General features: G+C 70.2%; 54 protein-coding genes (1 of these 54 running past the window's edge). 29 read left to right on the top strand and 25 right to left on the bottom strand.

Annotated features, from left to right (window positions below; genetic code table 11):
* From greA to AB0J09_RS01875, 11 genes are all read left to right on the top strand, one after another.
* Window positions 1–271, top strand: the 3' portion of a protein-coding gene (gene greA, locus AB0J09_RS01925; protein WP_043628806.1) for a transcription elongation factor GreA. 230 nt of this gene lie to the left of the window's left edge; only the last 271 of its 501 coding nucleotides appear in the window; the start codon falls outside the window, past its left edge; its stop codon occupies window positions 269–271.
* 122 nt (window positions 272–393) lie between these two features.
* Window positions 394–1,557 carry a C40 family peptidase gene (locus AB0J09_RS01920; protein ID WP_360683511.1) on the top strand — a complete coding sequence of 388 codons (1,164 nt, stop codon included), beginning with the start codon at window positions 394–396 and terminating at the stop codon, window positions 1,555–1,557.
* 528 nt (window positions 1,558–2,085) lie between these two features.
* The gene (locus AB0J09_RS01915) at window positions 2,086–2,607 is read left to right on the top strand and encodes a hypothetical protein (RefSeq protein ID WP_360683508.1); all 522 of its coding nucleotides are present in this window, start codon (window positions 2,086–2,088) and stop codon (window positions 2,605–2,607) included.
* A gap of 249 nt (window positions 2,608–2,856) precedes the next feature.
* Window positions 2,857–4,650: a phosphoenolpyruvate carboxykinase (GTP) gene (locus AB0J09_RS01910; RefSeq protein WP_360683505.1), complete on the top strand. Its 1,794-nt coding sequence runs from the start codon at window positions 2,857–2,859 to the stop codon at window positions 4,648–4,650.
* Between the two features lie 68 nt (window positions 4,651–4,718).
* Window positions 4,719–5,486 carry a TIGR04222 domain-containing membrane protein gene (locus tag AB0J09_RS01905; RefSeq protein ID WP_360683503.1) on the top strand — a complete coding sequence of 256 codons (768 nt, stop codon included), beginning with the start codon at window positions 4,719–4,721 and terminating at the stop codon, window positions 5,484–5,486.
* Between the two features lie 81 nt (window positions 5,487–5,567).
* Entirely contained in the window at window positions 5,568–6,509 is a 942-nt protein-coding gene (locus AB0J09_RS01900; RefSeq protein ID WP_360683501.1) for a TIGR04222 domain-containing membrane protein, read from the top strand.
* A gap of 1 nt (window position 6,510) precedes the next feature.
* A complete protein-coding gene (locus AB0J09_RS01895; RefSeq protein ID WP_360683498.1) occupies window positions 6,511–7,374 on the top strand; it encodes a DUF692 domain-containing protein in 864 nt (287 codons plus the stop codon).
* Window positions 7,371–7,781, top strand: coding sequence for a hypothetical protein (locus AB0J09_RS01890; protein ID WP_360683496.1), 411 nt, complete (start codon window positions 7,371–7,373; stop codon window positions 7,779–7,781). Before AB0J09_RS01895 ends, AB0J09_RS01890 begins: the two co-directional genes overlap by 4 nt.
* Window positions 7,782–7,917: 136 nt before the next feature.
* Window positions 7,918–8,466, top strand: a complete 549-nt coding sequence (locus tag AB0J09_RS01885) for a hypothetical protein (protein ID WP_360683493.1) — start codon at window positions 7,918–7,920, stop codon at window positions 8,464–8,466.
* 51 nt (window positions 8,467–8,517) lie between these two features.
* A complete protein-coding gene (locus AB0J09_RS01880; protein ID WP_360683490.1) occupies window positions 8,518–9,279 on the top strand; it encodes an isoprenyl transferase in 762 nt (253 codons plus the stop codon).
* Between the two features lie 258 nt (window positions 9,280–9,537).
* On the top strand, window positions 9,538–10,806 hold the full coding sequence (locus AB0J09_RS01875; protein ID WP_360683649.1) for a PhoH family protein: 1,269 nt from the start codon (window positions 9,538–9,540) through the stop codon (window positions 10,804–10,806).
* Window positions 10,807–10,830: 24 nt separating this feature from the next.
* Here AB0J09_RS01875 and AB0J09_RS01870 read toward each other — a convergent pair whose 3' ends face one another.
* Genes AB0J09_RS01870 through AB0J09_RS01860 form a run of 3 tightly spaced genes read right to left on the bottom strand, consistent with a single transcriptional unit; the run spans window position 10,831 to window position 13,414 of the window.
* Window positions 10,831–11,334, bottom strand: a complete 504-nt coding sequence (locus AB0J09_RS01870; protein WP_360683488.1) for a hypothetical protein — start codon at window positions 11,332–11,334, stop codon at window positions 10,831–10,833.
* Window positions 11,331–12,743: a HAMP domain-containing sensor histidine kinase gene (locus AB0J09_RS01865; protein WP_360683485.1), complete on the bottom strand. Its 1,413-nt coding sequence runs from the start codon at window positions 12,741–12,743 to the stop codon at window positions 11,331–11,333. Before AB0J09_RS01865 ends, AB0J09_RS01870 begins: the two co-directional genes overlap by 4 nt.
* Window positions 12,740–13,414 carry a response regulator transcription factor gene (locus AB0J09_RS01860; protein ID WP_360683482.1) on the bottom strand — a complete coding sequence of 225 codons (675 nt, stop codon included), beginning with the start codon at window positions 13,412–13,414 and terminating at the stop codon, window positions 12,740–12,742. The genes AB0J09_RS01865 and AB0J09_RS01860 overlap by 4 nt, the downstream gene beginning before the upstream one ends.
* A 285-nt stretch (window positions 13,415–13,699) precedes the next feature.
* Here AB0J09_RS01860 and AB0J09_RS01855 point away from each other — a divergent pair, with 285 nt between their 5' ends.
* Complete coding sequence (locus AB0J09_RS01855) at window positions 13,700–14,392, top strand: lytic transglycosylase domain-containing protein (RefSeq protein WP_360683479.1); 693 nt, start codon at window positions 13,700–13,702, stop codon at window positions 14,390–14,392.
* Window positions 14,393–14,462: 70 nt separating this feature from the next.
* Window positions 14,463–16,460 (top strand): glycosyltransferase family 2 protein, encoded by a 1,998-nt coding sequence (locus AB0J09_RS01850; protein WP_360683477.1) that lies wholly within the window; start codon window positions 14,463–14,465, stop codon window positions 16,458–16,460.
* Here AB0J09_RS01850 and AB0J09_RS01845 read toward each other — a convergent pair.
* From AB0J09_RS01845 to AB0J09_RS01825, 5 genes are read right to left on the bottom strand one after another with little or no spacing between them, the layout of a single operon-like run.
* On the bottom strand, window positions 16,450–17,595 hold the full coding sequence (locus tag AB0J09_RS01845; RefSeq protein WP_360683475.1) for a tannase/feruloyl esterase family alpha/beta hydrolase: 1,146 nt from the start codon (window positions 17,593–17,595) through the stop codon (window positions 16,450–16,452). The two genes, AB0J09_RS01850 and AB0J09_RS01845, sit on opposite strands and share 11 nt — an antisense overlap.
* Window positions 17,595–18,596 carry an alpha/beta hydrolase gene (locus AB0J09_RS01840; protein WP_360683473.1) on the bottom strand — a complete coding sequence of 334 codons (1,002 nt, stop codon included), beginning with the start codon at window positions 18,594–18,596 and terminating at the stop codon, window positions 17,595–17,597. The genes AB0J09_RS01845 and AB0J09_RS01840 overlap by 1 nt, the downstream gene beginning before the upstream one ends.
* Window positions 18,593–19,867, bottom strand: a complete 1,275-nt coding sequence (locus AB0J09_RS01835; RefSeq protein ID WP_360683470.1) for an MFS transporter — start codon at window positions 19,865–19,867, stop codon at window positions 18,593–18,595. Before AB0J09_RS01835 ends, AB0J09_RS01840 begins: the two co-directional genes overlap by 4 nt.
* Before the next feature lie 55 nt (window positions 19,868–19,922).
* Window positions 19,923–21,767: a GAF domain-containing protein gene (locus AB0J09_RS01830; RefSeq protein ID WP_360683467.1), complete on the bottom strand. Its 1,845-nt coding sequence runs from the start codon at window positions 21,765–21,767 to the stop codon at window positions 19,923–19,925.
* The gene (locus tag AB0J09_RS01825) at window positions 21,767–22,519 is read right to left on the bottom strand and encodes a 3-hydroxybutyrate dehydrogenase (RefSeq protein WP_360683464.1); all 753 of its coding nucleotides are present in this window, start codon (window positions 22,517–22,519) and stop codon (window positions 21,767–21,769) included. Before AB0J09_RS01825 ends, AB0J09_RS01830 begins: the two co-directional genes overlap by 1 nt.
* 239 nt (window positions 22,520–22,758) lie before the next feature.
* Between AB0J09_RS01825 and trpD the strand changes: the two genes are divergently transcribed.
* The gene (trpD, locus tag AB0J09_RS01820) at window positions 22,759–23,811 is read left to right on the top strand and encodes an anthranilate phosphoribosyltransferase (RefSeq protein WP_360683461.1); all 1,053 of its coding nucleotides are present in this window, start codon (window positions 22,759–22,761) and stop codon (window positions 23,809–23,811) included.
* Here trpD and AB0J09_RS01815 read toward each other — a convergent pair.
* The 4 genes from AB0J09_RS01815 to AB0J09_RS01800 form a co-directional block, all read right to left on the bottom strand.
* Complete coding sequence (locus AB0J09_RS01815; RefSeq protein WP_360683458.1) at window positions 23,808–25,193, bottom strand: class II fumarate hydratase; 1,386 nt, start codon at window positions 25,191–25,193, stop codon at window positions 23,808–23,810. The genes trpD and AB0J09_RS01815 overlap by 4 nt on opposite strands.
* Window positions 25,194–25,240: 47 nt before the next feature.
* Entirely contained in the window at window positions 25,241–27,001 is a 1,761-nt protein-coding gene (locus AB0J09_RS01810; protein WP_360683455.1) for a protein kinase, read from the bottom strand.
* A gap of 35 nt (window positions 27,002–27,036) precedes the next feature.
* Complete coding sequence (locus AB0J09_RS01805; RefSeq protein WP_360683452.1) at window positions 27,037–28,149, bottom strand: serine/threonine-protein kinase; 1,113 nt, start codon at window positions 28,147–28,149, stop codon at window positions 27,037–27,039.
* A 70-nt stretch (window positions 28,150–28,219) separates the two neighbouring features.
* Window positions 28,220–28,828 carry a superoxide dismutase gene (locus AB0J09_RS01800; protein ID WP_360683449.1) on the bottom strand — a complete coding sequence of 203 codons (609 nt, stop codon included), beginning with the start codon at window positions 28,826–28,828 and terminating at the stop codon, window positions 28,220–28,222.
* A gap of 584 nt (window positions 28,829–29,412) precedes the next feature.
* On the opposite strand from AB0J09_RS01800, the gene AB0J09_RS01795 reads away from it, so the two are divergent.
* A complete protein-coding gene (locus AB0J09_RS01795; protein ID WP_360683446.1) occupies window positions 29,413–29,601 on the top strand; it encodes a DUF5999 family protein in 189 nt (62 codons plus the stop codon).
* A 97-nt stretch (window positions 29,602–29,698) separates the two neighbouring features.
* Here the strand turns inward: AB0J09_RS01795 and AB0J09_RS01790 are convergent, their stop codons facing one another.
* Together AB0J09_RS01790 and AB0J09_RS01785 are read right to left on the bottom strand one after the other, a co-directional pair.
* On the bottom strand, window positions 29,699–31,354 hold the full coding sequence (locus AB0J09_RS01790; protein ID WP_360683443.1) for a fumarate hydratase: 1,656 nt from the start codon (window positions 31,352–31,354) through the stop codon (window positions 29,699–29,701).
* Window positions 31,355–31,380: 26 nt separating this feature from the next.
* Window positions 31,381–32,262, bottom strand: a complete 882-nt coding sequence (locus AB0J09_RS01785) for a DMT family transporter (protein WP_360683440.1) — start codon at window positions 32,260–32,262, stop codon at window positions 31,381–31,383.
* Between the two features lie 68 nt (window positions 32,263–32,330).
* Here AB0J09_RS01785 and AB0J09_RS01780 point away from each other — a divergent pair, with 68 nt between their 5' ends.
* Together AB0J09_RS01780 and AB0J09_RS01775 are read left to right on the top strand one after the other, a co-directional pair.
* Window positions 32,331–33,731: a PLP-dependent aminotransferase family protein gene (locus AB0J09_RS01780; protein WP_360683437.1), complete on the top strand. Its 1,401-nt coding sequence runs from the start codon at window positions 32,331–32,333 to the stop codon at window positions 33,729–33,731.
* 49 nt (window positions 33,732–33,780) lie between these two features.
* Entirely contained in the window at window positions 33,781–34,719 is a 939-nt protein-coding gene (locus AB0J09_RS01775) for a Gfo/Idh/MocA family oxidoreductase (RefSeq protein WP_360683434.1), read from the top strand.
* An 84-nt stretch (window positions 34,720–34,803) separates the two neighbouring features.
* Here AB0J09_RS01775 and AB0J09_RS01770 read toward each other — a convergent pair whose 3' ends face one another.
* The 4 genes from AB0J09_RS01770 to AB0J09_RS01755 are packed head-to-tail and all read right to left on the bottom strand — an operon-like array spanning window position 34,804 to window position 38,265.
* Window positions 34,804–35,976, bottom strand: a complete 1,173-nt coding sequence (locus AB0J09_RS01770) for an MFS transporter (RefSeq protein ID WP_360683431.1) — start codon at window positions 35,974–35,976, stop codon at window positions 34,804–34,806.
* A gap of 41 nt (window positions 35,977–36,017) precedes the next feature.
* The gene (locus AB0J09_RS01765; RefSeq protein ID WP_360683428.1) at window positions 36,018–36,710 is read right to left on the bottom strand and encodes a DUF998 domain-containing protein; all 693 of its coding nucleotides are present in this window, start codon (window positions 36,708–36,710) and stop codon (window positions 36,018–36,020) included.
* Window positions 36,711–36,763: 53 nt separating this feature from the next.
* Window positions 36,764–37,561 carry an SDR family NAD(P)-dependent oxidoreductase gene (locus tag AB0J09_RS01760; RefSeq protein ID WP_360683426.1) on the bottom strand — a complete coding sequence of 266 codons (798 nt, stop codon included), beginning with the start codon at window positions 37,559–37,561 and terminating at the stop codon, window positions 36,764–36,766.
* The gene (locus tag AB0J09_RS01755; RefSeq protein ID WP_360683423.1) at window positions 37,558–38,265 is read right to left on the bottom strand and encodes an SDR family oxidoreductase; all 708 of its coding nucleotides are present in this window, start codon (window positions 38,263–38,265) and stop codon (window positions 37,558–37,560) included. The genes AB0J09_RS01760 and AB0J09_RS01755 overlap by 4 nt, the downstream gene beginning before the upstream one ends.
* Window positions 38,266–38,339: 74 nt before the next feature.
* On the opposite strand from AB0J09_RS01755, the gene AB0J09_RS01750 reads away from it, so the two are divergent.
* Both AB0J09_RS01750 and AB0J09_RS01745 read left to right on the top strand, forming a co-directional pair.
* Window positions 38,340–38,891 (top strand): TetR/AcrR family transcriptional regulator, encoded by a 552-nt coding sequence (locus AB0J09_RS01750; protein ID WP_360683420.1) that lies wholly within the window; start codon window positions 38,340–38,342, stop codon window positions 38,889–38,891.
* 53 nt (window positions 38,892–38,944) lie between these two features.
* On the top strand, window positions 38,945–39,595 hold the full coding sequence (locus tag AB0J09_RS01745) for a DUF1707 domain-containing protein (RefSeq protein WP_360683417.1): 651 nt from the start codon (window positions 38,945–38,947) through the stop codon (window positions 39,593–39,595).
* A gap of 109 nt (window positions 39,596–39,704) precedes the next feature.
* Here the strand turns inward: AB0J09_RS01745 and glpX are convergent, their stop codons facing one another.
* Window positions 39,705–40,739 (bottom strand): class II fructose-bisphosphatase, encoded by a 1,035-nt coding sequence (gene glpX / locus AB0J09_RS01740; RefSeq protein WP_360683414.1) that lies wholly within the window; start codon window positions 40,737–40,739, stop codon window positions 39,705–39,707.
* A gap of 233 nt (window positions 40,740–40,972) precedes the next feature.
* Here glpX and AB0J09_RS01735 point away from each other — a divergent pair, with 233 nt between their 5' ends.
* Genes AB0J09_RS01735 through AB0J09_RS01725 form a run of 3 tightly spaced genes read left to right on the top strand, consistent with a single transcriptional unit; the run spans window position 40,973 to window position 42,427 of the window.
* On the top strand, window positions 40,973–41,581 hold the full coding sequence (locus AB0J09_RS01735; protein ID WP_360683411.1) for a TetR/AcrR family transcriptional regulator: 609 nt from the start codon (window positions 40,973–40,975) through the stop codon (window positions 41,579–41,581).
* 11 nt (window positions 41,582–41,592) lie between these two features.
* Window positions 41,593–42,123: a DUF4245 domain-containing protein gene (locus AB0J09_RS01730; RefSeq protein ID WP_360683408.1), complete on the top strand. Its 531-nt coding sequence runs from the start codon at window positions 41,593–41,595 to the stop codon at window positions 42,121–42,123.
* Window positions 42,124–42,157: 34 nt separating this feature from the next.
* Window positions 42,158–42,427, top strand: coding sequence for an exodeoxyribonuclease VII small subunit (locus tag AB0J09_RS01725; RefSeq protein WP_360683405.1), 270 nt, complete (start codon window positions 42,158–42,160; stop codon window positions 42,425–42,427).
* 144 nt (window positions 42,428–42,571) lie between these two features.
* On the opposite strand, the gene AB0J09_RS01720 is transcribed toward AB0J09_RS01725, so the two are convergent.
* Window positions 42,572–42,985 carry a nitroreductase family deazaflavin-dependent oxidoreductase gene (locus AB0J09_RS01720; RefSeq protein WP_360683402.1) on the bottom strand — a complete coding sequence of 138 codons (414 nt, stop codon included), beginning with the start codon at window positions 42,983–42,985 and terminating at the stop codon, window positions 42,572–42,574.
* Window positions 42,986–43,068: 83 nt separating this feature from the next.
* Here AB0J09_RS01720 and AB0J09_RS01715 point away from each other — a divergent pair, with 83 nt between their 5' ends.
* Window positions 43,069–43,692 carry a TetR/AcrR family transcriptional regulator gene (locus tag AB0J09_RS01715; RefSeq protein ID WP_360683399.1) on the top strand — a complete coding sequence of 208 codons (624 nt, stop codon included), beginning with the start codon at window positions 43,069–43,071 and terminating at the stop codon, window positions 43,690–43,692.
* Here AB0J09_RS01715 and AB0J09_RS01710 read toward each other — a convergent pair.
* Genes AB0J09_RS01710 through AB0J09_RS01700 form a run of 3 tightly spaced genes read right to left on the bottom strand, consistent with a single transcriptional unit; the run spans window position 43,682 to window position 46,120 of the window.
* Window positions 43,682–43,882, bottom strand: coding sequence for a hypothetical protein (locus AB0J09_RS01710; RefSeq protein WP_360683396.1), 201 nt, complete (start codon window positions 43,880–43,882; stop codon window positions 43,682–43,684). The genes AB0J09_RS01715 and AB0J09_RS01710 overlap by 11 nt on opposite strands.
* 25 nt (window positions 43,883–43,907) lie before the next feature.
* Window positions 43,908–45,131 (bottom strand): exodeoxyribonuclease VII large subunit, encoded by a 1,224-nt coding sequence (gene xseA / locus AB0J09_RS01705; protein ID WP_360683394.1) that lies wholly within the window; start codon window positions 45,129–45,131, stop codon window positions 43,908–43,910.
* Window positions 45,132–45,157: 26 nt separating this feature from the next.
* A complete protein-coding gene (locus AB0J09_RS01700) occupies window positions 45,158–46,120 on the bottom strand; it encodes a hypothetical protein (RefSeq protein WP_360683391.1) in 963 nt (320 codons plus the stop codon).
* 100 nt (window positions 46,121–46,220) lie between these two features.
* On the opposite strand from AB0J09_RS01700, the gene AB0J09_RS01695 reads away from it, so the two are divergent.
* A complete protein-coding gene (locus tag AB0J09_RS01695) occupies window positions 46,221–47,186 on the top strand; it encodes a 4-hydroxy-3-methylbut-2-enyl diphosphate reductase (protein ID WP_360683388.1) in 966 nt (321 codons plus the stop codon).
* Here AB0J09_RS01695 and AB0J09_RS01690 read toward each other — a convergent pair.
* Both AB0J09_RS01690 and AB0J09_RS01685 read right to left on the bottom strand, forming a co-directional pair.
* Entirely contained in the window at window positions 47,183–47,689 is a 507-nt protein-coding gene (locus AB0J09_RS01690; protein WP_360683385.1) for a DUF6542 domain-containing protein, read from the bottom strand. The genes AB0J09_RS01695 and AB0J09_RS01690 overlap by 4 nt on opposite strands.
* 16 nt (window positions 47,690–47,705) lie before the next feature.
* Window positions 47,706–48,971: a DNA recombination protein RmuC gene (locus tag AB0J09_RS01685; protein ID WP_360683646.1), complete on the bottom strand. Its 1,266-nt coding sequence runs from the start codon at window positions 48,969–48,971 to the stop codon at window positions 47,706–47,708.
* Between the two features lie 70 nt (window positions 48,972–49,041).
* On the opposite strand from AB0J09_RS01685, the gene ychF reads away from it, so the two are divergent.
* The 5 genes from ychF to AB0J09_RS01660 all read left to right on the top strand — a co-directional run.
* Window positions 49,042–50,118: a redox-regulated ATPase YchF gene (ychF, locus tag AB0J09_RS01680; protein WP_360683382.1), complete on the top strand. Its 1,077-nt coding sequence runs from the start codon at window positions 49,042–49,044 to the stop codon at window positions 50,116–50,118.
* 231 nt (window positions 50,119–50,349) lie between these two features.
* Window positions 50,350–50,649, top strand: a complete 300-nt coding sequence (locus AB0J09_RS01675; protein ID WP_360683379.1) for a hypothetical protein — start codon at window positions 50,350–50,352, stop codon at window positions 50,647–50,649.
* Between the two features lie 623 nt (window positions 50,650–51,272).
* Window positions 51,273–51,992 carry a conjugal transfer protein gene (locus AB0J09_RS01670; RefSeq protein ID WP_360683376.1) on the top strand — a complete coding sequence of 240 codons (720 nt, stop codon included), beginning with the start codon at window positions 51,273–51,275 and terminating at the stop codon, window positions 51,990–51,992.
* 81 nt (window positions 51,993–52,073) lie between these two features.
* Complete coding sequence (locus AB0J09_RS01665) at window positions 52,074–52,319, top strand: hypothetical protein (RefSeq protein ID WP_360683643.1); 246 nt, start codon at window positions 52,074–52,076, stop codon at window positions 52,317–52,319.
* Window positions 52,320–52,374: 55 nt separating this feature from the next.
* Window positions 52,375–55,655: TcpE family conjugal transfer membrane protein (locus tag AB0J09_RS01660; protein ID WP_360683373.1), on the top strand; the 3,281-nt coding region annotated here is incomplete at its 3' end.

Below are 55,655 nucleotides of genomic sequence, written 5' to 3'. Positions count from 1 at the left end.
CGCCCAGGTGGGAGAGGCCCCGAAGGCCGAAGGCGTGGTCGGCCCCGGCATGACTGTGACCATCCGGTTCGTCGGCGACGACGACGAGGTCACCTTCCTGCTCGCCTCCCGCGAGGAGAGCGGAGCACCGATCGACGTCTACTCGCCGAAGTCCCCCCTGGGTGCGGCGATCAACGGCAAGAAGATCGGGGAGAAGGCGACCTACTCCCTCCCCAACGGGCGCCAGAACACCGTCGAGATCCTCGAGGCAGTGCCGTACATCGGCAACTGACTCCCCCGCAAGACGACCGCCGGGCCCACGTTGGCCCGGCGGAGTTTTCGCATGCCTCAGGGATCCGGCAGGATCTCAGCTTTCTGGTCAAGTCTCGTAAGCGGCGCAACACGTACAAGCTGGTGCCGTTCATCGTGGTGGCGCTGGTCGCGGTGCTGACCGCCGATGTGCTGCTGCTCGCGCGATCCGGGGTTGAGGTACGGCAGCCCGTACGCGCCCAGGCCACGCCCAAGCAGACGCTGATGGCGCAGCAGCAGCGCCGGCAGCAACAGCAGCCGCCGGCGCAGCAGCAGCCCACCACGACGAACCAACCCGTGGCGCCGTTGAAGAAGCTGCACAAGCCCAACTTGTTCGTGCTCACCCGCAAGCCGTTCACCAACGAGCTGTTACAGAAGGTCGCCAAGCTGCGCGGGGTGCGGGCGCTCGAGCTGGCCGACGCGGCGTCGATCACGCTCGACGGCAAGCGGGTGCAGACGCTGGCGGTCAATCCATCCACGTTTCGCTCGTACACACCCAAGGTGACCGCTTCCTCTGACCCGCTGTGGCAGAACGTCGCCGCCGGTGATGTGGCCGTGTCGTTCGTGCTGGGCAACGACGGCGGGCTCGTGCTGCACAGGCGGGTGGCGAGCCCGGCCGGGACGCTGCGGATCGGCGCGTACGCCACCACCGGGTTCGGCGCGGTGGACGCCGTCGTGTCCAAGGACGTGGGGCGTTCGCTGGGGTTGCCGCACGACAACGCGCTCATCGTGAGCGCCCCGGACACCAACTCCGACACGCTGCGCAAGGCCATACTCAAGGCGCTGCCCAAGGGCACGCAGGTGGCCATGGTCAACCCGGTGCTTCCCCAGCCGCAGACCAGGACGCGGAGCTGGCCCGCGGGGTCGTTCATGAGTGCCGAACAGATCACCGTGGCGCTGAAGGCCGCCGCCTCCAAGCTGGGCAGGCCGTACGTGTGGGGCGCCGAGGGGCCCGACACGTTCGACTGCTCCGGCCTGGTCCAGTGGGCCTTCGCCCAGGCCGGGGTGCGGATGCCCCGGGTGACGCACCAGCAGTGGGTGACCGGGCCCCAGGTTCCGTTGTCGCAGGCCCAGCCGGGGGATCTGCTCTTTTGGCGCTCCGATCCGACTAATCCCGACTACATCTCCCATGTGGCGATTTATTGGGGTAACGGGAAGATGATCCAGGCGCCGCGCACCGGAGACGTCGTCAAGATCTCCCCGGTGCATACCCGCAACCTGGCGGGCGTCGTCCGCGTCAGCCCCGTCGCGGCGTCCAAGGTCCGCTAACCCGCCCCCGGCGTGCGGGGTTTCTGCGTAAGTGTCGCGGCATGCACGACACCACGCGCCACGCCGGGGCACGCGCGGGCTCAATCGCGCGCCCGCAGCGCGCCCTGGAGCGGCGTGAAGGTCCAAGCGCGCCGATGGGGCGGCGCGCAGCACACCGTCGCCTGCACCACTCGCGCTGGGCTGTGCCGTCGGGTCGCCGCGCGTGCCGTGCTGGTGCGGTGCCGTGCTGGGGTCAAGGGGGACGTCGTGCGACCGCGCTGCGGTGTCGCCGTGCCACCGTCACCGTGCCACCGCGCCGCCACGTCACGGGACACGATCCACGCCGCGCCCGCGACGCAACAAGGCGTCGGGGCGCCCCCTCCGCCCGCCGTGCCGTGCTGGGGCCGTGGCGCGGCGTGGTGGGACGACATTCGGTGTGCGCCAAGATGGCCGGGGCGAAGGGTGCCGAGCCGGTGGTGTGGTGGCGGGTGACCGGAGGCGCGAAATTCGGTGCGTGCATTTCGCATGCAACTGTGTAATGGTGATTACATGGCAACGGACAACGAGACAGCACAGATCCACGGCTGGTTCACCGGGCGGTTGCCCGAAGAGTGGTTCACCGGCGTGCCGGAGATCGTCAGGGACCGCGAGGAGATCGCGGTGCTGGGCGCGCTGCCCGATCCGCCCGGCGACGTGCCCGAGGCCGAGCGGGCCGCTCTGATCGAGGGGCTGGCCAGGAGGTTCAGGGAAGAGACGCGCGAGCGACGGATCGAGATCGCCAGAGAGGCCGAGCGCAAGTTCCGGCAGAAGGTGTCCTGGGGCGTGGTCTGCGGCGGCGAGACTGTGATGTTCACCACGCTCTCGGTGCCCGTGATGACCAGGCTGCGCCAGACCGAGCGACAGGTTCTCGACACACTGGTGGCCGCGGGAGTGGCCAGGAGCCGTAGTGACGCACTGGCCTGGTGTGTCCGATTGGTCGGGAAGCACACCGACACGTGGCTGGCGGATCTGCGGGACGCTCTCCAGCACGTCGACAGGGTTCGCTCGGCGGGGCCGGATGTCAATTCCTGAGACCATCCAGGGGGAACGGCCGCAGAAATGGACTAAACCACTTGGGAAATTGGTTTAGACCAGCCCGATTGGACTGGACCACTGCGTGTTAATTCTCTTTTAAATCCGCTTCGCGTGGGTAGGCTCCACCAATCGTCAGGGTCGCTGCCTGCGATGACGGCCAAAGCCAACAGGTCTATGCCAATTGGCCTTTATGCCGCTTCGTCGTTAATGATGACTGGGCCCTGAGAGAGTGGAGGAGTCGCAGTCGTGTCTGTTTCCGTGGAAGTGCCCGCACCGACCAGCAATCGCGAATTGGCCGCGTGGGTGAACGAGATCGCCGCCCTGACCCAGCCAGACCGGATCGAGTGGTGCGATGGGTCCGAGGAGGAGTGGACGCGCCTGACCAACCTCCTCGTGGAGCAGGGCACGCTCACTCGGCTGGCCGCCCGGCCCAACAGCTTCTACGCCAAGTCCGACCCCAGCGACGTGGCCAGAGTCGAGGACCGTACCTTCATCTGCTCCGAGCATGAGGAGGACGCGGGGCCCACCAACAACTGGATCGCTCCGGACGAGATGCGCCGGACGTTCGGACGGCTGTTCAAGGGCTGTATGCGCGGCCGCACGATGTACGTCGTGCCGTTCTGCATGGGCCCGCTCGGCGGCGAGATCTCGCAGCTCGGCGTCGAGATCACCGACTCCCCGTACGTCGCCGTCTCCATGCGGATCATGACGAGGATGGGGGACAGGGCTCTTCGCCTCATCGAGCAGCGGGGCGAGTTCGTCAAGTGCGTGCACTCCGTGGGAGCGCCCTTGGAGTCGCACCAGGAGGACGTGCCCTGGCCGTGCAGCTCGACCAAGTACATCAGCCATTTCCCCGAGACCCGCGAGATCTGGTCGTACGGCTCCGGCTACGGCGGCAACGCCCTGCTCGGCAAGAAGTGCTACGCCCTGCGCATCGCCAGCGCCATGGCCCGCGACGAGGGCTGGATGGCCGAGCACATGCTGATTCTCAAGCTCACGCCGCCCTCCGGGGAGACCCGCTACATCGCCGCGGCCTTCCCGAGCGCCTGCGGCAAGACCAACCTCGCCATGCTCCAGCCCACGATCCCCGGCTGGAAGGTCGAGACGATCGGCGACGACATCGCCTGGATGCGCTTCGGCGATGACGGCCGCCTCTACGCGATCAATCCGGAGGCCGGCTTCTTCGGCGTCGCGCCCGGCACCGGCCAGGTGACCAACGCCAACGCGATCAGGACGCTCTGGGGCAACAGCATCTTCACCAACGTCGCCCTCACCGACGACGGCGACGTGTGGTGGGAGGGGCTGACCGAGGAGCCGCCGGCGCACCTGACCGACTGGAAGGGCCGTTCCTGGACGCCCGACAGTGGCGAGCCGGCCGCCCACCCGAACGCCCGCTTCACCACCCCGGCCTCGCAGTGCCCGACCATCGCACCCGAATGGCAGGACCCCAAGGGCGTGCCCATCTCAGCGATCTTGTTCGGCGGTCGCCGCGCCACCGCCGTACCTCTGGTGACGGAGTCGCTGAGCTGGGAGCACGGCGTCTTCCTCGGAGCCAACGTCGCCTCCGAGAAGACCGCCGCAGCCGAGGGCAAGGTCGGCGAGCTGCGCTACGACCCGTTCGCCATGCTGCCGTTCTGCGGCTACAACATGGGCGACTACTTCGACCACTGGCTGGACATAGGCCGCCGCAAGGGCGCCAAGCTGCCCCGGATCTACTACGTCAACTGGTTCCGCAAGGACGCCGACGGCAAGTTCATCTGGCCGGGCTTCGGCGAGAACAGCCGGGTGCTCAAGTGGATCGTCGACCGGCTCAACGGCGAGGCCAAGGCCGTGCCGACGGCGATCGGCCTGCTGCCCGCCGACCTCGACACCGAGGGCCTGGACCTGTCCGAGGAGGACCTGCACACGCTGCTGTCGGTCGACAAGGACGTGTGGCGCGAGGAGGCGTCGCTTGTCCCGGCCCACTTCGACAAGTTCGGCTCGCGTCTGCCGAAGGAGCTGTGGGACGAGTACAACGCTCTGCTCGACCGGCTCGGCTGACCCCCCTTGTGCGGTACGGCGGCGCCGTCTAACTTGACGGACTGCCGTACCGCTAGGAGGGGGCTGTCGTGGACTACGTCCTGCTCTTCGCCGCGTTTGGCGTGGTTTTCCTGGTCAACGCGGCCGAACAGGGCGTCGAGCGCGAGCGCAGACGCGTCAGCGAGGCGGCGCCGAGCGGTGACGGGCACCATCTCTCCCCGTACGAGCTGGCCTACCTTTCCGGCGGGCCGCGGCGGGTCATCAACACGGCGCTGGTCGTCCTCGCGACGGCCGGCGCCATTCGTGTGTCGCGCGGCTCGCAGGTCACCCCCGTCCACGGCGCCCAGCCGTCGCCGGTGCAGATCGAGCAGGCCGTGCTCGACACGCTGGCCGCCAGGCCGGGCGGCTGCCGGGCGGGCGAGCTGCGGCGGGAGCTGGAGGGACATCCGGCGCTCGCCGGGCTGGTCAGCGGGCTCCAGGCGCGCGGCCTGATCGTGCCGGAGGACGCGTACGGGACGGCGTGGCGGTCCTGCTGTCGGCTCGCGGCTACCACCCGAGGGGCGTGCGCGACCAGAGCTCGCTGGCCATGGCGGTCGGGGTCCCCGTCGCGCTGTACGGGCTGCAGGACGCCGGCGACCAGAGCCTCTGCGACGAGCTGTCGGCGGGCGACCCGGGTGGCGACTGCACCGGCTCCTGCGGGAGTTTCAGCGGTGGCGGCGACGGCACCACCTTCGGCGGCCATGACTTCGGCGGGGGCTCGTCCAGCTGCGGGTCGTCGAGCTGCGGCGGGAGCTCGTCGAGCTGCGGTGGCGGGTCCAGCTGCGGCAGCAGCAGTTGAAAAAGTGCCGGGAATCTAAATGAGCAGAACGAAACTCTTATCGTTGCTTTACGCGTCTCTTCGGTAACCAGCCTGATCGGCTGGACGGAGGGAGGCCGTAATGGACCTTGTCCTGCTGATTCTCTCGGTGGCCCTGGCGGCGATCGCCGTCACCATCGCCTCCGCGATCAAACGCGAGTACGCCCCCAACCGGGCGGCCGGGGCCGGACCCCGCGCTCGCGACCTCGATCACTACGATCTCGCCTATCTGGCGGGCGGACCCGAGCAGGTGGTCAACACGGCCATCACGCTCCTGGCCGAAACCGGAGAGCTGCGCGTGTCACGGGGGCCGCGCTTCCACACCGTCTCCGTAAGGTTCGCCACGGACAACCCCATCGAGCGGGAGACTCTGACCGCCGTCGCGGACAACGCCGGCCCGTCGAGGTGGCTGGTCAGCCAGGCGGTGGGCCGTGGCCCGGCCATGAAGGAGCTCGAGCACCGTCTCGCCGAGCTGGGCCTGATCCTGTCCGCTGCCCGTCTCGCACGGCTCAAGTGGCTGGCCGTCGGACTGAGGGTGGTGTCGGTCCTGGCGGTCGCCGGGGTCGTAGCGGGGGTGGTCGTGCTCGCCGGAGGTCCGGTGCTGCTGCCGCTGCTCGCCCTGCTCGTCCTGGTGGCAATGGGGATCGGTGCGGCGGTCGTGCTCGCCGGCGACAGGAAGTCCAGGCGGGTCGCGCTCACCGCCGACGGGATCGAGGAGCGGGACCAGGCCAGGAAGGCGTACCCCGCGGGCTCGGGCAACAGCCCGGTACACGTCGCGCTGCACGGCCATTGGGCGCTGCGCGACACGGACCTGAGCAGGGCGCTGGACACCTACGTCCCGCAGGCCGCGCCCCGACGCAGGCGGCGGTCGGCGTCTGGCAGCAGTGGCGGTGGCGGTGGCGGCTACTACTACGGTGGTTGCGGCGGAGCGGCCGACAGCGGGTCGGGCTGTGGCAGTGGCTCCTCCGGCTGCGGTGGCGGAAGCGGCTGCGGCGGCGGTGGTTGCGGTGGCGGAGGGAGCTGACATGTCCGAGCCGGAGGCCGGACGGCGGGCCGCCCTCGGGGACGAGCCGGGGATGGAGCTCGGAGTGGGCATCGGCTGGCGGGCCGAGCTCGACCTGTCGATCGAGCGGATGCCGGGCGTCGACTTCCTCGAGGTGGTCGCCGAGAACATCAAGCCCGCCCACCTGCCCGAGTCGTTACGCCTCCTGCGCGCCAGGGGCCTGCCGGTGATCCCGCACGGGGTCTCGCTGGGGATCGGCGGCGCCGAGCCGCCCTCCCCGGCCAGGCTGGCCCACCTGGCCGCCTGTGCGGAGGCACTGGACTCGCCGCTGGTCAGCGAGCACCTGGCGTTCGTACGGGGCGGCGGGCTGGAGGCCGGCCACCTGCTGCCCGTGCCGCGCACGCGCGAGTCGTTGCGGGCCATCACCGAGAACGTGCGCCAGGCGCAGGACGCGCTGCCGGTGCCGCTGGCCCTGGAGAACGTTGCCGCGATCTTCGGCTGGCCCGACGACGAGCTGACCGAGGCCCAGTTCCTCGCCGAGCTGGTCGAGCGCACCGGGGTCGGGTTGTTGATCGACGTGGCCAACCTCTACACCAACCAGTTCAACCTGGGCCTGTCGGCGGTGGACGCGCTCGACGCGCTGCCGCTCGAGCACCTCGCGTACGTCCATGTGGCCGGCGGGTACGAGCATCACGGCATCTGGCACGACACGCACACCACCTCCGCGCCCCAGGCCGTCCTCGACCTCCTCAGCGAGCTGTGCGCCCGGGCCACGCCGCCGGGCGTGCTGCTGGAGTGGGACGACGACTACCCGAGCGACGCGGCTCTGGAGAGCGAGCTGTCCAGGATCAGGGCCGCGATGTCCCTGGCTCGGGAGGCCGGATGACGGACGAGCCGCAGTGCCTCGCGGAGGCTCAGGGCCGCTCGGCGGATCCGGATGGGCAGGGGCTGGTGGAGACTCAGCGTCGCCTCGCGGAGGCGCAGGGACGGGTGGTGGCGGCCCTCGTCGCGGGGGCCGCCGTGCCGGAGGGGTTCGATCCCGAGCGGATGCGGGTGCAGGCGCTGAGCCTGGTCGCCAAGCGGCGCAGCGTCGTGGCCAGGCTCCGTCCCGACGCGGCCACCGCGGCGGGCCCCGACCTGGTGGCGGAGTTCGCCGCCTACGCCCGGTCCCGCAGCGTGCCGCCGCCCAACTACCGCACCGACGCCGACGACTTCGCCGCCTGGCTGCGCGAACGCGGCCGCCTGCCCGACCCACCTCGCAAGCCCCGCTGGTGGTCCCGCTTCCTGCCCTGAGCCCCGTTTCCGCACGGCACCGCGACTGACCTGCGCTTCTCCACCACCCGCCGCACTTCGGTGGGGTCCTGTGGGAAGGCGGGGGCGGATCCGGCATAGGCGGTTTAGCCGACATTCGGCCGGAAACCGTGAGGGAATGGGGGGACTGCGTTGCGTCGACGGCTCATATCTGATCGTCACGCCGGTGGCATGCAAGGACAGCGTCGGCACGCCGTACGAGGTCACCCTCGAGCTCCAACGCGACGGCACGCCGTACGGGAGTGTCGGAGAGCGGTGCGGCTGGCTGCTCGCGCGCCTGGCGCGCGGCGTGGACGACGCCCGCGAGGGCCGGGGACCTGCCAGGCGGTGGGCCGATCCGGACGACAGGTTTCCCGACGAGGAGCCGGACAGCGAACTGTTCTCCTTCCGCTACCGCACGAGAGCGGGCCTGGTGGGCGGCGGCGAGCTGCGCTGCCAGCTCAGGACCATCCCCGTGTGGCAGGCGGCCAAGGGGCAGTGGCGGCTGACCAGGAGGGCGTACGTGGAGGCGTGGGGCTCGACGGGCGTGGGCATGCGTGCGGTGCTGACGTCGGCCGAGTTGGCGACGTTCGTACGAGGCCTAGTGAATGAGGCGGAGGGGTGTCTAGAAGGTAGAGATCTGGCGAGGAATCCGATAGACGGGGCGGGCATGGGCGAATCGCGGTGATAATTGCCTGTTGGGTCAAGCGACCAAAGGCAACCGCTGGGGAGGAACTCCGTGGGCCTGCGCGATCTGGTCTACCGGCTGTATGAGCACCGGCTGGAGTCCAAGCTGTCGAAGGACAGCATCCCCCGGCACGTCGGGGTCATCATTGACGGCAATCGCCGCTGGGCGCGCGCGATGGGCATGCGTGACGTCGCCAGCGGCCACCGCAAGGGTGCCGACAAGATCTCCGAGCTGCTCGGCTGGTGCCGCGAGACCGGCGTCGAGGTCGTCACGGTGTGGATGTTGTCCAACGACAACCTCAACAGGCCGAAGGAGGAGTTGGAGCCGCTGCTGCGCATCATCGAGGACGTGACGCAGGAGCTCGTGGAGGAGGGCTGGCGGATCAGCCCGGTCGGTGCGCTCGATCTGCTGCCTGACCGAACGGCGAATGTCCTAAAAAATGCAAAGGAAGCGTCATCACACCGTCCAGGCCTGATTGTGAACGTTGCAGTTGGGTATGGAGGAAGACGTGAGATTGCCGATGCGGTGCGCTCACTGCTCCAAGAGCATGCGAGCAAGGGGGCGAGCATCGAGGACCTCGTCGAGGTGCTCGATGTGGAGCACATCGCGGAGCATCTCTACACTCGCGGCCAGCCCGACCCGGACCTCCTCATCCGGACCTCGGGGGAGCAGCGTCTGTCCGGCTTCATGCTCTGGCAGAGCGCTCATTCTGAGTTCTACTTCCACGAGGCCTACTGGCCTGACTTCCGCAGGGTCGACTTCCTGCGGGCGCTGCGCGACTACGCTGCGAGACACCGACGTTACGGTTCATAGTGCGACAAGAGGGCATTCAGAACGTAACGTAGAAAATGTCCGACCGCAGGCCGGACATTTCGGAGAGGGCCCGCCTTTGCACCAAGATCTGCCGAGGGGGGCCGGGACCCGGCGCCGACGGCAGCTTGCGGTCGGGGAAGTGGGCCCGGTCCGAATCCCGCCTCGTCTGCAGGGCGCCCGCCCCAATGGGCGCCCGGGGGAGAACGTGTGGCAGTGTCCTCGAGCAACCCTACTCACCAGTCGGCCAAGCGGACGTACGTGCTGGACACCTCAGTCCTGCTAGCCGACCCGGCGGCAATGACGCGCTTCGCCGAGCACGACGTTGTCCTTCCGATCGTGGTCATCACCGAGCTGGAGGGGAAGCGGCACCATCCCGAGCTCGGCTACTTCGCGCGGAAGGCTCTGCGCTACCTCGACGACCTGCGGATCCAGTACGGCAGGCTCGACGAGCCGATGCCTACGGAGGACGGCACGATCAGGGTTGAGCTCAATCACAGCGATCCCTCCATCCTGCCTGTGGGGTTCCGCCTGGGAGACAACGACACGCGCATCCTGACCGTGGCCCGCTCGCTGGCCGCCGAGGGCTGCGACGTCGTGCTGGTGTCCAAAGACCTGCCACTGCGGGTCAAGGCGGCCTCGATCGGCCTGGCAGCCGAGGAATACCGCGCCGAGCTCGTTCACGAGTCGGGCTGGACGGGGATGGCCGAGGTCCAGGTGACCACCGAGGGCGTCGAGGCGCTCTTCGAGCAGGGCACCGCCGACCTCGAGGAGGCCAGGGACCTGCCGGCGCACACCGGGCTGCGGCTGCTGTCGGCCAGGGGCTCGGCGCTCGGCCGGGTGCAGCCGGACAAGTCGGTACGGCTCGTCCGCGGCGACCGCGAGGTGTTCGGCCTGCACGGCCGCTCCGCCGAGCAGCGCATCGCGCTCGACCTGCTGATGGACCCGGAGATCGGCATCGTCTCGCTGGGAGGCCGGGCCGGCACCGGCAAGTCGGCGCTGGCGCTCTGCGCGGGCCTGGAGGCGGTCCTGGAGCGCCGCCAGCACCGCAAGGTGGTCGTCTTCCGCCCGCTCTACGCCGTGGGCGGCCAGGAGCTCGGCTACCTGCCGGGCACCGAGGGCGAGAAGATGGGCCCGTGGGCGCAGGCGGTCTACGACACGCTCGGCGCGATCACCTCGCCCGAGGTGATCGAGGAGGTGCTCGACAGGGGCATGCTTGAGGTGCTCCCGCTGACGCACATCCGCGGCCGGTCGCTGCACGACGCGTTCGTGATCGTGGACGAGGCCCAGTCGCTGGAGCGCGGGGTGCTGCTGACCGTGCTGAGCAGGATCGGCGCCAACTCGAGGGTCGTGCTCACCCACGACATCGCCCAGCGCGACAACCTCAGGGTCGGGCGGCACGACGGCGTGGTGGCGGTGGTGGAGAAGCTCAAGGGCCACCCGCTCTTCGCCCACGTCACGCTGACCCGCTCCGAGCGCTCCCCGATCGCCGCGCTGGTGACGGAGATGCTGGAGGACATCACCCTCTAGAAGCCTCCAGAGGCCTCTAGAGGCTCATTTCAGTTCGCCGCAGGTGTACCGCCCCTCCGACTGGGAGGGGCGGTCCGCGTTCTCGCGGACGATCTTGACCAGCTCGAACGCCGCGTCCTGCTGGGCCGTGCAGACGATCTGCGCCTTGCCGAGCCTGGTCAGCGTGCCCTCGCCCCTGATGTAGACGGTCAGCGTCGAGGTGCGCGGGAGCTGGATCTCGTCCCGCTGCACGGGGTTCAGCGAGTCCTTGATCCCCAGGTACGTGAAGCCGCGCAGCGCGGTGTCCCGCTCGCCGAGAGGCTGCGTGGAGGCCGCGAAGAGCGCGCCGAGCAGGCTGCCGACGGTGTCGTTCTCGACGTCGGCCGGCTCCAGGGCGAGCTTGCCGTCCCTGATCAGGTAGATCGTCTTGGACGGTGGCGGGACCTTGATGGTGGGCACGTTGCCGCGGTCCTGCACGTCCGTGGGCGAGATGCCGCAGGCCGCCAGGGCGAGCAGGGCGAGCAGTATCAGAGCACGGAGGGCTTTCATGCGTGCGGGAGCCAGACGGTGAACAGGGTGCCGGGGTTCTGGAGGCGTACGGAGACGGTGCCGCCGTGGAGGTGGACGTTCGCTCTGGCGATCGCGAGGCCGAGGCCGCTGCCCTGGCTGCGGGCCCGGCCCGCGCCCGCCTTGAAGAAGCGGTCGAAGACGTGCGGCAGCGCCTCGTGAGGGATGCCCTTGCCGTGGTCGCGCACCTTCACCTCCAGGCCGTTCTCGGTGCCCCTGGCGCTCACCACGACCGGGGGCTGACCGTGCTTGAGCGCGTTGCCGACCAGGTTGGCCACGATGACGTCGAACCTCCTCGGATCGAGGTTCACGGTCAAGCCCTGGGAGGCCTTCACCTGCACCTGGTCGCTCCAGCCGCGTACCTCCAGGCAGTCCATGATGGCATCGGCCACGTTCACCGGCTCGAGGTTGAGCGTGGCCGTGCCCGCGTCGAAGCGGCTGATCTCGATGAGGTGCTCGACCAGCTCGCGCAGGCGCTCGATCTCCCTGAGCACCAGCCGCACTGCCTCCGCGGGCGCATCGGGCAGCCGGTTGGCCTCCTCGGAGAGCATGTCGGCCACGGCCGTCATCGCGGTCAGGGGCGTGCGCAGCTCGTGCGAGACGTCCGCCACGAACCGGCGCGACATGGCCTCCAGAGCGCGCAGCTCCGACACGCTCAGCTCCAGCGCCGCGGCCGCGTCGTTGAACCTGGCGGTCAGCTCGGCCAGCTCGTCCTGCCCGTGGACGGGCAGGCGGGTGTCGAGCCTGCCCTGGCCGAGCGCCTGCGCGGCCGCGCTGAGCCGCCTGACCGGCAACAGCACCTGCCTGGCCGACAACAGCGCCACGACCAGCGCGATCAGCACGATGGCCGCGCCACCCTGGACGAGCGTGGTCCTGAGCGTGCCGAGCTGGCTCTCGTCGTCGTGCATCGGGAAGAAGACGAACGCGCGCAGCCCCGTGGCCTCGGGCACGCCGCCGGTGTCGCGGTAGACCTCGGCGCCGACGATGAGCCAGAGCTGGTCATCGATGATCTTGCGCTGGGTGACGACGCTCTGCTTGGCCCGGCCGTAGAGCTCGTTGGGCACGTCGCTCATGGTCATGGGGCCCTCGGCGGAGACCATGTTGCCGTATTCGACCAGCACACTTCTGCCCGGCCCGCTCAGCGCGGCGGTCACGTGGTCCAAATCGTCGGTCGTCGGCGCGGCCTCGCCCGGCCTGAGTTTGCCGACGGGGAAGGTGATGCCGCTCAGCTCCCTGGTGACCAGGTCGAGCGAGGTGTTCTCGGCCCGGGTAACGAGCGCGGTCTTGGCGAGTTCGAAGCCGATGGTGGCGACCAGCGTCGATGCGGTGACGGCGACGAGCGTGAACGTGATGACGAGGCGGGCGCGCAGCCCGGTGGGCAGCGGGATCACGGGGGGCTGAAACGGTAGCCGAACCCGCGCACCGTGTGGATGAACACGGGCTCGGCCGGCTTCGGCTCGATCTTCGCGCGGATCCGCTGCACGCAGGCGTCCACCAGTCGCGAGTCGGCGATGTGCGTGTGGTCCCACACGGCGCGCAGCAGGTAGCGGCGGTTGAGCACCTGGCCGGGGTGCCGTACGAGCTCCAGCAGCAGCCGCAGCTCGGTCGGCGTCAGGTGGATCTCCTTGCCGGCCAGCGTGACCTTGAGCGCGCCCCGGTCGATCACGAGGTCGCCGAAGGTGATGCGATCGGAGGCGGCGGACTCGGCCCTGCGCAGGATGGCGCGGATGCGCGCGTCCAGGACCCTGGGCTCGACCGGCTTGACCACGTAGTCGTCGGCGCCGGCCTCGAGCCCGACCACCACGTCCAGGTCGTCGCCGCGGGCCGTGAGCAGGATGACGGGCAGCTGGTCGAGCTTGCGCACACGGCGGCACACCTCGACCCCGTCGATACCCGGGAGCATCACGTCGAGGATCGCGATCTCCGGGCGGCGGGCCCTGATGTGTTCAAGCGCCTCCTCGCCCGTCGCATAGGACGTGACGGAGTGCCCCTGCCGGGTCAGCGCGAGCTCGAGAGCGGTACGCACGGAGGGGTCGTCTTCAACAAGGAGAATGCCGGCCACGCGCACATTATTATTCCATGTCCCGAATGCCCGAACTAAGTCACCAAACTGTGACGTGGCGCTGATGGGATCCCGAAGTGGCCGCGGCACCCTGGAAGCGGCTTCCCCTTCGGCTACGGGCGCCCGAAGGGGAGCCCATGGTCTATGTGACCAAAATCACACCGTTCCGAAACGCCGTGCTTACCGGCGGGTTAACCAACATAGAGCCAAGCGATTACCGCGTTTCGGTTGCGAACCACCCCCCAGGACAGGGCAAGCTCATGGTTCGTGAGCCCCGGTCCGCAGTTGAGTGAGCGCCCCCCGAAGGAAGACCTGCCCTCGGCGCGCCGGCCTGCGCGTTTCACCCCGAAGCGCATCGTCGTCATCGCCGTCTCCCTCGTGGTCGTCGTCGGTGGAGGCGGCTTCGTCGCCTATCGTGCGATCCAGAACGCCAACAGGCCGCCCGCCGACCCCTTCACGCCGGAGCAGCTCGGCGCGATCGCCAGCGGCAAGCTCTACGTGCCCGATCCCCAGAGCGACGCGCTCAAGAACGCGGCCCAGCAGGCATTCAAGGCGGACCAGCTGAAGAAGGACCGTTCCGGTGCGGGCAAGGGCGACCTCGACTGGGTCGTGCCGAAGAAGGCGCCGGGCGGTGACGGGTTCCCGTCCATGAACTTCCCGCCGGGCAGCGATCCCTCGCCGGGCAGCAACAAGGCCACCGCCAAGACCCTGCTCGCCTCCATGGGCTGGGGCGACCAGTGGGGCTGCCTGGAGCGGCTCTGGACGAAGGAGAGCGGCTGGAACGAGCGGGCGATGAACCGCTACTCCGGCGCGTACGGCATCCCGCAGGCCCTGCCCGGCAGCAAGATGGCCAGCGCGGGCGGCGACTGGCAGACCAATGCCGAGACCCAGATCAAGTGGGGCCTCGGCTATATCAAGGGCCGCTACGGCACGCCTTGCGCTGCTTGGGGGCATTCACAGTCGGTGGGTTGGTATTAGAAGGTCAACTTTCCTTCTCTAATCGGCAAGCCGCCGAGCCGGAAGGGGTATACCGGCGCACGCTGGCCGCATGGGTGTGAAGGTCAGTGTGATCGTCAATGTCCACAATCCGGGTGGCACCGCCAACGCGTGCATCCGTTCGGCCGTGGAGCAGACCATGCCCGTGGCCGAATATCAAGTGATCTTCGTGGACGACGGCTCCACCGACGGGACCGGGGAGCGGCTCGACACCATCGCCGCGGCCCGCGAGAACGTCCGCGTGCTGCACCTGCCGCACACCGGCTCCCCCATGCGCGGCCGCAACGTGGGCCTCGCGGCCGCCGTCGGCGACTACGTGTTCTTCCTCGACCAGGGTGACCGGCTGGAGAAGGACGCGATCGCCCGCATGTACGAGCGTGCCGTGGAGACCGACGCCGACGTGCTGATAGGCCGTCTGATCCGCGACTTCGGGCCGCCGATGACAGCCTTCGAGCGCAGCACGCCCCGCGCCGACATCGTGCGCGACAGGCTGCTCGGCCTGCTCGTGCCGCAGCAGCTCTACCGTCGTGCCTTCCTGGAGGAGCACGAGCTGGGCTTCGCCGTGCCCGGCGGCCGGATGGCCGAGCAGGCATTCGTGATGCGGGCCTACCTGCGCGCCAAGGTCATCGCCGTGCTGGCCGAGCACATCTGCTGCCACCTCGGTGAGCGGCGTGGATACGAGGAGGAGCCGCGGGCGATGGTCAAGGAGCTGATCGGGCTCCTCGACGACATCGACACCTACGTCGGCGAGGGCCGCCAGCGCGACCGCATGTACGCTCACTGGTTCCGCTACGCCGTCCTGCGCCCGCTGGTGACCGCCAGGTTCGCCGACTCCTCCGTCGATCGCGGCCTGCACTTCCGGGTGGTGCAGGAGCTCGCGACGGAGCGGTTCCCCACACGGCTCGACCGCTACATCCCGGTCCAGCTCCGCGTGGTCGCCGCGTACGCCCGCATGGGACGCCTGGACCAGATCGTGCTCCTGTCGAACTCCTCCAAGAGCGCCGGCCTCCGCGCCGACCTGACCGAGATGCGCTGGGACGCCCATGTGCTGGTGCTCGGACTGACCGTGGAGGTCCTGGCGGGCGATGGCACGCCCGACAGGTACCGTACGCAGGGCGAGCGCGTGCACTGGATACCGCCGCGCGCGATGGAGACCGATTCGCTGGACGACAGCGTCACCGACATCACCGACGCGGTCGAGCGGGCCCGCGTCGAGCTCTACGTGCGCCACTCCGAGACCGGCGCGATCCACTTCCTGCCGATAACGCAGCACGTGGAGCGCGTCGCCGACGGCCGCAACAAGATCAGGGTGCAGATCAGAGGCGAGGGCAGGCTCGACGTGACGAAGGCGGCGCACGGTGAGCCGCTCAAACCCGGCCAGTGGGAGGTGCACGTACGCATGTTCGGGGGCGCCAACCAGGCCAGGAGCCGGGTCGGCCGCTCCGACGGCCCGCTGAACTGCCTGGGCGTGCTGGCCCAGCGCCCCAGGGTACGGCTGGTGGTGCCGTGCTGGACCGACCACGGCGAGCTGGGCCTGGCCATCGAGCCGCGCTCGTTCCCCGAGTCGATCGGACTGGTGTCGCCGGGGGTGGAGATCAAGCGGCTCGACGGTCACGTGTACGTCGTGCTGCCGGTCCCGTACGTGCCGCCGAGCGGCGGCCCGCCGCTGGAGCTGGTGCTGCGCAGCACCGGGCGGCGCGGCCGCGAGGTGTGCGCCCCGGCGCTGGTGGAGGCGGGGGTGCCAGGCAAGATCGCCGGGCAGCTCGTCGCCAAGATGCCGGTCAAGTGGATGATGCCGGCCCCCGACCAGCTCGGCCCCGGCCGGTGGCTGTCGTCGCTGCGCTCGTCGGAGGAGGAGGTTGGACTGAGGTTCGCGCTGGAGATCCACAGGGGGAGGATCTCGGTACGGCCGGCCGCCGCCGTCGATCCACGGCGGCGCTCGCCCATGGGCAGGGACACCCTGCTGCACAGGATCGGCAGGCGGCTGCCCGGCGCGCGTCACCTGGTGCGTCTGGCGCGCGCGGGCAAGCACCGCTATCTCAAGGACTGACCCAGCCCTCCAACTCCTCGAAGGCGTGCCTGAAGACCGGCAGCATGGGCTTGAGCCGGTCGGGGTAGACGTCCACCAGGCTGTCGAGGTGGTTGCCGCCTTCGACGCGGTAGTAGCGGAACGGCCGGTTCGGGCCGACCATCTTCGCGTAGACGTCGGAGTCGCGGGAGATCGGCAGCAGCGTGTCGAGCGTCCCGTGGATCGTGATCAGCGGCTTGGTGATCCGGCCGGTCAGTGCGATCTTCGCCACCGCCGCGTACGGCCTGCGCTGGTCGTAGTCGTAGTCGGCCGCCGCGCCCTGATAGGACGGGTCCAGCTCCTTCTGGTAGAGCTGCTGCGTGAGCTCCCAGTAGTACTGCCGGTGGAAGGGCCACAGGAACTCCGAGCCCGCCGCGAACCCGGCCGCCCGAACCCCGGCCTCGTCCGGGTACGCCTTCAGCGCTGGCGGCAGGAAGTTGAGCAGGTTGTCGCCCTTGACCCGCCAGAGCGTGCCCTCCCAGTCGACGCCGCCGTCGTAGAGCCAGCCGCGGTTCTCCAGCTGCCATCTGACCAGGTAGCCGCCGTTCGAGATGCCTGCCACGAACGTCCGCTTCGGCCGCTTGCCGTACCGCTGCTTGACGACGGCCTTGGCGGCCACCGCGAGCTGGGTGACGCGGTCGTTCCACTCGGCGATGGCGTCGCCGGGGCGGCGGCCGTCCTCGTAGAAGTTCACGCCGACGTTGCCCTTGTCGGTGGCGGCGAACGCGTACCCCTTGGCCAGGACCCAGTCGGAGATCGTGTAGTCGTTGGCGTACTGCTCCCTGTTGCCGGGGGTGCCGCTGACGACGAGGCCGCCGTTCCAGTTGTCGGGGAGCCTGATCACGAACTGGGAGTCGTGGTTCCAGCCGTGCGTGGCATTGGTGGTGGAGGTGTCGGGGAAGTAGCCGTCGATCTGGGTGCCGGGCACGCCCGTCGGGTTGACCGTGGCGGCCGAGTGCAGGCCCACCCAGTCGGCCGGGTCGGTGTGGCCGGTCTTCACCGTGCCCGCCGTCGTCAGGTCGTCCAGCGTGGCCACCAGGGCCTGCTCCGCGCCCGGGACCGTGAGCTGCGGGGTCGGCGTGAGCAGGCTCGCCACTAAGCTCAGCGCGACGAGCATCACGCCTCCCCGAGGTGGGCGGCCAGCAGGCGCTGGAACTCTTCGGGATGCTCCAGGTGCGGGCTGTGGCCGCAGTCGTCGAGCACGACCTCGCGGTACGGGCCGTAGCGCTCAAGCACGGCCCTGGTCTGGGCCACCATGGGCTGGGCCGGCGTGCCGGGGGAGCCGGGCACCACGCCGAGCGCGCCCAGGTGGGCCAGGTCGAACAGCGACGTGTCCGAGACGATCACGTCGTCGGCGCCCCTGATCCACAGGATGGGCGGCTTGGGGTCGATCTCGTGGAGGTCGTCCAGGCGGAAGTGGGTGGGGGCGATGGCGTTGAGCAGACCGGTCTTGCCGGGGGCCACGCCGGGCCACTCGGGGCTGGTGACGGCGTCGCCTGGGTAGTTGGCCTCGCCGACGTGGGTGGTGAGCATCGAGCGTACGTAGAAGTCCTCGTCGGGGACCTCGGGGTGCTTGACGTACGAGGAGCGGAAGACGCTACGGGGCGACGTGGGGGACTCGTCCGACATGTCGCCCGCCTTGAGCCGGGCCACGAAGTCCGGGTTGGCTGCTCCGGCTCCCGCTCCCGTGCCGTCGGGGTGCGTGAGGCGGCCCTCGGGGCCCTCCGTGCCGCCGAAGCCGTACGGGGAGATGGGGTTGACCAGGGTGACGCTCCTGACGACGGCCGGCCGGTCGCGCAGGAGCTGTAGGACGATGCCGCCGCCCAGACTCCAGCCGACCAGGTGCACCCCGTCCAGGTCGAGCGCCTCGACCAGCTCGATCAGGTCGTCGGAGTAGTCGCGCAGGCCCCTCGAGGCGTCCACGGGCGCGGGGTCGCTCTCGCCGAACCCGCGCAGGTCCACCGCGAGCGGGCGGTAGCCGCCGGGCAGCGCCGCCATGCTGTCGCGCCAGAAGGCGGCGGAGGAGACGTTGCCGTGTACGAACAGCGCGGGCTCGCCGGTGTCCCTGCCCTCGACGGTCAGGACGTTCTGGGTGAGCCTCGGCGTGGTGACCTTCATTGCGCGTGGATCCTCTCGGCCAGGTCGCGGCCCTGGGTCTCACGCGCGGCGTAGACCGCGGCCAGGGTGAGCAGCGCCGCCACACCAAGGTAGATCGAGATGGGCACGCTGCTCGAGTAGCTCTTCAGCAGCGCGACCGCGATGATCGGGGCCAGTGCGCCGGCGACGATCGCCGAGAGCTGCGCGCCGATGGAGACGCCGGTGTACCGCATCCTGGTGCCGAAGAGCTCGGAGAAGAAGGCCGCCTGCGGGCCGTACATCATGCCGTGGAAGAGCAGGCCGACGGTGACGGCGAGGGTGATCACCAGGAAGTTGCCCGTGTCCACGAGCGGGAAGAACGCGAAGATCCACACCCCGATCCCGGCGGCGCCCGCCAGGTAGATCGGGCGGCGGCCGATCCGGTCGGACAGCGCGCCCCACATCGGGATCGTGACGAAGTGGATGGCCGAGGCGATCAGCACCGCGCCCAGCACGGTGGAGTTCTCGATCTTGGCTGACTTGGCGTACGTGATGACGAACACGGTGAGGAGGTAGAACGAGATGTTCTCCGCGAGGCGCGCGCCGATCGCGGTGATCACGTCCTTCCAGTGGTGCCGCAGCACGCCCACGATGGGCGCCGCCTGCTCCGGCGGGGCCTGCTGGAAGACCGGCGACTCGGTGATCGTCAGCCGGATCCAGAGCCCGATCAGCACCAGCACGCCCGACAGCAGGAACGGCACCCGCCAGCCCCACGCCAGGAACGCCTCGTCCGACTGCCAGGCGGACAGGGCCGCCAGCACGCCGGTGGCCAGCAGGTTGCCGCCGGGGGCGCCGGCCTGCGGCCAGGAGGCCCAGAAGCCGCGGCGGTCGGTCTCTCCGTGCTCGGAGACGATCAGCACCGCGCCGCCCCATTCGCCGCCGAGCGCGAAGCCCTGCACGAGCCTCAGCGCGGTCAGCAGCAGCGCCGCGGACGGGCCCAGGGTCTCGTACGTCGGCAGGCAGCCGATCAGGAAGGTCGCGGCGCCCATGGTCAGCAGGCTGACGACCAGCAGCGTCTTGCGGCCCACCCGGTCGCCGAAGTGGCCGAAGACCAGGCCGCCGAGGGGGCGGGCGACGAATCCGACGGCGTAGGTGAGGAACGCCAGCAGCGTGCCGGTGAGCGGGTCGGACTCGGGGAAGAAGAGCTTGTTGAAGACGAGGGCGGCTGCCGAGCCGTACAGGAAGAAGTCGTACCACTCGATGGTGGTGCCGATCAGGCTCGCGGCGACGATCTTCTTGATGGAAGTGGCCATGCCGGTCACGGTATGGAGTGACCGGCGTCACTCATATGGCGCCAGAGCCCACAGTCTATGGGGTGGATGTGTGGCCGAGCCGGTGCAGGCGGAGCGCCAGCTGGATCTCGAGCGCGCGCTCCGGCTCCAGCCAGCCGTCGCCGAGCAGCTTGCCGATCCTGTCGAGCCGTTGCGTGACGGTGTTGACGTGGATATGCATGGCCTCGGCCGTACGGGAGGGCGAGCCGCCCGAGCCGAAGTAGGCGGCCATCGTGTCGGCGAGCGCAGTGCCTCTGCGGGCGTCGTAGTCGATCACGGCGCCGAGCACCCTGCTGACGAAGCCGCGCACGTCGCGGCCGTCGCCGACGAGCAGCCCCACGAACCCCAGCTCGGCCGCGCTCGCGCCGTCACCGGTCCGCCCGAGCGCGATCAGCGCCTCGGCGCATCTGTGCGCCTCCTGGTACGCCCCGGCCACGTCCCCTTCGACGGCGGCTCTCGACGCGCCCGCCGTGGCGGGGCTGTGCAGCGACGTGCTGAGCTCCACGGCCACGTTCTGCGCGATGCGGCCCGCGTTCTCGCCGGGCAGCAGCAGCACGACCTCGTCACCCCGGCCCGCCGCCAGCCCGTGCCGCAGCGCGGCCTGCGACGAGGCCCAGAACGCGGCCCGCTCCCGCTGGCCGCCGTGCTTGGCCACCACCACGACGTGCGGCGCGTGCAGGTCCACACCCAGCCTTCGCGCCCGGTCGGTCAGTCCGGGGGAGTCGGGCCGGGAGATCAGGTCGTCGAGCAGCTCGCCCCTGACCCGGCCCTCGGCCTCCGCCACGCTCCTGCGGAACAGCAGGAGCAGCGCGCACACCAGCGCCGCCCGCTCCAGGATGCGCTCGTCGGCGTCGTCGCTGCGCAGGATCAGCGTGCACAGCGGCTCAGCGCCGACGTCCACGGACGCGATCAGCAGGTCGCTCCTCCGCACGGTACGCCCCAGCGCCCTGGACGCCTGCGCCGCCTCGAACACCCCGGAGTCCAGCTCGCCCACGTCGCCCGTGAGCGGCCGCCCCAGGTCGTCGAGCACGGCCAGCGACCCGCCGAGGACGTCGGTCACCACGGCCGCCACGTCCTCGATCCCGCCGCCGCGCAGCACCAGCGAGGTCATCCTGTCGTGGGCCAGCGCGCCCCGCTCCACGGCGTCGCCGTGCTCCCTGGCGACCCTGTGGGCCTGGGAGAGCTCCTCCAGCGCGTTCCTGGTCTCCTGCAGCAGCCTGGCGTTGTCGATCGCGACGGCGGCGTGCGCGGCCAGGCTCGCCAGCAGCGACACCTCCTCCTGGTGGAACGGCCGCGCGCTGCGGTTGGCCGCCATCAGCACGCCGATCACCCGCTGGCCCAGCCGCAAGGGCACGCCCAGGATCGCGACCAGGCCCTCCTCCTTGACGGCCTCGTCGATGTCGTCCTTGTGCCGGAACCTGGCGTCGGCGAAGTAGTCGGCGGTCGAGTACGGCGTGGCCGTCTGCGCCACCAGCCCGCCCAGCCCCGCCCCCATGGCCAGCCGCAGCGCCCGGAACTTGGCCGAGATCGAGCCGTCGGTGACCCGCATGTACGTGTCGCCCTGCTCGGGGTCGTGCAGCGTCATGTAGGCGACGTCGGTGGCCAGGAGCTGCCTGGCCCGGTGCACGATGGCCTCCAGCACGGCGTCGAGGTCGCGCAGCGCGGCCAGGTCGCCGGCCGTGTCGTACAGCGCCGACAGCTCGGCCTCGCGCCTGGCACGCCTTTTGAGCAGCTCGCGTACCTTGAGCGCCTCGACCTTGGCCTGCTCCAGCTCCTCGATCGTGGCCGGGGCCGCCCCGGCCGCCCTGGCCCGGATGATCGGCCCCTCGAACTCGACGGCAGAGGCCTCCCTGGCCAGCAGTTCGAGGAAGTGTTTGGCCACTAGCGCGCCGTCCAGCCGCCGTCCACAGGCAGCGACACGCCGGTGATGAACGACCCGGCGGGGCCACACAGGTAGTTGACCAGCTCGGCCACCTCCTCCGGCTCGATCAGCCGCTTGATCGCGGCGGGCTGCAGCATGATGCTCTCCACGACTTCGTCCGGCTCGATGCCGTGCACTTTAGCCTGGTCGGCGATCTGCGCCTCGACCAGCCCGGTCCGCACGTACGCCGGGCAGACGCAGGTCGAGGTGACGCCGTGCGGCGCCCCTTCGAGCGCCACGACCTTGGAGAACCCCTCCAGCGCGTGCTTGGCCGACGTGTAGGCCGACTTGTACGGCGAGGCACGCAGCCCGTGCACAGAGGAGATGTTCACGAACCGGCCCCAGCCCTTGGCGTACATGCCGGGCAGGACCTTGCGTGCGATCAGGAACGGCGCCTCGACCATCACCTTGAGAATCGCCGAGAAGACCTCGGGCGGGAACTCCTCGATCGGCGCGACGTGCTGGAACCCGGCGTTGTTCACCACGATGTCCACCGGCTCGTCCGGCAGCGACGCCACGAAGCCGGGATCGCTCAGATCGGCGACCACGGCCGCGCCGCCGATCTCGGCGGCGACCTTCTCGGCGGGCTCGGCCCGCATGTCGACGACCAGCACCCTGGCCCCCTCGGCGGCCAGGCGCCGGGCGCAGGCCGCCCCGATGCCGCCTCCCGCCCCCGTCACAAGCGCGGTCCGCCCCGTCAGCTCCTTCGCCATACCCCGAACCCTAGGCGCTCTCCACGCCTCGACGCATGGGTGCGGGCGACATAGATGAGACTCCCTCTATGTGGATCACTGGAATCTGCTATGTTGAGCGCATGATCGCGTATTCGTCCCAGTGGTGGCCCGCCTCCTAGGCGGACCTCCCGGCGTATACGCGCAACGGCCGCCTCGACGAGGCGGCCGTCGGCATGTCGAACGCGCCTCGTCGAGCACAGACGAAAGGGGCGCACACCATGACCACCTGGCCCGCACTGCTCACCACGCTGCTCGACGGCGCGTCGCTCACCTCACGCCAGGCCCAATGGGCCATGGAGCAGATCATCACGGAGACGGCGACGGACGCTCAGATCGCCGCGTTCGCGGTCGCGCTGCGGGCCAAGGGCGAGAGTGTGGCGGAGGTGTCCGGGCTGGCCGACGGCATGTTGTCCAGGGCTGCCGCGATCAGGGTCTCTGGCCACCCTGTCGACCTCGTCGGCACCGGCGGCGACCGCGCCAACACCGTGAACATCTCCACCATGGCCGCCATCGTCGCGGCCGCCGCCGGCGTCAAGGTGGTCAAGCACGGCGGCAGGGCCGCCTCCTCCATGGCGGGCGCGGCGGACGTGCTCGAGGAACTGGGAGTCGTCATCGACCTGCCGCCCGCCGCGGTGGTCGAGGTGGCGGACGAGGCCGGCATCACGTTCTGCTTCGCGCCCGTGTTCAACCCGGCGTTGAAACGCACTTCGGGGCCGCGCCGTGAGCTGGGCGTCCCGACGGTCTTCAACTTCCTCGGCCCGCTCACCAACCCCGCCCTGCCGCCCGCCCAGGCGGTCGGCGTCTTCCATCCCGGGCTGGCTCCGGTCATCGCGGGCGTGCTGGCCGAGCGGGGCTGCTCCTCGCTGGTCTTCAGGGGCGACGACGGGCTCGACGAGCTCACCACCTCGGGCCCTTCCACGGTCTGGGTGGTACGCCGCGGCACCGTGACGCGTACCGTCTTCGACCCGGCTGACCTGTCGATCCCGCGGGCGCGCCCCGACGACCTGCGCGGCGGCGACGCCCGGCACAACGCGGCCGTGGCGCGGGCGGTGCTCGCCGGAGACCAGGGACCGGTGCGCGACGTCGTGCTGCTCAACGCGGCCGCCGCCATGGTGGCCGGCGACGGCGCCCCGCCCGCGCCCGACCTCACGGCCGCCCTGGGCGCCGCCTACAAGCGAGCCGCGGACGTGGTCGACTCCGGCGCCGCGCTGTCCCTGCTCACCCGCTGGGCCGAAGCCACCCGGGCACGGGCGTCAGCGCCCGATCATTAGGGTCTGGTCATTGACAGCACGTCGAGCGCGGCGTCGAGCTGCTCCTCGGTCAGGGTGCCGTTGGCCACGTGGCCGCGCTCGATGACGACCTCGCGGATCGTCTTGCGCTCGGCCAGGGCCTGCTTGGCGATCTTCGCGGCCTCCTCGTAGCCGACGTACCTGTTCAGCGGGGTGACGATCGACGGGGACGATTCGGCGTACTCGCGCAGGCGCTCGACGTTCGCCGTGATGCCGGAGACGCAGCGGTCGGCGAGCAGCCGCGACACGTTCGCCAGCAGCTTGATCGATTCCAGGATGTTGCGTGCGATGACCGGGAGCTGCACGTTCAGCTCGAAGGTGCCGGACGCGCCGGCGAACGTGATCGCCGCGTCGTTGCCGATCACCTGGGCCGCGACCATGGCCGTGGCCTCGGGGATCACCGGGTTGACCTTGCCGGGCATGATCGACGAGCCGGGCTGCAGGTCGGGCAGGTTGATCTCGCCCAGCCCCGCGCGCGGGCCCGAGCCCATCCAGCGGAGGTCGTTGGCGATCTTGGTGAGCGAGACGGCCACCACCTTGAGCTGTCCCGACAGCTCGACGATCGAGTCCTGCGCACCCTGGGCCTCGAAGTGGTCGCCGGCCTCGACGAACGCGATGCCGGTCGCCTCGCGGAGCTTGGCGATGGCCTCGTGGGCGAAGCCGGGCGGGGTGTTGATGCCGGTGCCCACGGCGGTGCCGCCCAGGGGCAGCTCAAGCACGTGCTCGAGGGCCGCGGAGACGCGTACGACGCCGTGCTCGATCTGGGTGGCGTACCCACCGAACTCCTGGCCGAGCGTCACCGGGGTCGCGTCCATCAAGTGGGTACGCCCCGACTTCACCACCCCGTCGAACTCGATCGCCTTCTCCCGCAGCGCCGCCGCCAGGTGCTGGAGCGAGGGCAGCAGGTGGAACGTCACCTCGGTCGCCGCCGCCACGTGGATCGAGGTCGGGAAGACGTCGTTGGACGACTGGGAGGCGTTCACGTGGTCGTTCGGGTGCACGGGACGGCCGAGGCGCTCTTCCGCCAGCGTCGCGATCACCTCGTTGGCGTTCATGTTGGACGAGGTGCCCGAGCCGGTCTGGAAGACGTCAATTGGGAAGTGGGCGTCGTGCTCGTTCTCGGCCACGTCGGCCGCGGCCTGGGCGATGGCCTCGGCCATGTCCTTGTCGATCACGCCCAGCTCGCCGTTCACCTCGGCGGCCACCGCTTTGATCAGGCCGAGCGCGGCGATGTGGGACGGCTCGAGAGGGCGTCCCGAGACCGGGAAGTTCTCCACTGCCCGCTGGGTCTGCGCGCGCCACTTGGCGCCTGAGGGCACGCGTACCTCGCCCATCGAGTCATGTTCGATTCTGAACTCGCTCATGACTTCCAGTCTTACCCACGGCCGCGCGCTCCCCGCGTGGCGGGTGGTCAGCTCGAGAACAGGGCCACGATGAGGACGGCGATCACCACGGCCGCGACGGCGGCCACCGTCATGAGCACCAGCATGCCGTTACGGTTGCCTGTGGGCTTCTGCTCCGGGTTGCCCGCGATCGCGAACAGGTCCGTACCCAGGCCCTTCCCCTGCCGCGGGACCTGCTGCGGGCCTTGCTGGGGCCCCTGCTGCGGCATCACCGGCTGCTGGGGGACGGGCTGGGGCTTGCCCGTCGGTGGATACACCTGCTGGCCGGGCGGCTGCGGGAGCTGGATGCGCTGGGTGGCGACGGCGCCCTCGTCACCCGGCTGCTGCGGCGGCTGAGGCCGCTCGAGAGCCGGGGGGAACGGCCCTTTGGGCCGCGCGATGCTGACCGTCCGCTCCGGGTCGTACCCCGCCTCAGGGGACGAGGTGCCCTGGGTGCCGGCGGCACCGGCCTGCGGCGGGTAAGCGGGCGGGGTGACCCGCGGCACGGTGGGCGCATTGGGGCCACTCGGCCCGTGCGGCCCTGACGCGGGCCCCGGAACCGGCCGCCGCCCCTGTCCGCCAGGCCCCTGCCTGCCGGGCTCTTGCATGCCAGGCGCGCCGGGTACGGGTCCACCTGGGCCCCCAGGCACCGGACCGCCCGGCACGGGGCCGCCCGGCACGGGACCGCCCGGCACGGGACCGCCCGGCACGGGGCCGCCAGGGCCGGGGCCGCCGGGTCGCGCAGGAACGGGACGGCCGGGAGCACCAACCGGTCCTCCGGGCCCTCCGGGCATCGGGCCGCCCGGTCCGGCGGGAGGCTGGCCCTGACCCCAGGGTCCTCCGGGACCGCCTTGTCCGGCGGGTGCGGGAGGCTGGGGGACGGCGTTCCTGGGGACGGCGAACGGATCGGGCATAGCGGCCTCCTGCGCCATAAGAGCCTCGGCCGTGAGCACCGGCATCTCGCTCGTGGGGGTGTCGGCGACCATGCGCAGCAGGGTCTCCGCCTTGGCAGCGCCGAGCCGCTGCCGGTAGTCCTTGTTCAGCAGCCCGTTCAGCACCGGCCGCAGCTGCCCTGCCTGCGTCGGCGGGTCGGCGCTCTCGCTGAGCAGCGCCGCCAGCGTCTCCGCGATCGTGGCCCGCTCGTACGCGGGCCGCCCCTCGACGGCGAAGTACAGAGTCGCTCCGAGTGACCAGATGTCGGACTCGGGGCCGGTGTACTCGCCCCTGGCGCGTTCCGGCGCCGTGTAGCCGGGCGAGCCGATCACCATGCCGGTCTTCGTCAGCCGCGAGTCGCCCTCCGCCTTGGCGATGCCGAAGTCGGTCAGCACCACGCGCCCGCTCTCGGTGATGAGCACGTTGCCCGGCTTGACGTCGCGATGGGTGATGCCCTGGGCGTGCGCGGTACGCAGCGCCCCCAGCAGATCCACGCCGATCTCGGCCACCAGCCGCGGCGGCAGCGGCCCCTCCTCCTCGATCACCTGCTCCAGCGAGCGGGCTTCGATGAGCTCCATAATGATCCACGGGCTGTCGTTCTGGATCAGCACGTCGTGGATGGCGGCGACGGACGGGTGGTTGATGCGTGAGGCGATGCGCCCTTCACGGACCATGCGTTCGCGCAGCTCGGCCCGCTGTTCCTCAGTGAGGCCGGGGTCCTGGCGGATTTCCTTGACCGCCACCTCGCGCCCGAGAGCGCGGTCGCGTGCGCGCCACACGGTGCCCATGGTCCCCCGGCCGAGCGGGGCTATGAGCTCGTAGCGCTCCGCGAGCAGGCGTGTCTGCTGTTCCGGCATGAGAAGAAGATATCGATTCTCGCTTGGGAAGTGCTTTAACCTCGCTTGCGAAGTTCTCTTGGCCAGAACCGCCGAGGAAGACACAACTTTATCACCGCCGCTTTGAAACGGGCATATGCGGACGGTGCCGGCCCCGCTTCAACGCGTTTCCTGTGCACCCCCTCGCCGGGCTTGCGTTCTTGCCGTGGCGCCGGGACCGACAGCGCTGTCGCGGTGACATCCGCCCTGTGCAGCCCGCGATGCGCGGGCCTGCGTGTGAAAGACGGCGGCGTGATGGTGGACGGACCCATGCGTATGGACTTGCGCGGTGCCAGGGGCTCCTCGGCCGAACCTCCCGCGGCCACTCTGGCCAGCATGAGCGAGGCCCGTACGGAGTCGAGCCTGGTCTGCGGGTCGATCCTGAGCAGCGCGTCAAGCACGGGGGCCAGCGGCCCCGCCTTGGTCATCGGGATCGGCTCGCCGCTGGTGAGCGCCGCGAGCGCGGCGGCGGCCGTACGGCGACCGTGCAGGCCCCGGCCCTCGACGGCGGTGTAGAGGGTCGCGCCGAGCGACCACAGATCGCCCGCGGGGCTGGCCTTCGAGCCGAGCACCCGCTCTGGAGCGATGTATCCCGCGGACCCCAGGACGATGCCCGCCTGGGTGATGGAAACGTCACCTTCGAGCGCGGCCAGTCCGAAGTCGGTGAGCACTGCGCGGTCCTCGGTCACCAGCACGTTGCTCGGCTTGACGTCGCGGTGCAGGATCCCCTTGGCGTGGACGGCGCGTAGCGCGCCGAGGATCTGCCGGCCGATCTCGGCAGCCCTGCGCGGGTGGAGCGGTCCCTCCTCCTGGATGAGCTGCTCCAGGGACTTGGCCCGGAGCAGCTCCATCACGATCCACGGCCGGTCGTCCTCGGTGACCACGTCGAAGACGGTGATGACCGACGGGTGCGCGACCATCGCGGTCGCCCTGCCCTCGCGCTCGGTCCGCGCGCACAGCTCGGCACGCAGCTCCTCGTCGAGCACGGTCGGCAGCCGCACCTCCTTGACCGCCACATCACGGTCGAGCAGCTCGTCATGCGCCCGCCAAACGGTGCCCATGCCGCCGCGTCCAACCGGCTCCATAAGCCGGTAGCGCGCGGCGAGTAGGTAACCAGAGGGCGCACGCATGCCTGGCAGCTTACCTATTTGTGTAAACCGACCAGTAGAGGCGCGGCCGATAAATTGTTGCGAACTTAAGTCAACCCGCCTGACTCGTCACGTCAGCAAACCTCGTGGCCACATCGGCCCAGTTCACGAGGCCCCACAGTTTGTCGACGTAGTCCGGGCGCACGTTTCGATACTGAAGGTAGTACGCGTGCTCCCAGGCGTCGAACACTAGCAGCGGAGTGGTGTTCATGCCCACGTTGCCGTGATGGTCGTAGACCTGCTCGACGACGAGCCTGCGGCTCAGCGGCTCCCAGGCCAGCACGCCCCAGCCGGAGCCCTGCACCGTCGAGGTGGCGGTGGTGAGCTGCTTCTGGAACGCCTCGAACGTGCCGAAGTGCTCGTCGATGGCGTCCCTGAGCGGCCCGTCCGGGCGGTCGCCACCGTCCGGCGACAGGTTCTCCCAGAAGATCGAGTGCAGTACGTGCCCGGACAGGTTGAACGCGAACGTCTTCTCCAGGCCCACCAGGTTCGAGAACTCGCCCTTGTCGCGAGCCTCCGCCAGGCGCTCCAGCGTGTCGTTGGCGCCCTTGACGTAGGCCGCGTGGTGCTTGGCGTGGTGCAGTTCCAGGATCTCGCCGGTGATGGCCGGCTCGAGCGAGGCGTAGTCGTAGGGCATGTCGGGAAGGGTGTAATCCCCCATAGGTCCTCCTTGTCTCCGGCAGGACACTATTGCAAGTTATTTGCAACTGCATCAGACTTGCGACCTAGGTCTTCCCTTGGCAATGTTGCGGGGGTCAGATTGGTCCCGCCGCGCGGGCGGCCTTACCCGCCGCCCGCGCAGGCTTCCCCGCCAAACTTTCCTGGGCACGTTTGCGCAGCTCGCCGGGCAGATGTGTCGTTCAGCACACATGCGCCGCGGATAAATGTGCATGATGCCTGGTAGGGGTCTTTCAGGGGTACGGCAGGCTGACTGTCAGGAACTTCAGGGAGGCTGTCAGCCACTTGTAAGGGTGCCGAAAGGGGGGCGGGGCATGGTACAGCCAAGAGAGAGGGCGTTCTCCCAAAGACCCGGAAACTGTCGGCCTCGAGGGACAGACTGAGGGTGTACGCCGAGGTCCACTACTAACGCCAGGCTATTGAGGGACGTGATGAAGATGCGCCAGACCCAGGTTCGCCGCCGGCCAAAGCAGTCGACCAGAGCCACGCTGGACCTTCGCACGCCATCGGGGCGCCCGTTGCCCTTTTGAAAGCCAGGAATCAGGAGCGCAATCTGAGAGGTGCGCGATGTGCTGTCACTACCCCGTTTGCCCCAGTGCCGACTCGCCCGACCGTGAGGCGTCGCACGTCATCGCGGCCCACCCTGACCAGGGCTGGAGCCTGCTCTGCAACGGCGTCGTGCTGTTCGACGACACCGGTCTGCTGCTGCCCGACGGCACCGTCGTGGCGCCGCACCGGGCCCCGGTGGCCGCCTGAGCCGCGTGGCCGCCCGCCGCATGAGCCGCCGTAGCCCGCCACCGCCGCCACCGGCACGCGCGTCGGCGGCCCGTCACGGCGGGGCGGTGCGCTCGACTCAGCCGCGGCGGCCGATGCTCAGCACCGGGCCGGTGCGGTCGGTGAAGAAGTCGTCACCCTTGTCGTCCACCACGATGAACGCGGGGAAGTCCACCACCTCGATCTTCCACACCGCCTCCATCCCCAGCTCCGGATACTCCAGCACCTCGACCTTCTTGATGCAGTCCTGCGCCAGCCGCGCCGCGGGGCCGCCGATGGACCCCAGGTAGAACCCGCCGTGCTTCTGGCAGGCCTCGGTGACCTGCTTGGACCGGTTGCCCTTGGCCAGCATGACCATCGAGCCGCCCGCCGCCTGGAAGCGCCCCACGTACGAGTCCATCCGCCCGGCGGTCGTCGGCCCGAACGAGCCGGAGGCGTACCCGGCGGGGGTCTTGGCCGGTCCCGCGTAGTAGACCGCGTGGTCCTTCAGGTACTGGGGCATCTCGCCACCGTTGTCCAGCAGTTCGGCGATCTTGGCGTGGGCGATGTCGCGCGCGACCACGAGGGGGCCGGTGAGGGAGAGGCGGGTCTTAACGGGATATTTCGTCAGCTCGGCGAGGATCTCGGACATGGGGCGGTTGAGGTCCACCTGGACGACGTCGTCCGAGAGGTGCTCGTCGGTGGTCTCCGGGAGGAAGCGGGCGGGGTCGGTTTCCAGCTTCTCCAGGAAGACGCCCTCAGGCGTGATCTTGGCCAGCGCCTGGCGGTCGGCCGAGCAGGAGACAGCGATGGCCACCGGGCAGGACGCCCCGTGCCTGGGCAGGCGGATGACGCGTACGTCGTGGCAGAAGTACTTGCCCCCGAACTGCGCCCCGATCCCCAGCTTCTGCGTCAGCTCGAAGACCTTGGCCTCCATCTCCAGGTCGCGGAACCCGTGCCCCGACGCCGACCCCTCCGTGGGGATCGAGTCGAGGTAGCGGGCGCTGGCGTACTTGGCGGTCTTCAGCGCGAACTCGGCGGAGGTGCCGCCCACGACGACGGCCAGGTGGTACGGCGGGCAGGCCGCGGTGCCCAGCGAGCGGATCTTCTCCTCCAGGAAGGCCATCATGCGCTTCTCGTTCAGCACGGCCTTGGTCTCCTGGTACAGGAACGACTTGTTGGCCGAGCCGCCGCCCTTGGCCATGAACAGCAGTTTGTACTCGTCCGGATGGCCGTGCGGGTCCTCGGCGTACAGCTCGATCTGGGCGGGCAGGTTGCTGCCGGTGTTCTTCTCCTCCCACATGGTCAGCGGGGCCATCTGCGAGTAACGCAGATTGAGCTTGGTGTACGCGTCGTACACGCCCCGCGCGATGTGCTCGGCGTCGAGCCCGTCGGTCAGCACGTGGCGCCCGCGCTTGCCCATGACGATCGCGGTGCCGGTGTCCTGGCACATGGGCAGCACGCCGCCGGCGGAGATGGAGGCGTTCTTGAGCAGGTCGAGCGCCACGAACCGGTCGTTGCCGCTGGACTCGGGGTCATCGACGATCTTCCTGAGCTGCGCCAGGTGCGAGGCCCGCAGGAAGTGGGAGATGTCATGGATGGCCGTCTCGGTCAGCAGCCGCAGCGCCTCCGGCTCGACCTCGAGGAACGTACGCCCGGCCGCCTCGACCTTCCGCACCCCCTCCGATGTGATCAGCCGATACTCGGTCTCATCGGCTCCCAGCGGCAGCAGGTCGGTGTAGTCGAAGTCGCCCATGTCCATCCTTTCGGTCCCCCAAGAGATTACGCGCCTCCCGGTGCCGGTACTTCAGAGACCGTTCGTGACCGTTCCGCGGTCAGGCCCACGAGGATGCCCGCGATCACGAGCCCCGCGCCCAGCAGGTCGTACGCGGACGGCGTGGCCACCCCCAGCACCATCCCCGTCACGATGGCGCCTACCGGGATGAGCCCCGCGAACAGCCCGGCCCGGCCGGGGCCCAGCTTGGGCAGCGAGCTGTACCAGAGGAAGAACGCCACCACCGTCACCACGACCGCCAGGTACGCGAACCCGAGCACCTCCGCCGCCGTCGGCGGCCTGAACATCCCGGCCGCTCCCTCGTCCGCCAGTCCGACCGCGGCCAGCAGGGGCACGGCCAGCGCCGTCGAGTAGGCCGACACCCTGATCGCCCCCAGCTTCGGCAGCAGCGGGATGGCCAGCATGGAGAAGCTCACCTCGCCCACGAGTGCGCCCAGCGCCCACAGCAGGCCGGGCAGGTTGCCGCTGCCGAGTCCGGTGGCCAGCGTCGCCCCGGCCACCACCACGCAGGCCCCGGCCAGCAGCCGGGGCGCCGGGCGACCGCCGGCCAGCGCGAGGGCCAGCGGCACGGTGCCGAGCACGGTCCCGACCAGATTGGGCCCGGCGGCGCGGGTCGACTCGACCACGCAGACGTTGAATATCACCAGGCCGAGCATGGTGAGCCCGCCCAGGCAGAGGGCCTCGCGCAGCGTGAGCCGGACGAACCGCAGGCCGAGCGCTCGCGTGATGAGAAGCAGGACGATCGAAGCCGCGAGATACCGAACCGCCTGTCCGCCGTACAGGGGATAGCCGTCCACGAGTCCGGACACTCCGGCCAGCGTCCCGACGAGGAACATGGCCGAGGCGGCCCCAACGATGCCGTTTCTCATGCGAAGGATGCTAGGGAGACAATGGTTCCCACAAACAGTCCAATGTCCCGCCAAAAGACAGGACCAATATGGCTGACCTCCATATCCAGATAAATCGTGATAAGGGAGGGATTGCCGGGCAGATCGCCTCCGAGCTGCGTGAGTCCATCAGGGGTGGCCGGCTGACTCCGGGCACCCGCCTTCCCGCGACCCGCGACCTGGCCACCGACCTCCAGGTCTCCAGGGGTGTGGTGGTGGAGGCGTACGAGCAGCTCGTCGCCGAAGGCTTCCTGGTCTCCAGGGTGGGCGTCGGCACCCAGGTCACCCCCAAGGCCCCCGCCAGGCCCGCCGCCCGCCAGAAGGTGGCGCCCCGCCCCACACCGGCGCGTCCGAACGCCCCCGTGTGCGCGCCGTTCTACGGGCATCGCCCCACGTCTCCCGACCTCAGCCACTTCCCCCGCGAGCGCTGGCTCGCCGCCGTCAGGCACGTCCTGACCACGGTCCCCTCGGAAGCCCTCGACTATGGTGACCCCGGCGGGGTGCCCGAACTGCGCGAAGAGCTGGCCGGCTACCTCAGGCGGGTCAGGGCGGCGGACGTGCGCCCGGAGAACCTCATCATCGTGGGCGGCGTGGCCCAGGGCCTGAGCCTGGTCCTGCACGTGCTGAGCCGGCAGCGCCCGCTCCGGCTGGCCGTCGAGGACCCGACGAGCCACCGCCAGGTGCCGCTGCTCAGGCGGGCGGGCGCGCACCTCGTGCCGGTTCCCGTGGACGAGGAGGGCCTGGACGTGCGGAGGCTGAGCGGCGACGCCGTCCTGGTCACGCCGGCGCACCAGTACCCGACCGGCGTGGTCCTCTCGCCGCCGCGCCGGGCCGCCCTGATGGAGTGGGCGTACGCGGGCAACCGGGCGATCCTGGAGGACGACTACGACGCCGAGTTCCGCTTCGACCGTGACCCCGTCGGCTGCCTCCAGGGTCTGGCCCCCGACCGGGTGATCCTCTCGGGCAGTGTGAGCAAGGCGATGGCGCCGGGTCTGCGCCTGGGCTGGGTGGCGGCGCCCCCCGACCTGGCCGAGGCGGTACGCCGGGCGCGAGGCGAGCTGGACCTGGGCTCGCCGGTCATCGAGCAGTACGCGCTGGCGCACTTCCTGCGCACCGGCGGCTACGACAAGCACCTGCGCAGGATGCGCCGGGAGTACCGCCGCCGCAGGGACGCCCTGGTCAGGGCGCTGGCCGAGGAGCTGCCCGAGATCCGGGTCAAGGGCATCGACGCGGGCCTGCACGTCTACCTGGAGCTGCCGGACGGCTGGGACGAGCTCAGGACCACGCGCGCCGCGCAGGAGCTCGGCCTGTCCACCGAGCCCGTGGCGCCGATGCGCGACTCGCCGGGGTCCGCGGCCGTGGTGGTGGGTTTCGCCCGGTTGCCCGCGCACAAGGCATTTGAGGCCGTACGAGGCTTAAAGGTCAGCATGTCAGGACAAAACGTTGACTGAGGGAGAAGACCTCGCTTAGAAAGAAAGCCTGATGCCGATTGGAGGCGCCATGCGTGTGGGACTGCTGGGTCTGGGCAGGATCGGAGCATTTCACGCCGCGACCCTGGCCGCGCATCCGCTGGTGGACGAGCTGATCGTGGCCGATCCCGTACGTACGTCGCCGTACGGCAGGCCGGGGGACCCCTTCGAGTCGGACGCCGTGGTCATCGCGACCCCGACCGGCACCCACGCCGAGCTCATCATCAGGGCCTGCGAGCAAGGCATACCCGTCTTCTGCGAGAAGCCGGTCGCGAGCACGGTGGCCGAGACCGTCAAGGTGCTGGAGGCGAGTGCGGGCAACCGGGTGCAGATCGGATTCCAGCGCAGGTTCGACCCCGGGTACGCGGCGGCGGCGCACGCGCTGCGCGGCGGGGAACTGGGGGAGTTGCACCGCGTTCACCTGATCACCGCGGATCCCGCGCCACCGCCCGCCGAGTACATCGCGACCTCAGGCGGCATCTTCCGCGACTGCCACATCCACGACTTCGACATCCTGCGCTGGGTGACGGGCCGCGAGGTGGTCTCGGTGTACGCGAAGGGGGCGAACCGCGGGGCGTCGTTCTTCGCCGAGGCGGGCGACGTCGACAACAGCGCCGCGCTGCTCACCCTGGACGACGGCACGCTGGCCACCCTGCAGGGCTCGCGCTACAACGGCGGCGGCTACGACGTCCGCATGGAGCTGGCCGGCACCAAGCGCACCCAGGCCGTCGGCCTCGGCCCGCGCGCCCCCCTTTTCACGACCGAGGACCTGCCGCGTCCTGAGAAGGCGTGGCCGGACTTCGTCACCCGCTTCGAGACCGCCTACCGCAGCGAGATCGACGGCTTCCTGACCAGCGACAAGAGCCTCTGCACGATCGAGGACGCGCTGGAGGCCCTGTACGTGGCCGAGGCCGCCGATCTGTCACTGCGCGAACGCCGCACCGTCGAGGTGGCGGAGGTACGGCGGTAAAGCCACACAGGAGCAGCACGGCGACGCATCGCCGGGCCCGGGTCACGTGGCCCAGCGTGTGGCGAAGGAGACCTCGACCGGGCGTCAGGCGGTGGAGGGGGCGGAGGTTTGGCGCTTGGGCTCGAAGCCTGGGGCGAGGACGATGATGACGGAGGCCAGCACCAGGGGCGCGGCGAACGCCAGCCGCATGTCCGCGGCGTTCGCGATGCCGCCCACCAGGGCCGCGCCCACGATGAAGCCGACGTAGTTGAAGAGGTTCACCCGGGCGATGGCCACCCCGGTCCCGGCCGGGTCGAGCTTGCCCGCCGCCGAGAACGACTGCGGTGCCACCACCGACAGTCCGATCCCGGTCAGTCCGAAGGCGACGATGCCGAGCGGCTGGTTCGGGGCTAGAACGACGCCGAGGAAGCCCAGGGTGGCGATCACGCCGCCGATCCTGACGATGGCGGCGGGGCCGTACCGCCTGACCGCCAGGTCGCCGCCGAGCCGGACGGCCAGCGTGGTCGCCTGGTACGCGACGTACGCCAGCGGGATCACCTGCGCACTCGCTTGGAGCACGTTCTTCATGAACACGGTGTTGAAGTTGGACACCGCGGCGTCGCCGACGTACAGGAAGGCCATGGCCAGGCAGAGCGGGATGATCGGCCGCCACGGGAACCTGCCGGCGGCGGCGCCGGCGGGGGCGTCCTCGACCTTCTCCTCCTCGGGCGTGCACAGGTGGCGCCCGGAAAGGAGAGAGCCCGCCACCGCGAACACCATCGGGATGGACATGATCAACGGGAGCGGGAGATCGGCGGCCGCCGACGCCCATGCCGCCCCGAGCATGCTGAACACGCTCCACACGCTGTGGAACCCGTTCAGCACCTGCACGCCGTACCTGCGCTCGACCGCCACGCCCTGCATGTTCATGCCCGCGTCCACCGCGCCCACCCCCAGCCCGAACAGCAGCAGCACGGGCAGCAGCAGCGGCACGCTCGGCGCGAGGCCGACGAGCACCACGGCGGCCGCGACCACGGGCTGGGCGATGCGGAGGAGCAGCTTGCTGCCGAACCGGGCGGCGAACGTGCCCGCCGCCACGCTGCCGACCCCCGCGAACACGGGCACGATCAGCAGCAGGAGCGTCAGGGTTCCCTCGTCGAGGCCGTGCTTGGCCTGCAGGTTCGCGACCTGGATGAGCAGCGAGGCGAATGACAGGCCCTGTACGGCGTAGACGACGTACGTGGCGCGGCGGGCCTGGCGATCACGCAAGGACGGCACTATGGCCTCCTGATCGGGGGGAAATCAAACGTGAGCCGGGGTCAGGTTAGCGGCCCGCCACTCCGTTCCGCCACCCCGGCAACCGCGGCCTCGCCGAGCTGATCGGGCTCCTCCGTCGTGCCCAGCCGCCTGGCCGCCCACACGCCGAGCGCGAGGAGGGCGGCCACCTCCGTGACGGCCAGGCCACGCTCCACGAGCCCGAGCGGCATGACGCGCCACCACGGCATCCCATCGCGCGCCCCGATCAGCATGACCGCGGCGATGCCCACGACCCACAGCACCGAGCAGATCCCGAGCCCGAAGGCCACCAGCGTGGCCCTCGACCGCTCCCGGTGCCGCCAGGGCCTGGCGATGATCACGGCGGCCAGCGGCAGGCTGAGGAAGGCGATGAAGCTGCCCATCCGGTGGATGCTCCCGTGCAGGCTCGGCCCCACCGACCAGTCGTTCTTCTCGAACCACGCCGTCATGAACAGCCCGACGCTCCACCCCATGAGCGCGATGGTGCCGAAGATCCCGGCCAGCCTCTTGCGTGCCAGCGACACCCCGATGGCCGCCGATCCGGCCGCGAGCAGGCCCACCGCCAACCCGAAGATCCACCCGTCGGGGCCGAGGCCGTGCTCGCTGATGGTCCGCTTGAGCGGGTTCATCTCGTCGATGCTGGCCAGCTCGAGGACCACGATCATCGCTATGCCCGCGCCTGCCGCGCCGAGACCCCATCGCGCCGGTTGATGCACGCACACACCTCCCTTTTCCGAGATCAACGGAGAGGAGCGTGCGGAGATTCCTCTCAGGCGAGCGTACGCCGGATGAGGTCGTCGCTGAGGTCGCGCAGCCGCTTCCTCGCCTCCAGGTCGTACGCCTGGGCGTTCGCCCGGCTCTCCCGGTCCTGGTCGAAGTAGCGCCCCGTCACCCCGTCGAGCCCGTCGATCAGCCGGAGCGTGGCCGCCGCGCCCTGGCCGACGCTGCTGATCGGCGGCACCAGCGCCTCGCGCACCATCGAGGTGTTCATGAACGTCGCCGGATGCAGCGCGTTGACCGTCACGCCCTTGCCCGACAGCTCCTCCGCCAGGTCGAACGTGAACATGATCTGCGCCAGCTTGCTCTGCGCGTAGGCACGCATCCGGCCGTACCCCTTGGTCAGCATCGGGTCGTCGAAGTCGATGGCCTGCTGCCCCACGGAGGCCACGTTCACCACCCGTGCTGGCGCCGAGGACACCAGCAGCGGCGCCAGCCGCCGCGTCAGGTGGTATCCGGCCAGGTAGTTGACCGCGAGACGGAGCTCGATGCCGTCGGCGCTCTCCGCGCGGCCGGAGAACGGCTTGCCGCCCCCGACCCCGGCGTTGTTGACCAGGACGTCGAGCCGGTCGAACCGGTCGAGCACCTCCGCCGCCATCCGCTCGACCTGTCGCAGCTCGGCCAGGTCGGCCACGATGCCCTCGGTCCGGCCGCCCGCCCGCTCTCGCACACGGTCGACCCGCTCGGGGTCGCGGCCGTGCACGATCACGAGGTCGCCCGCCGCCACGAGCCTGCGGGCCAGCTCCCTGCCGAGGCCGTCGGTGGCCCCGGTGATCAGGATCGTCCTCATGCCTTGAGCTTCCCTCCTCCGTCCACGGTCAGCACGGTCCCGGTCACGAACGAGTTGCGTACCACGTACTCGATCGAGGTGGCCACGTCCTCGGGCGTGCCGACGCGCCCGACCGGCAGGCTCGCGGCGGTGCCCTCCAGGAACGCGGCCCGCGCCTCGTCCCCCAGCCCCGACCACCAGTCGGTGTCGATCACGCCGGGGGAGACCGCGTTCACCCTGATGGGCGCCAGCTCGACCGCCAGGCTGGGAACCGCGGCCTCGATCGCCCCGTTCACGGCCGCCAGAAGGGACGCGCCGGGGAAGGCCGCGCCGGCCGACGCCGCCGTCACGAAGGTGATCGAACCCCCGGGGCTCAGCGCGCCCAGCGCGGCCTGCGCGGTCAGGAACTGCGGGACCAGCTTGTTCTGCACCGCGCCGGTCAGCGTCTCGCTGGTCAGCGAGCTCAGCGGCCCCGCGCCGCCACGGCCCGTGACGGTGATGATCACATGATCGACGCTGCCGAGCCTCTCGAACAGCGCCCGCATCGCGCCGGTGTCCCGGGCGTCGAGGACCTCGCCGCTCGCCTGGTCGCCGAGCTGCTTCAACGCCGCCTGCAGTCGCTCTTCCGAGCGGCCCGTGACGAACACCTCCGCGCCACCCGCGGCCAGCCGGGCCGCCGTCGCCAGGCCGATGCCGGACGTGCCGCCGACGATCACTACTCGCATCTCTGGATCCCTTTCAATTCGAGACATCCTGCCTCGAATATAAACGAGGCATGGTGTCTTGTAAAGTGAGCGCCATGGTTGGCAGACCACGCAGCGAAGTGGCCAGGAAGGCGATCCTCAGGGCGGCGCTCGACCTGTGCGCCCGCGACGGATACCAGAACGTCACGATGAAGGGCATCGCCCAGGCGGCCGGCAGCGGCAGGCAGACCGTTTACCGCTGGTGGCAGACCAAGGCGCAGGTCCTGCTCGAGGGCCTGACGGACGTCCTGGCCGAGGAGGTCCCGGCGTTGCCGGACACAGGGGACGCGCGGGCCGATCTCGTGACGTTCCTGGAGCAGACGTTCGCGCTGGCGCAGGGGGTCGCGGGGCAGGTGGTCGTGGGGCTGATGGCGGACGCTCAGGCAGATCCCGGGCTGGCCGGCGAGCTGCGGGCGAAGATCATCGCTCCGCGCCGCGCCGCCCTGCGCTCGGTGCTGGAGCGTGGCGCCGTACCGGATGACGTGGACCTGGACCTGGCCGTCGATCTCGTGTTCGGCGTGATGTGGTACCGGCTGCTCAATCGCCACGCCGAGGTGAACTCGGAGTTGGCGGAGGAGATTGCCGGACTTCTGGCGCGAATCCGCTGATGCGGGTCCGTTCGGCGCGAGCGATTATCGCGGGCGCCGGTTATCGTCGGATTGTGAACGAACGCGCGGGATCGTGGCTGCCGAAGCTGCAGGAAGTCGGAGAGCGGCTGGCCGAGGAGTTTGTGGCGGCCCGGCGACCGCAGGCGGCGAACGACGTGCCGCCACCCCATGAGCTCCGCGCGTCCGACGCCGACCGTGAGCGCATCGCCCAGGTGCTCCAGGACGCGCACGCCGACGGCCGGCTCACCCTCGACGAGCTGGAGGAGCGGCTGGGGGTGCTCTACTCCGCGCGCACGCTCGGCCAGCTGGCCGAGCTCACCACCGACCTGCTGCCCGCCGACCAGCAGCCGCTCAACCTGGACGGCCGCCCCGTGTCGGCCATCTTCAAGCAGGAGCAGCGCGGCGGGCGCTGGGTCGTGCCGGCCGAGCTGGACGTGACAGCCATGTTCGGCACCACCAAGCTGGACTTCCGCGACGCGATCCTGCAGAACCGGCAGGTCATCATCAACGCCACCCTCGTTTTCGGCGGGCTGGAGATCCAGGTGCCGGAAGGGCTCGAGGTGATCAGGGTCGCCAAGGGCAAGACGGTCCGCCTGACCAAGCAGCCGACCGACCCCGGCGCGCCCGTGGTCGAGGTGCGCACTACGAACTTCGTGGGCGATGTCAAGGTCAAGGAGCCCCCACGGCGCAAGCGCCGCCGCTGACGGCGCCTCGGCCGCGACTGCGTCGGGCCGGGCGGAGCGCGACGGCGCTGGTCGGCGCGCCCAGCCCCATCCGTACATGGAGGTGGTCGCTGATTCGCGGTGGGTGCGCTCAGCCCGTGGTGTCGAAGTTGATCGCGCTGTATGCCCGCAGTTTCCAGAGCTGGTGCTCGCTCTCGATCTTGCGGATCGTTCCCGACCGGCCGCGCATCACCAGCGACTCGGTCACCGCCGAGCCCGCGCGGAACCGTACGCCCTGCATGAGCTCGCCGTGCGTGATGCCGGTCGCCGCGAAGAACACGTCGTCGGACCTGACCAGGTCGTTCGTGGTGAGCACCTGGTTGAGGTCGTGCCCGGCGTCCAGGGCCTTGCGGCGCTCGGCGTCGTCGCGCGGCCAGAGCTTGCCCTGGATCACGCCGCCCAGGCACTTGAGTGCGCACGCGGCCACGATGCCCTCCGGCGTGCCGCCGATGCCCAGCATCAGGTCGATGCCGGTGCCCGTACGGGCCGCCATGATCGCGCCGGCCACGTCGCCATCGGTGATGAACTTGATCCGCGCGCCCGTCTCCCTGATCTCCTTGACCAGCCGCTCGTGCCTGGGCCGGTCGAGCACGACCACTGTCACGTCGTAGGGCGAGCAGTGCTTGGCCCTGGCTACCGCGTTGATGTTCGCGGAGACGGGGGCCTCGATGTCGACCACGTCGGCGGCCTCAGGGCCGGTGACCAGCTTCTCCATGTAGAACACGGCCGACGGGTCGTACATCGAGCCGCGCTCGCTCACCGCGATCACCGACACCGCGTCCGGCATGCCCAACGCGGTCAGCCTGGTGCCGTCGATGGGGTCCACGGCCACGTCACAGTCGGGGCCGCTGCCGTCGCCCACCTGCTCGCCGTTGAACAGCATGGGGGCATGGTCCTTCTCACCCTCGCCGATGACCACAACGCCGTTCATGGAGACCGTGTTGATCAGCTGTCGCATGGCGTTCACCGCGGCGCCGTCGGCGCCGTTCTTGTCGCCCCGGCCGACCCACCTGGCCGCCGCCATCGCGGCCGCCTCCGTGACCCGGACCAGTTCCAACGCCAGGTTGCGGTCAGGGGCATGCTCACCCGTGGCGAGCGCGGGCGGTACGGATGTCTGATCGGACATGATGAGCAGCCTCCTCGTGGGGAATCTACGTCGATCGTAGTTGCCCCTCTATTCCCGCCCAGAGGCGGATAATCTGCCCAGACTCGGGCGGATTAGTAACGCGGGACGGCCTCGGTAAGCTTCGACTGGATTGCCCTGTCATAACGGGGAACGGATTTTGCGCCATACCGTGTGCACGTGAAGGATCTTGCCTCCACCATGGAGCATGGCGCCCCGCCATGGAGGAGACCTGAATGAGCGATGTGGAGAACATGGCCGTCCAGCCGCGCATATCCGAGCGCGGCGCGGCCACGCGTAGCTCGCTTCTCGCCGCCGCGAGGGAAGTCTTCGCCTCCAAGGGGTTCGCCGAAGCGGGCGTGACCGACGTGGTGGCCAGGGCCGACGCCAGCGTGGGCAGCCTGTACCACCACTTCTCCGGCAAGGCCGATCTCTACCTCACGCTGTTCGAGGAGTTCCAGGGCAGGCAGACGCAGCGGACGAAGCAGGCCGCCCGTGCGGCTCGCGCCGCCGGCGAGACCGACCCGATGCGCGTGTTCATCAGCGCCGCCCGTGCCTATCTCGAGGGTTGTCTGGAGGAGCGCGAGCTGGCCGACCTGTTCCTGCGCGGCGACGGGCCGCCCGGCTTCGACGTGGTCATGCGCGACAGGTTGCTTAAGTGGGCGCAGCTCAACGCGGCGCTGTTCGAGGACGAGGGCGCGCTGGTCGTGGTGGTCACGGGCGCCCTGGCCGCGGCTGTGTCCGAGGTGGTGCGTACGGGCGACCGCGCTCTGGCCGAGGAGGTGCTCGCCATCATCGGCCAGATCCGACCGGCCACTTCGGCGACCACCCCCACCAGCGGGTAACCTCGCCAACTGTGCGACGGTTCACCACAGGTTTCTACGGCTACGCGGTAGCGCTGTTCGTCTGCCTCGCGGCGGCCGGACTGTTCCTGCTCGTCACCCCGCAGAGCCGCGAGGAGCACATTCCGCGGCTCGACTACTCGATCACCGTCGCCAACTTCGGCCACTCGGTGCCGTACGGCGTGTGGGCCCCGCGGCAGGACCCGCAGGGCTGGGTACCCAACAGCAACAAGATCGCCAAGGGTGAGAACGGCGCGCAGGTCCTCTACCTCGGCTACGCCACCGCCAAGCGCCAGCACGCGATGTTCGTGCAGAGCGACGAGCAGCCGGCGGCCGGGTTCGCCGGCCGCATGGCCAGCTCCGACAAGGCCGTCGGCACGCAGCAGGTCGGCGGCGTGACGTGGGAGCAGCGCTTCCGCGAGGACAAGAAGCAGCGCTCGCTGGTCCGCGTCCTGCCCGAGGTGACCCTCGTGATCACCGGTACGGCCGACTGGCCGGAGCTGGCCGAGCTGGCATCCGTCCTGCAGCAGCGCCCCAAGGGCTGACCGCTCCGGCGCTTCACCTGCGCCTGCTCTGCGGATGTCGGCCGGCGCGTCTAGGGTGGTGCTCGTGGCAGCAGAAGAGAAGGCACCCTCATACGAGCAGGCGCGCGAGGAGCTGACCGACGTGGTGCGGCGGCTGGAGACCGGCGGGCTCACCCTGGAGCAGTCCATCGAGCTGTGGGAGCGCGGCGAGAAACTGGCGGCGGTCTGCGAGGAATGGCTGCAGGGGGCCAGGGTCAAGCTCGCCGCCGCCATGGCGCGCCGCTCCGAGCCCACAGCGGGCCACGCCGACGACGCGCCGTTCTGAGCGGTCCCGCCCCTCTTCACGAGCCTCGCCCTCCCGATGAATGCGCCCTTCTGACGACCCGCCCTTCCGGCGGCGCTCCGCCTTCTTGCGTTCTCATGACGGCGCTCGACGGCGGCTCATGCAGGGCCGGCGGTCACGCGGAGGTCAGGCAGCCGTGCGGTAGAGCGCCAGTACGGGGATGCGGCGACTTGTCTGGGCCTCGTAATCGCGGAACCCCGGCCACTGCTCCGCCATCCGCGCATAGAGCTGGTCTCGTTCCGTGCCCTCCACGACCACGGCCTTGATCTCGAACGTCTCCGTCCCCACCTCGGCCGTCGCCTCAGGCGTGGCGCGCAGGTTGTGATACCAGGAAGGGTGGTGGTCCCGGCCGGCGTTCGAGGCGATGACGATGTAGCGGTCGCCGTCGGCCAGGTACAACATCGGCGTGGTCGACGGCTTGCCGCTCTTGGCTCCCGTGGTCGTGAGCAGCACCAGGGGACGGCCCTCGAACATGCCGCCGACCCGCCCCTCGTTGGCGCGGAACTCGTCGATGGTCTGCTGGTTGAACTCGCTGGGCATTGCCGACTCCCGTCAGATCGGAGAACTCTCCGGTTCGGAGCTTAACCGGAGAGCTCTCCGGTTGCCAGCGATATGCTCCACCCGTGTGCGGACGTCGATTGCTGCCCGTCGTCGGGCAACCCCAGCCGGAGCGGGCCGACGCCGCGCGAAACCGGCAGAAGATCGTTGAGGTCGCGACCCGGATGATCGCCGAGCACGGCGCCGACGAGCTCTCACTCGACGAGGTGGCCAGGGGCGCAGGCGTCGGAGTCGGCACCGTCTACCGCCGCTTCGGCGACCGGGCCGGGCTCGTCTACGCGCTGATCGACGAGCGGGAGCGGCGCTTCCAGGCCGCCTTCCTGTCCGGGCCGCCGCCACTCGGCCCCGGCGCCCCCGCCGCCGAGCGGATCACGGCGTTCGTGTACGCGCTGGTCGACCGCATCATGGCGCAACAGGGACTCTTCATGCTGCTGGACAAGGGGGACAAGGCGCAGAGGTTCGGCGGGCCGTACCAGGTGCACCATGTCCACCTGGCCACCCTGATCGCCCAGGCCTGCCCGCGCGCCGACGCCACCTACCTGGCCGACGCCCTCCTCGCGCAGGCCAACGCCTGCCTGATCGCCTTCCAGCAGGAGGAGCGCGGCATGACCCCCGAGGAGATCAAGTCGAGGCTGGCGTGGCTGGCCGAGACCGTCATGCGCGGCCACGACGGGGCTGCTAGGTCATGAGGCAGAGCAGGTTGCCCTCAGAATCCCTGAACGCGGCCATGCGGATCTCCCTCCCCGGCGTGCCGAACGTGCCGTCGGCGGCGAAGACCAGGTGCGGCTCCTCCACGATCGCGACGCCGTGGGAGCGCAGCCGGGCCACGTCCCCCTCGAGGTCGCCGGCATGCTGGGCGACCTGCGCGAGTCCTCTCATGTGCCGAACGTAGACCCCGGATCGCTCAGGTGTCCTCGGATTGGCCGGTGTCCTCCGCGCGCACGGTCAGCCGGTCGTCGCTCAGGCGGATCGTCAGCAGGGAGCCGGGGGAGACGTCCTTGGCCAGGCGCACCACCTCGCCCGAGGGGTGCTGGACGATGGCGTAGCCGCGCTCCAGCGTGGCCGCCGGGGACAGCGCGATCAGGCGGGCACGCAGGTGGGTGAGGTCGTCGGAGGCCCGGTCGAGCGAGCCGGACAGCGAGCGCCTGGCCCGGTCGCGCAGCGACTCGACCTGCTCGGCATGGCGCTCCAGCTCGCGCACCGGGTCGGCCAGCGAGGGCCGCGAGCGCACCGATGTGAGCCAGGACATCTCCCGGTCGAGCCAGCCGCTCATCACTCTGCGGCCCCGGTCGCGGAGCTGGCGCACCAGCGTGAGCTGCTCGCCGACGTCGGGCACGACCTTCTTGGCGGCGTCTGTGGGAGTGGAGGCGCGCACGTCGGCCACCAGGTCGAGCAGCGGGCTGTCCTGCTCGTGGCCGATGGCGCTCACCACGGGGGTGCGGCAGGCGGCCACCGAGCGTACGAGCGTCTCGTCGGAGAACGGCAGGAGGTCCTCCAGCGAGCCGCCGCCGCGGGCGATGACGATCACGTCGACCGAGGAGTCGGCGTCGAGCTTGCGCAGCGCCTCGGTCACCTCGCCCACCGCGTATGGGCCCTGGACGGCCACCTCCTCGACCTTGAACCGCACGGCGGGCCAGCGCCTGCGGGAGTTTTCCAGCACGTCGCGTTCGGCCGCGGAGTCGCGGCCGCAGATGAGCCCGATTGTGCCTGGCAGGAACGGCAGCCGCCGCTTCCTGTCGGCGTTGAACAGCCCCTCGGTCGCCAGCAGCTGCCTGAGCCGCTCCAGCCTGGCCAGCAGCTCGCCCACACCGACCGGGCGGATCTCCAGCGCGGTGAAGGCGAACGAGCCTCTGTTGACCCAGAAGTCGGGCTTGACCTGCATCACGACCCTGGCGCCGTCGGCCGGCCGCGGCACGGCGGCCTCGTAGACGCCGCGCGGGGTGGTGACCTTGGCCGACACGTTGGCGACCGGGTCGCGCAGCGTCATGAACACCGTGCCACCACGCGCGCTGAGGTCGGTGATCTGGCCCTCGACCCAGACCGTGCCGAGTCTGCCGATCCAACCGCCCACCATCTGAAGGACCGTGCGGATCGGCAGGGGAGACTCGGGTGAGGTCTTCTCGGTCATGGCGGAAGACTACGGGGTCGGTGCGACTATTCCCCGGCCTGCAGCTTCGCCAGGCGGTTCTCGAACATCTTGATCACCTCGGGCCGCGCCTTCGTGGCCTTCTCGAAGGTGAGGAAGTCGCCGATCTGCTCGGCGGTCTTGCCCCGCATCCTGGCGCGCAGGGACGCGACGGTCAGCTCGGAGTAGCCGGGCAGCGGCTCGGCCAGGTCCCCGGGGGCGGGGGTGCCTGCGGAGGCCGGCTCGGCGGCGGCCGCGGGCTCGGGCGCGGCGACGGGCTCCTCGGCCGGCTTCTTGGCCGCGGCGGGCTTCTTGGTCCTGCGGGTGGCCTTCGGCTTGGCCGCGGGGGTCTCCTCCACGACGGCGGCCTTCGCCTCGACCTCGGCGGGCTTCTCCGCGACCGCGGGCTCCTCCACCACGGCGGCCTTCGCCTCGACCTCGGCGGGCTCCTCCGCGACGGCGGGCTCGGCGGCGGTCGTGGGGGCGGAGGCGGCCTCGGGTTCGGCGGCGGCCTCCTCCACGACGGTGGCCTTGGGCTCGGCGGCGGCCGCGGGCTCCTCCACGCCGGCGGGCTTGGGAGCTGCGGGGGTCTCGGGGTTGGCGGTGGCCGCGGACTCGGACTTGCCGGCCGGGGTGAAGATGACTGGGTCGGGCTTGGTCTTGGCGACGCCGTTGGGCTCGGCCGAGCCGGGGCGCGGCGCGAAGATCACCGGCTCCTTGCGGGCGGGCTTGTCCTGCTCGGCTGCCGGAGCGGCGGCCACCTGGTCGGCGGCGGGGGTACGCGACTCGTACGCCTCCTCCTCTTCGCGCTCCTCCTTGTTGCCCAGGCTCTTGATGGAGTTCTTCACCCGGTCCACGACCAGCAGTGCCTGCCCGGCCGCGCTGAGCGTGGTCTGGATGACGAGGAGCGGAAGGTCCTTGGCCTTTTCCTTCAGCTCATCCTTGTTGGTGACGGTCTTAGCGATGTTGCGTATCACGTCGCTGAGGGACATGACGTCTCCCTGGGAGGTCAGTATTGGACGGCTAGTCTGGCAAACCGCGGGCAACCACGCACGCGCGGGCCTGATGGCCGCTCCACGTAGCATAGAAAGTATGGAGCCCCAGACCCCTACTTCCCGCCGAGTACTCGTAGCCAAGCCGCGCGGCTACTGCGCCGGAGTCGATCGAGCCGTGGTAGCGGTCGAGAAAGCCCTGGAGCAGTATGGCGCGCCGATCTACGTACGTAAGCAGATCGTCCACAACACCCACGTCGTCAAGACGCTCGAAGCCAGGGGCGCCATCTTCGTCGACGAGACCGATGAGGTGCCAGAGGGCGAGATCGTGGTGTTCTCGGCCCACGGCGTTTCTCCGGCCGTGCACCAGGAGGCCGAGCAGCGCGGGCTGCGCACCATCGACGCCACCTGCCCGCTGGTCACCAAGGTGCACAACGAGGCCAAGCGTTTCGCGAGCCAGGACTACGACATCCTCCTGATCGGGCACGAGGGCCACGAGGAGGTCGAGGGCACCTCGGGCGAGGCCCCTGACCACATCCAGCTCGTGGACGGGCTCGACTCGGTCGACAGAGTGCAGGTGAAGGACCCGAGCAAGCTGGTGTGGCTGTCGCAGACCACGTTGTCGGTCGACGAGACCACCGAGACGGTGACCCGGCTCAAGGAGCGCTTCCCCACGCTGATCGACCCGCCCAGCGACGACATCTGCTACGCCACGCAAAACCGGCAGGTGGCGGTCAAGGAGATCGCCGCCGAGGCGCAGCTCGTCATCGTGGTCGGCTCGGAAAACTCCTCCAACTCCAAGCGCCTGGTCGAGGTGGCCAAGGACTACGGCGCGGAGGCGTCGTACCTGGTCGACAACGCCGCCTTCATCCGCGACGAGTGGCTCGAAGGCGTCACCACGGTCGGCGTCACCAGCGGCGCGTCCGTCCCGGAAGAGCTGGTCGAGGAGGTGCTGGCGCGGCTGGCCCAGCACGGGTTCGACGATGTGACGGAGGTCGAGTCGGTGCAGGAGAGCATGCGCTTCGCCCTGCCCCACGAGCTGCGCAAGGACCTGCGAGTGTCCTAGTCGTCGCCGCGCGGGCTCCCGTACACCTTGGGCTCGAAGTAGCCCTCCGGCTCCGGCACGAACGTCTGACGCGGGCGCGGCACCTCCGCGCCCGCCTTCAGCTCTTCCCGGAGGTCGCGTACGTTGTCGCGCAGCCCGCGCCGCCAGGCGACCCCCAGCACGATGGCCGAGCCCGCGAACAGCCACGGCGCGCCGCTGGTCAGCGACGTGTAGAGGCCCAGCGCCAGCGACTGCACGATCGACACCGAGCCGAACGCGCGCCCGAGCTCCACGAAGAGCGTGGCGCAGAAGAACACCAGCGGCGGCGTCACCACCAGCGACAGCAGCTCGCGCCGGTTGACCAGGAGCACGCCGAGCAGGCTCGACAGCACGAAGGCCCCGCCCACGACGTACTGGATGTCGAGCAGCGCTGTCAGCACGTAGCCCGCCAAGGTGGAGACCAGGGCGAGCGCGATGGCGCCGCGAGCGGTCAGCCTGACCGCGGAACGCCTCTTCTCACCCAATGCTCCCCACCCCCATTTATTGCGACCCGTTGGCCAACTTACCGTTGGAGTGCGAAAGCAGAGGCGAGGTTTCCAGCAGTTCCGGGGATGCCAGGGGTCTGGGCAGGTCTTCGAGCATCTCGGGCGAGTCGAGATCACGGTCCACGACGCCCAGATCGTGCAGTTTGCGCGCGGTGACCAGGACGCGGCTTTCGAGCGATCCGACCGATTTGTTGTACGCCTCCACGGCCCGCGTCAGTGCCCTCCCGAGCGAGTCGACGTTCCTGCCCAGGGAGGACAGCCGCTCGTACAGCTCCTTGCCCAGCTCGAACACCGCCCGCGCGTTCTCGCTCAGCGCGGCCTGCTGCCAGGCGTAGTGCGCGGTGCGCAGCATCGTGATCAACGTCGTCGGCGTGGCGATGTGGACCCGCCGCGTCATGGCGTATTCCAGCAGCCCGGGATCGCGTTCGAGCGCTGGGGCCAGGAACGCCTCGCCGGGGATGAACAGCACCACGAACTCCGGCGACGGGTTGAACCCCTGCCAATAGGCCTTGGCCGCCAGCCGGTCGATGTGCTCGCGCACGTGCCTGGCGTGGGCGTCGAGCCTGACCGAGGCGAGGGACTCGTCGGACGCCTCAGCGGCCTCCAGATAGGCCGCCAGCGAGACTTTGGAGTCGACCACGATGTTCTTGCCCCCGGCGAGCCTGACGACCATGTCGGGGCGCATGGAGCCCTCCGTGACCTGCTCGTCGAAATCGCAGTGGCGCTGCATGCCGGCGATCTCGGCGACCCTGCGCAACTGGAGCTCGCCCCACCTGCCGCGCGCCTCCGGCCGTTGCAGGGCCCTGACGAGGGCGGTGGTCTGCGAACGCAGCTGCTCGTGGCTCTGCCGTACGAACTCCATCTGCTTGGCCAGCTCGGCACGGGCCGCACGCTGGCCGGACTCGGTGTCGCGCAGCTGGGACTCGACCCGCGCCAGCGCGTCCTTCAGCGGCTCCACCAGATGCTCGACGGCCTGCTTGCGCTGCTCGAGATCGCCCGCGGCCTCGGCTCGGGTGGCCGCCAGCCTGGTCTCGGCCAGCTCGAGGAATCGCACGTTGTTGACGTCGAGTGCGCGAGTGGACAGGGCCTGGAAACGCTCGGCGAGCTGCTCCTCGACGTAGACCAGCTTGTCGGCGGCCGACTTGGCCCGCGCGTCGGCCTCGGCCACCCGCACCGCCGCCCGCGTCCTGGCCACCAGGAACCCGATGAGGAGACCGGCGGCCAGACCTACGAGAAGCGAGACGATGTCCACTCGATCGATGATTGCAGGACTCCGGCGCCCCGTTCCCGCCCGACACGCTCGTTACGCTCAGCACGTAAACTTGAGCCCCGTGAGTCTCTCTATCGGTATCGTCGGTCTGCCCAACGTCGGCAAGTCCACGCTTTTCAACGCGCTGACGAAGTCCGGCAACGCGCTCGCCGCGAACTACCCGTTCGCCACCATCGAGCCGAACGTGGGCATCGTGGGCGTGCCCGACGACCGCCTGCCCAAGCTGGCCGAGATCTTCAACTCGGCCCGCATCCTGCCCGCCAAGGTCGAGTTCCTCGACGTGGCGGGCCTGGTCAAGGGTGCTTCCGAGGGGCAGGGCCGGGGCAACCAGTTCCTCGCCAACATCCGCGAGACCGACGCGATCTGCCAGGTGGTCCGGGTCTTCAGCGACCCCGACGTCACGCACGTCGACGGCGAGATCGCTCCCAAGCGCGACATCGAGACCATCAACACCGAGTTGATCATGGCTGACCTGCAGACGGTCGAGAAGGCCATCCCGCGCCTGCAGAAGGAGGCGCGCAACAACAAGGACAAGAAGGTCGCGCTGGAGGCCGCGGAGGCCGCCCTGAGCGTGCTGGAGACCGGCAAGACCATCTTCGAGAGCGGCCTCGACCGCGAGGAGATGCGCGACCTGCATCTGCTGACGGCCAAGCCGTTCCTGTACGTGTTCAACCTCGACGCCGACGAGCTGACCGACACCGCGCTCAGGGAGCAGCTGTCCACGCTGGTCGCGCCCGCCGAGGCGGTCTTCATGGACGCCAAGATCGAGTCGGAGCTCGTCGAGCTCGACGAGGAGGAGGCGCTGGAGCTGCTCCAGTCCGTCGGCCAGGAGGAGTCGGGGCTGCGGCAGCTCGCCAGGATCGGCTTCGACACGCTCGGCCTGCAGACGTACCTGACGGCCGGGCCGAAGGAGAGCAGGGCCTGGACGATTCGCAAGGGCGCCACCGCGCCTGAGGCGGCCGGTGTGATCCACACCGACTTCCAGCGCGGCTTCATCAAGGCCGAAGTCGTCTCCTTCGACGACCTGGTCGAGACGGGCTCCATCGCCAGCGCCCGCGCGGCGGGCAAGGCGCGCGTCGAGGGCAAGGACTACGTCATGCAGGACGGCGACGTGGTGGAGTTCCGCTTCAACGTCTGAGCGCAGCAGCCGGAGTGGGGCTCGCCGTTCCCACATTCCCTCGGGTCCAATCACGTAGCGCTGTCATTCGCTACGCTAAGTTACCGACGGTGGACGGCGGTGAAGCCCCCTCAGGCGTCTGATCCCGGGAGTCGGTATGACGTCTGATGCCGGGAAAACTGATGCGTCAACCACTTTGGGACCCCGCGCGTCGAATCGTCACGGCGTTCACGCTGACTCGGGAGGCCCTCAATGATCCGTCGCATCATCCGGAAACGACGTCCGGCGCCCACGCTCGCGGGCATCAGCCTTGAGGAGGAGCTGGCCCTGATCAGGGTCGAGCTCATGTACGGCCTGCGCGTCAACCGCGAGGCGTACCTCCGCAGGAAGGTCGACGAGCGCAACGAGATGGCGACGCGCATTCGTGAACGTGATGCCGCCGCGATGCTGGCCGACCTGCGCGGCTCTCTGGAGCGGGCGGTGCAGCCGACGGTCGTGGACCTGCACAGCCGGCGGCAGTCGCGGCCCACACAGGACCCGGAGCCCGCCTGACGGGCCGGGGCCGCCTTGCGATCCATACCAAATCCGCAGGTCGCGAGAGTCCATCCCTGTTGGACAGGTATCCGTGACTGTCGCGCTATGCGATTTTAGGCGTCTGGCCTGGTCAAAAGCCGATTCCACTGGGAACTGACAGGAATCGGCAATGACGCCTGGCGTCCGATCCGGTTTGCCGTCAGGTCGGTCATGCCGCAGCATGGGCGTGGCTTTCCTGGAAGAATGGCGGAGACCGGATAGGGTGACTACTTCACCGCGGATGATGGGGATCGGCAACGGACGACACCGCGCCAGCCGGGGGGATCGGCGCGAGCGGAGGCGTGATGGCTCGTAGGTCTACCGTCCAGCACGATCCTCGGATCGCTGGCGACCCCGAGCTTTCCGCGCGCCTCGACACAGCTGACTTCGACGCGCCGTCGCCCAGCAGGCCGCGGCGCGGCGGCTGGTCGGGCGGCGGCGGACGGTGGCTGGTATGGGTCGGCCGCATCGTTCTCTGGGCGCTTATTGTGGTTATCGCAGTGAATGGGGTTCGTGCCCCATTTGAGCGATTTACCCAGCAAGAGAGTGCGACGCCCAATGCCGTTACCCCTGCTCATCATGGATTTCCCGCCGACCGGGGCATGGCTTTCGCCGCCCAGTTCGCGGGGGTCTATCTCAATTTCAGTCCGGAAGACGCGGCCAGCAGGTCGCGCAAGCTCGCCGCGTTCCTCGCAGAGGGCATGGACCCGCAAATGGGATGGGACGGCTACGGCAAGCTCGCGGCCGTCGCCATCCAGCCGTACGACATCGAGGCGAGCGACGCCCACAACGCGGTGGTGAGCGTGGCCTTCCAGTCAGGCCCGCGCAGGCTGATGCTGTCCGTCCCGGTCTACTACTCGGGCGCCGACGGCGGCGGCAGGTTCGCGGTCGTCGGCCGCCCCGCGGTCCTGCCCGCTCCCGGCCCGGCCGACGTGCCGCAACTGGCCGCGCCGGAGACCGACGAGGCGACCGCGAGCGAGCTCAAGGAGCAGCTGAAGGGCTTCTTCACCGACTACGCCCTCGGTGACACCGCCGGCCTGCAGCGCTATGTCGCCGCCGGCGAGACCCTGCCGAGCTTCGGCGGCACGTTCACGTTCAAGGAGCTGAAGAAGGTCGTGGTGCCTGTGGGGGGTGCCACACGAGAGATCCAGGCGGTCGTGGTGTGGGTCGTGCCGAGCAACGAGACGCCCGCCACCCCCGATGCCACCGATCCGGCAGCAGTGGGAGGCACGCTCGAGATGGCCTACCGGCTGACCGTCGAGAAGCAGGGCGACAAGTGGTTCGTCGCCGACATCCGCGGCGCCGGTCGGGTCGTTGGATAGAGGCACGGCCGCGCTGCTGATCGATACCCCCCGGGAGGACAAGAAGTGACCTTGAAGACCGTAGTGCTCGCCTTGATCGAGATGTCGCCGTCGCCGGCGCCGACCGGCCTGGACACCGGAGGGCTCGCCGACATGCTGCGCGGGTTCTTCGCTCCCTTGTTCCTCGTCGTCGTCTCCGTGGTCGCGCTCTTCTTCCTCTTCACCCGCGAGATCACGCGATTCGTGCAGTTCCTCATACTGGCTGTGGCCATCGGCGTGATCTTCTACGTTCCCAACATCATCGAAGTGACGGCCAAGGCGATCGCGGGCGCACTGGGCATCAAGTGAGGGTTGAGACCGCTCCCCGGCGGTCATGAACGAGCGGGTGGAGAGGAGGACCGACGTGGACCTGCCCACGTATACGAACATCTGGCGGATCGAGAAGCGGCTCTACAAGCTGTACGACCTACGGCTGCCGATGCCGCTGCCGATCGTCTGGATCGGCGTGTTCGTCGGCGTGTTCGTCCCGTGGTCGCTCCTGCTGGTCCTGGTGGGCGTGCCGGTGGAGATGCCCTGGCATGTGCTGTTCCTCGTGCCGCCGGGGATCGTGACGTGGTTGTCCACCCGTCCCGTCATCGAGGGCAAGCGGCTCACCGAGCTCCTCGAGTCCCAGCTCCGCTACCTGGGTCAGCCGAAGGCGTGGTACCGCCTCGCGCCCATGTCGGAGCCCGAGACGATCACGTTCTCCGCCCGCGTCTGGCGCACCGTGCCCGCCAGGGCCAAGTCGAAGGCGCCCCGCAAGGCCCGCCAGCCGCAGCGGCGGCGCGAGGGCCAGCGCATCGCCGGTCCCCGCCAGGTCCGCCCCGCGGTCGCGGCCGCGGCTGCCGCCGCCTCCCAGGCTCGCGTGGCGGAGCCGACCACCGGCCGCTGGGGCACCCGCCGTGGCACGGCGCCCGCTCTCAAGGCCCGGACACGCCAGGCGGCGCCGCCCCCGGCACCAGGGTCCAAGGCGGGTGCGTTGCGGCGCGAGGAGGCCCTTCCAGGCGGCTCTGGACGCCGCGAGGAGACGCCGCTGGTCGCGACCCACGAGAGTCCGGCGACGGAAGCCGTCACGGTGGAGCGCGGCGGCACGACGGGCGCGGCCTTCCGGGAGCGTGGTGGTGCGACGGAGACCCCCGTCCGCGAGCGTGGGGGTGCGAGGGAGACTCCCGTCCGGGAGCGTGGGGGTGCGGGAGAGGCCGCCCTACGGGAGCGCGGTGGACGCGGAGAGTCCGCCACTCGGCAGCGTGGCGGAAGAGGCGAGGCGGCCCCTCAGGAGCGTGGCGGCCCGCGGGATGCCGCCCCCGCTGCCCGGGCCGATGTCGCGGCGCAGGAGCCCGCCGTCGAGGCGCGGGGCCGGGAGGCCGGCGCCAAGGTTCGGGGCGAGGCCGCCGGTACGCGGGGCGGGGTCGCCGGAGCGCAGGACGGGCTCGCTGAGGTACGGGGCGAGGCCGCCGGAGCGCGGGGCGGGGTCGCCGGTGCGCGGGGCCAGGAGGCCGCGGGCCGGGCGGAGACCGTACAGGGACTCGGACATGGATCGCCCGATGAGGCGGCGACCGCGCGTGAGGCGGCCGTGCCGCTCAACACGGGGGAGAGCCGCAATCCCGCCGCCGGCAAGCCCATCGACACCGAGGCGTTGCGGCGGCTGAGGAGGCTCGCGGCGAGCGCCGACGCCCCTCCGGACCAGGCGGGCCCCGCGGAGGGTGAGCGGCGCGAGGACGAGGTCGCGCGGGACCAGCACAGGAAGGGGCAGCCGCCCCGGCTGGGCCCGGCGATGGTGCTGCCGGGCACGAAGCGCGTCTGGCCGCCACTCAACCCCAACGCCAAGCCGCTGCCCCGCCCAGCCGCCCCCAAGCACGTTCGAACGGAGGCCGCCCCCGCCGCCCTTGATTCGCCCGACACACAGGACCCGACCCAGTCGGGTATCGCATCGGGCACGGCGGCCGACGCATCGGACAGGCGGGGCGACGCGCTGGATGTGCAGGACGACGCGCCAGACGTGTCCGGCACCGTGTCGGGCGCTCTGGGTGTGGTCGGTGACCCGATCGGCGCCGCCAGCCCGCAGCAGGATGGCAAGGCCGATGACGCACGAGGCGGCGTGGATACGCCCGGGTCCGGTGCCGTCGGCGACGAATCGGAGCGGCCGGGCGATGCGCCGGAGGGCGTGGCGCGGCCGTCGGCCGACGTGCCGGAGGCGGCCGCGCATGACGTGCCGGGGAGAGGCGTCCCGCAGGGCATTGCCGCGGTGCCCGATAGTGCCGCCTCCCAAGGGATCGCCGAGCCAGCGGGTGATGTGGACGCCGAAGCGGCCGCCGAGGTGTCGGGTGACGCTGACGTGCGGAAGCCCGCCGAGGTGCCGGGCGATGCCGATGTGCGGAAGCCCGCTGCGCGCGGGGAGCGGCCGGATCGGCCCGTGGTGCACGGAGAGCGAGTCGCACCGACGCTCGGCGATGTGCCGGACGCGCGGCCCGCGGCGCAGGGGCCGGGTATGGACGGGCGTCTCGGCGCCATGCAGGCCGCCACGGGTGGCCGTGGCGCGCCGAGGACGGATACGAGCGGCAAGCGTGTCGCACCAGCACCCAGCACCGGCGCCGGCCGGGGTGCGGCAGCGGTTTCCGGTGGCGATGAGCGTGTGTCTGCGCCCGACGCTGACCGGCGTGCACCAGCGGCCGGTAGTGGCGCCGGGCGGCGTGGGCCGGCGGCGGGTGGCGGTGGCGAGCGGGTGGAGCCGGCGGCCGGTTCCGGTGGTGATCGGGGTGTGGCGGCTCGTGACGGCGCCGGTGGGCTTGTTGCGCCTGTGCCTGTGCCCCGGCCCGGTGAGGGTCGGGTGCGGCGGGTCGAGTCCGTGGTGGGACGCGACTCCGGCGGGTGGCGGAGGATCGCTCAGGTGGTCGTCGGCGGGGGCGGGGTGCGGACCGACGGGTCCGAGATCGACGAGGCCAGGGCCAGGGGCGTGTTCAGCGGCAGCCGCAGGATCGTGGTCCTGGGCTGCACCGGCGGCGCGGGCCAGAGCACCACGGCGCTCATGCTCGGCCACACCTTCGCCACATACCGCGACGACAGGGTGGTGGCCGTCGACGCCAACACCGGCGGCAGCACCCTGACCAGCAAGATCCAGCCGGAGACGCCCGAAACCCTCACCTCGCTGCTGTCCGGGCTCGACCGCGTCAGCGGGTATCTCACCATGCGTGGGTACACGACGCGGACCGCCTCGGGGCTCGAGGTGATCAGCGCGGACACCGACGCGGGTGCCGAGCAGCGGCTGGCGGACCGGTCGTTCTTCTCCGACCATCGGCTGGGCGAGTCCATGCGTCTGCTCGACCGCCACTACAAGCTCGCCGTCATCGACCCGGCTCCCGCGCTGGCGGCCAGGGTCCTGCCGTACGCGGACCAGCTCGTCCTTGTGGTCCCCGCGAGCGAGGAGGCGTCCGAGGCGGTGGCGATGACGTACGAGTGGCTCGACGGGCACGGCTGTGCGGACCTGCGCAGGCGTGCGGTCATGGTGGTCAATGGCGTGAGCAGGCGCTCGATGGCCGACGTCGAGCAGGCGGAGTCGGTGGCCAGGGGCAGGTGCCGGGCCATCGTCAGGGTCCCCTGGGAGGACGGCCTGGCGCCCGACGGCGCGGAGGTCGTCGACCCCGGGCA

It is taken from the genome of Nonomuraea sp. NPDC049784 (assembly GCF_040659615.1).
Classification (GTDB): domain Bacteria; phylum Actinomycetota; class Actinomycetes; order Streptosporangiales; family Streptosporangiaceae; genus Nonomuraea.
This window is presented reverse-complemented; position numbering and strand designations above follow the sequence as displayed.

Bases quoted from the DNA above. Each gene is read 5' to 3' on its own strand.
- AB0J09_RS01900 (WP_360683501.1), top strand. From the start codon at position 5,568: ATGGACCTTGTCCTGCTGATTCTCTCGGTGGCCCTGGCGGCGATCGCC.
- AB0J09_RS01675 (WP_360683379.1), top strand. From the start codon at position 50,350: ATGATCCGTCGCATCATCCGGAAACGACGTCCGGCGCCCACGCTCGCG.
- AB0J09_RS01850 (WP_360683477.1), top strand. From the start codon at position 14,463: ATGGGTGTGAAGGTCAGTGTGATCGTCAATGTCCACAATCCGGGTGGC.
- AB0J09_RS01790 (WP_360683443.1), bottom strand. From the start codon at position 31,354: ATGGGCGACTTCGACTACACCGACCTGCTGCCGCTGGGAGCCGATGAG.
- AB0J09_RS01800 (WP_360683449.1), bottom strand. From the start codon at position 28,828: ATGGGGGATTACACCCTTCCCGACATGCCCTACGACTACGCCTCGCTC.
- trpD (WP_360683461.1), top strand. From the start codon at position 22,759: ATGACCACCTGGCCCGCACTGCTCACCACGCTGCTCGACGGCGCGTCG.
- AB0J09_RS01710 (WP_360683396.1), bottom strand. From the start codon at position 43,882: ATGAGAGGACTCGCGCAGGTCGCCCAGCATGCCGGCGACCTCGAGGGG.
- AB0J09_RS01755 (WP_360683423.1), bottom strand. From the start codon at position 38,265: ATGCGAGTAGTGATCGTCGGCGGCACGTCCGGCATCGGCCTGGCGACG.
- AB0J09_RS01915 (WP_360683508.1), top strand. From the start codon at position 2,086: ATGGCAACGGACAACGAGACAGCACAGATCCACGGCTGGTTCACCGGG.
- AB0J09_RS01890 (WP_360683496.1), top strand. From the start codon at position 7,371: ATGACGGACGAGCCGCAGTGCCTCGCGGAGGCTCAGGGCCGCTCGGCG.
- AB0J09_RS01870 (WP_360683488.1), bottom strand. From the start codon at position 11,334: ATGAAAGCCCTCCGTGCTCTGATACTGCTCGCCCTGCTCGCCCTGGCG.
- AB0J09_RS01780 (WP_360683437.1), top strand. From the start codon at position 32,331: ATGGCTGACCTCCATATCCAGATAAATCGTGATAAGGGAGGGATTGCC.
- AB0J09_RS01700 (WP_360683391.1), bottom strand. From the start codon at position 46,120: ATGTCCCTCAGCGACGTGATACGCAACATCGCTAAGACCGTCACCAAC.
- AB0J09_RS01775 (WP_360683434.1), top strand. From the start codon at position 33,781: ATGCGTGTGGGACTGCTGGGTCTGGGCAGGATCGGAGCATTTCACGCC.
- AB0J09_RS01805 (WP_360683452.1), bottom strand. From the start codon at position 28,149: ATGCGTGCGCCCTCTGGTTACCTACTCGCCGCGCGCTACCGGCTTATG.
- AB0J09_RS01835 (WP_360683470.1), bottom strand. From the start codon at position 19,867: ATGGCCACTTCCATCAAGAAGATCGTCGCCGCGAGCCTGATCGGCACC.
- AB0J09_RS01725 (WP_360683405.1), top strand. From the start codon at position 42,158: ATGTCGGCCGGCGCGTCTAGGGTGGTGCTCGTGGCAGCAGAAGAGAAG.
- AB0J09_RS01895 (WP_360683498.1), top strand. From the start codon at position 6,511: ATGTCCGAGCCGGAGGCCGGACGGCGGGCCGCCCTCGGGGACGAGCCG.
- AB0J09_RS01735 (WP_360683411.1), top strand. From the start codon at position 40,973: ATGAGCGATGTGGAGAACATGGCCGTCCAGCCGCGCATATCCGAGCGC.
- AB0J09_RS01750 (WP_360683420.1), top strand. From the start codon at position 38,340: ATGGTTGGCAGACCACGCAGCGAAGTGGCCAGGAAGGCGATCCTCAGG.
- AB0J09_RS01695 (WP_360683388.1), top strand. From the start codon at position 46,221: ATGGAGCCCCAGACCCCTACTTCCCGCCGAGTACTCGTAGCCAAGCCG.
- AB0J09_RS01825 (WP_360683464.1), bottom strand. From the start codon at position 22,519: ATGGCGAAGGAGCTGACGGGGCGGACCGCGCTTGTGACGGGGGCGGGA.
- AB0J09_RS01885 (WP_360683493.1), top strand. From the start codon at position 7,918: ATGGGGGGACTGCGTTGCGTCGACGGCTCATATCTGATCGTCACGCCG.
- AB0J09_RS01785 (WP_360683440.1), bottom strand. From the start codon at position 32,262: ATGAGAAACGGCATCGTTGGGGCCGCCTCGGCCATGTTCCTCGTCGGG.
- AB0J09_RS01670 (WP_360683376.1), top strand. From the start codon at position 51,273: ATGGCTTTCGCCGCCCAGTTCGCGGGGGTCTATCTCAATTTCAGTCCG.
- AB0J09_RS01810 (WP_360683455.1), bottom strand. From the start codon at position 27,001: ATGCCGGAACAGCAGACACGCCTGCTCGCGGAGCGCTACGAGCTCATA.
- AB0J09_RS01845 (WP_360683475.1), bottom strand. From the start codon at position 17,595: ATGCTCGTCGCGCTGAGCTTAGTGGCGAGCCTGCTCACGCCGACCCCG.
- AB0J09_RS01815 (WP_360683458.1), bottom strand. From the start codon at position 25,193: ATGAGCGAGTTCAGAATCGAACATGACTCGATGGGCGAGGTACGCGTG.
- AB0J09_RS01840 (WP_360683473.1), bottom strand. From the start codon at position 18,596: ATGAAGGTCACCACGCCGAGGCTCACCCAGAACGTCCTGACCGTCGAG.
- xseA (WP_360683394.1), bottom strand. From the start codon at position 45,131: ATGACCGAGAAGACCTCACCCGAGTCTCCCCTGCCGATCCGCACGGTC.
- AB0J09_RS01795 (WP_360683446.1), top strand. From the start codon at position 29,413: ATGTGCTGTCACTACCCCGTTTGCCCCAGTGCCGACTCGCCCGACCGT.
- AB0J09_RS01720 (WP_360683402.1), bottom strand. From the start codon at position 42,985: ATGCCCAGCGAGTTCAACCAGCAGACCATCGACGAGTTCCGCGCCAAC.
- AB0J09_RS01760 (WP_360683426.1), bottom strand. From the start codon at position 37,561: ATGAGGACGATCCTGATCACCGGGGCCACCGACGGCCTCGGCAGGGAG.
- AB0J09_RS01665 (WP_360683643.1), top strand. From the start codon at position 52,074: ATGTCGCCGTCGCCGGCGCCGACCGGCCTGGACACCGGAGGGCTCGCC.
- glpX (WP_360683414.1), bottom strand. From the start codon at position 40,739: ATGTCCGATCAGACATCCGTACCGCCCGCGCTCGCCACGGGTGAGCAT.